The 56,598-nt window shown below is 64.0% G+C and carries 53 protein-coding genes and 4 pseudogenes (1 of these 57 cut by a window edge); 28 read left to right on the plus strand and 29 right to left on the minus strand.

Annotated features, from left to right (window positions below; all coding sequences use genetic code 11):
• Positions 1-265: the start of a 2-hydroxyacid dehydrogenase gene (locus QFZ33_RS13090; protein WP_307028082.1), read on the minus strand. The gene continues 695 nt to the left of window position 1, outside the view; the window shows 265 of its 960 coding nt (coding positions 1-265); it begins with the start codon at positions 263-265; its stop codon lies off the left edge, out of view.
• A complete protein-coding gene (locus QFZ33_RS13095; RefSeq protein WP_307028084.1) occupies positions 262-1,461 on the minus strand; it encodes a pyridoxal phosphate-dependent aminotransferase in 1,200 nt (399 codons plus the stop codon). Before QFZ33_RS13095 ends, QFZ33_RS13090 begins: the two co-directional genes overlap by 4 nt.
• 1,018 nt (positions 1,462-2,479) lie before the next feature.
• Here QFZ33_RS13095 and QFZ33_RS13100 point away from each other — a divergent pair.
• The gene (locus tag QFZ33_RS13100; RefSeq protein ID WP_307028086.1) at positions 2,480-2,959 is read left to right on the plus strand and encodes a hypothetical protein; all 480 of its coding nucleotides are present in this window, start codon (positions 2,480-2,482) and stop codon (positions 2,957-2,959) included.
• Between the two features lie 365 nt (positions 2,960-3,324).
• Positions 3,325-3,438, plus strand: a complete 114-nt coding sequence (locus tag QFZ33_RS23975; protein WP_373427350.1) for a hypothetical protein — start codon at positions 3,325-3,327, stop codon at positions 3,436-3,438.
• A gap of 199 nt (positions 3,439-3,637) precedes the next feature.
• Here the strand turns inward: QFZ33_RS23975 and QFZ33_RS13105 are convergent.
• From QFZ33_RS13105 to QFZ33_RS13115, 3 genes and pseudogenes are all read right to left on the minus strand, one after another.
• Positions 3,638-3,868 (minus strand): annotated as a pseudogene (locus QFZ33_RS13105) (aldo/keto reductase); the annotation flags it as partial.
• Between the two features lie 72 nt (positions 3,869-3,940).
• Positions 3,941-4,348, minus strand: coding sequence for a (R)-mandelonitrile lyase (locus QFZ33_RS13110; protein WP_307028088.1), 408 nt, complete (start codon positions 4,346-4,348; stop codon positions 3,941-3,943).
• The gene (locus QFZ33_RS13115) at positions 4,345-5,217 is read right to left on the minus strand and encodes a helix-turn-helix transcriptional regulator (RefSeq protein ID WP_307028090.1); all 873 of its coding nucleotides are present in this window, start codon (positions 5,215-5,217) and stop codon (positions 4,345-4,347) included. Before QFZ33_RS13115 ends, QFZ33_RS13110 begins: the two co-directional genes overlap by 4 nt.
• 103 nt (positions 5,218-5,320) lie before the next feature.
• Here QFZ33_RS13115 and QFZ33_RS13120 point away from each other — a divergent pair, with 103 nt between their 5' ends.
• The 6 genes and pseudogenes from QFZ33_RS13120 (at position 5,321) to QFZ33_RS13145 (ending at position 8,336) form a co-directional block, all read left to right on the plus strand.
• The gene (locus QFZ33_RS13120; protein ID WP_307028092.1) at positions 5,321-5,695 is read left to right on the plus strand and encodes a DUF2255 family protein; all 375 of its coding nucleotides are present in this window, start codon (positions 5,321-5,323) and stop codon (positions 5,693-5,695) included.
• Between the two features lie 14 nt (positions 5,696-5,709).
• Positions 5,710-6,033, plus strand: coding sequence for a carboxymuconolactone decarboxylase family protein (locus QFZ33_RS13125; protein WP_307028094.1), 324 nt, complete (start codon positions 5,710-5,712; stop codon positions 6,031-6,033).
• Between the two features lie 51 nt (positions 6,034-6,084).
• A pseudogene (locus QFZ33_RS13130) lies at positions 6,085-6,192 on the plus strand (IMP dehydrogenase); the annotation flags it as partial.
• 191 nt (positions 6,193-6,383) lie between these two features.
• Entirely contained in the window at positions 6,384-6,644 is a 261-nt protein-coding gene (locus QFZ33_RS13135) for a cyclophilin-like fold protein (RefSeq protein WP_307028095.1), read from the plus strand.
• Positions 6,645-6,891: 247 nt separating this feature from the next.
• Positions 6,892-7,683 (plus strand): carboxymuconolactone decarboxylase family protein, encoded by a 792-nt coding sequence (locus QFZ33_RS13140; protein ID WP_307028097.1) that lies wholly within the window; start codon positions 6,892-6,894, stop codon positions 7,681-7,683.
• Between the two features lie 329 nt (positions 7,684-8,012).
• Complete coding sequence (locus QFZ33_RS13145; RefSeq protein WP_307028099.1) at positions 8,013-8,336, plus strand: hypothetical protein; 324 nt, start codon at positions 8,013-8,015, stop codon at positions 8,334-8,336.
• A 588-nt stretch (positions 8,337-8,924) separates the two neighbouring features.
• Here the strand turns inward: QFZ33_RS13145 and QFZ33_RS13150 are convergent.
• The 4 genes and pseudogenes from QFZ33_RS13150 to QFZ33_RS13165 form a co-directional block, all read right to left on the minus strand.
• Positions 8,925-9,140 (minus strand): annotated as a pseudogene (locus QFZ33_RS13150) (cytochrome P450); the annotation flags it as partial.
• Between the two features lie 206 nt (positions 9,141-9,346).
• Entirely contained in the window at positions 9,347-9,631 is a 285-nt protein-coding gene (locus tag QFZ33_RS13155) for a hypothetical protein (RefSeq protein ID WP_307028101.1), read from the minus strand.
• A gap of 724 nt (positions 9,632-10,355) precedes the next feature.
• On the minus strand, positions 10,356-10,949 hold the full coding sequence (locus QFZ33_RS13160; RefSeq protein ID WP_307028103.1) for a TetR/AcrR family transcriptional regulator: 594 nt from the start codon (positions 10,947-10,949) through the stop codon (positions 10,356-10,358).
• Positions 10,950-11,384: 435 nt separating this feature from the next.
• Positions 11,385-12,056, minus strand: a complete 672-nt coding sequence (locus QFZ33_RS13165; RefSeq protein ID WP_307028105.1) for a TetR/AcrR family transcriptional regulator — start codon at positions 12,054-12,056, stop codon at positions 11,385-11,387.
• Between the two features lie 143 nt (positions 12,057-12,199).
• Between QFZ33_RS13165 and QFZ33_RS13170 the strand changes: the two genes are divergently transcribed.
• On the plus strand, positions 12,200-13,162 hold the full coding sequence (locus QFZ33_RS13170) for an NAD(P)-dependent alcohol dehydrogenase (RefSeq protein ID WP_307028106.1): 963 nt from the start codon (positions 12,200-12,202) through the stop codon (positions 13,160-13,162).
• A gap of 231 nt (positions 13,163-13,393) precedes the next feature.
• Here the strand turns inward: QFZ33_RS13170 and QFZ33_RS13175 are convergent, their stop codons facing one another.
• From QFZ33_RS13175 to QFZ33_RS13185, 3 genes are all read right to left on the minus strand, one after another.
• A complete protein-coding gene (locus QFZ33_RS13175) occupies positions 13,394-14,218 on the minus strand; it encodes a substrate-binding domain-containing protein (protein WP_307028108.1) in 825 nt (274 codons plus the stop codon).
• Between the two features lie 88 nt (positions 14,219-14,306).
• On the minus strand, positions 14,307-14,627 hold the full coding sequence (locus QFZ33_RS13180; RefSeq protein ID WP_307028110.1) for a hypothetical protein: 321 nt from the start codon (positions 14,625-14,627) through the stop codon (positions 14,307-14,309).
• A 110-nt stretch (positions 14,628-14,737) separates the two neighbouring features.
• Entirely contained in the window at positions 14,738-14,995 is a 258-nt protein-coding gene (locus QFZ33_RS13185; protein ID WP_307028112.1) for a hypothetical protein, read from the minus strand.
• 206 nt (positions 14,996-15,201) lie between these two features.
• On the opposite strand from QFZ33_RS13185, the gene QFZ33_RS13190 reads away from it, so the two are divergent.
• Positions 15,202-15,936, plus strand: coding sequence for a GAF and ANTAR domain-containing protein (locus QFZ33_RS13190; RefSeq protein WP_307028114.1), 735 nt, complete (start codon positions 15,202-15,204; stop codon positions 15,934-15,936).
• Between the two features lie 371 nt (positions 15,937-16,307).
• Here the strand turns inward: QFZ33_RS13190 and QFZ33_RS13195 are convergent, their stop codons facing one another.
• The 5 genes from QFZ33_RS13195 to QFZ33_RS13215 form a co-directional block, all read right to left on the minus strand.
• Positions 16,308-16,655 carry a DUF202 domain-containing protein gene (locus tag QFZ33_RS13195; protein ID WP_307028117.1) on the minus strand — a complete coding sequence of 116 codons (348 nt, stop codon included), beginning with the start codon at positions 16,653-16,655 and terminating at the stop codon, positions 16,308-16,310.
• Positions 16,656-16,657: 2 nt separating this feature from the next.
• Complete coding sequence (locus QFZ33_RS13200) at positions 16,658-17,053, minus strand: YidH family protein (protein WP_307028120.1); 396 nt, start codon at positions 17,051-17,053, stop codon at positions 16,658-16,660.
• 66 nt (positions 17,054-17,119) lie between these two features.
• A complete protein-coding gene (locus QFZ33_RS13205) occupies positions 17,120-18,130 on the minus strand; it encodes a formylglycine-generating enzyme family protein (RefSeq protein ID WP_373427274.1) in 1,011 nt (336 codons plus the stop codon).
• A gap of 99 nt (positions 18,131-18,229) precedes the next feature.
• Positions 18,230-20,584, minus strand: a complete 2,355-nt coding sequence (locus QFZ33_RS13210) for an arylsulfatase (protein WP_307028122.1) — start codon at positions 20,582-20,584, stop codon at positions 18,230-18,232.
• A 57-nt stretch (positions 20,585-20,641) separates the two neighbouring features.
• On the minus strand, positions 20,642-22,024 hold the full coding sequence (locus QFZ33_RS13215; RefSeq protein ID WP_307028124.1) for an MFS transporter: 1,383 nt from the start codon (positions 22,022-22,024) through the stop codon (positions 20,642-20,644).
• A gap of 626 nt (positions 22,025-22,650) precedes the next feature.
• On the opposite strand from QFZ33_RS13215, the gene QFZ33_RS13220 reads away from it, so the two are divergent.
• The gene (locus QFZ33_RS13220) at positions 22,651-23,460 is read left to right on the plus strand and encodes an IclR family transcriptional regulator (protein ID WP_307028127.1); all 810 of its coding nucleotides are present in this window, start codon (positions 22,651-22,653) and stop codon (positions 23,458-23,460) included.
• 42 nt (positions 23,461-23,502) lie between these two features.
• Entirely contained in the window at positions 23,503-23,937 is a 435-nt protein-coding gene (locus QFZ33_RS13225; RefSeq protein WP_307028129.1) for a rhodanese-like domain-containing protein, read from the plus strand.
• An 86-nt stretch (positions 23,938-24,023) separates the two neighbouring features.
• On the opposite strand, the gene QFZ33_RS13230 is transcribed toward QFZ33_RS13225, so the two are convergent.
• The 3 genes from QFZ33_RS13230 to QFZ33_RS13240 are packed head-to-tail and all read right to left on the minus strand — an operon-like array spanning position 24,024 to position 26,198.
• Positions 24,024-24,428 carry a RidA family protein gene (locus tag QFZ33_RS13230; RefSeq protein ID WP_307028131.1) on the minus strand — a complete coding sequence of 135 codons (405 nt, stop codon included), beginning with the start codon at positions 24,426-24,428 and terminating at the stop codon, positions 24,024-24,026.
• Complete coding sequence (locus tag QFZ33_RS13235) at positions 24,425-25,231, minus strand: IclR family transcriptional regulator (RefSeq protein ID WP_307028132.1); 807 nt, start codon at positions 25,229-25,231, stop codon at positions 24,425-24,427. The genes QFZ33_RS13230 and QFZ33_RS13235 overlap by 4 nt, the downstream gene beginning before the upstream one ends.
• On the minus strand, positions 25,191-26,198 hold the full coding sequence (locus tag QFZ33_RS13240) for a sugar kinase (RefSeq protein WP_307028133.1): 1,008 nt from the start codon (positions 26,196-26,198) through the stop codon (positions 25,191-25,193). The genes QFZ33_RS13235 and QFZ33_RS13240 overlap by 41 nt, the downstream gene beginning before the upstream one ends.
• A 247-nt stretch (positions 26,199-26,445) precedes the next feature.
• Between QFZ33_RS13240 and QFZ33_RS13245 the strand changes: the two genes are divergently transcribed.
• From QFZ33_RS13245 to QFZ33_RS13265, 5 genes are all read left to right on the plus strand, one after another.
• Positions 26,446-27,762: an alanine racemase gene (locus tag QFZ33_RS13245; protein ID WP_307028134.1), complete on the plus strand. Its 1,317-nt coding sequence runs from the start codon at positions 26,446-26,448 to the stop codon at positions 27,760-27,762.
• A gap of 10 nt (positions 27,763-27,772) precedes the next feature.
• On the plus strand, positions 27,773-29,425 hold the full coding sequence (locus QFZ33_RS13250) for an N-acyl-D-amino-acid deacylase family protein (RefSeq protein WP_307028135.1): 1,653 nt from the start codon (positions 27,773-27,775) through the stop codon (positions 29,423-29,425).
• Complete coding sequence (locus QFZ33_RS13255; RefSeq protein WP_307028136.1) at positions 29,422-30,057, plus strand: bifunctional 4-hydroxy-2-oxoglutarate aldolase/2-dehydro-3-deoxy-phosphogluconate aldolase; 636 nt, start codon at positions 29,422-29,424, stop codon at positions 30,055-30,057. The genes QFZ33_RS13250 and QFZ33_RS13255 overlap by 4 nt, the downstream gene beginning before the upstream one ends.
• 24 nt (positions 30,058-30,081) lie before the next feature.
• Positions 30,082-31,470 (plus strand): GntP family permease, encoded by a 1,389-nt coding sequence (locus QFZ33_RS13260; protein ID WP_307028137.1) that lies wholly within the window; start codon positions 30,082-30,084, stop codon positions 31,468-31,470.
• Between the two features lie 211 nt (positions 31,471-31,681).
• Positions 31,682-32,917 (plus strand): flavin-containing monooxygenase, encoded by a 1,236-nt coding sequence (locus QFZ33_RS13265; RefSeq protein WP_307028138.1) that lies wholly within the window; start codon positions 31,682-31,684, stop codon positions 32,915-32,917.
• 581 nt (positions 32,918-33,498) lie between these two features.
• Here the strand turns inward: QFZ33_RS13265 and QFZ33_RS13270 are convergent.
• Positions 33,499-33,672, minus strand: coding sequence for a hypothetical protein (locus QFZ33_RS13270; protein ID WP_307028139.1), 174 nt, complete (start codon positions 33,670-33,672; stop codon positions 33,499-33,501).
• Positions 33,673-34,117: 445 nt separating this feature from the next.
• Between QFZ33_RS13270 and QFZ33_RS13275 the strand changes: the two genes are divergently transcribed.
• A complete protein-coding gene (locus QFZ33_RS13275) occupies positions 34,118-34,723 on the plus strand; it encodes a dihydrofolate reductase family protein (RefSeq protein WP_307028140.1) in 606 nt (201 codons plus the stop codon).
• Positions 34,724-34,758: 35 nt separating this feature from the next.
• Here the strand turns inward: QFZ33_RS13275 and QFZ33_RS13280 are convergent, their stop codons facing one another.
• The 5 genes from QFZ33_RS13280 to catA all read right to left on the minus strand — a co-directional run bounded on the left by QFZ33_RS13280 (position 34,759) and on the right by catA (position 39,504).
• Positions 34,759-34,950, minus strand: coding sequence for a hypothetical protein (locus QFZ33_RS13280; protein ID WP_307028141.1), 192 nt, complete (start codon positions 34,948-34,950; stop codon positions 34,759-34,761).
• A 642-nt stretch (positions 34,951-35,592) separates the two neighbouring features.
• The gene (locus tag QFZ33_RS13285; protein WP_307028142.1) at positions 35,593-36,771 is read right to left on the minus strand and encodes a benzoate/H(+) symporter BenE family transporter; all 1,179 of its coding nucleotides are present in this window, start codon (positions 36,769-36,771) and stop codon (positions 35,593-35,595) included.
• A gap of 314 nt (positions 36,772-37,085) precedes the next feature.
• Positions 37,086-37,364, minus strand: coding sequence for a muconolactone Delta-isomerase (gene catC / locus QFZ33_RS13290; RefSeq protein WP_307028143.1), 279 nt, complete (start codon positions 37,362-37,364; stop codon positions 37,086-37,088).
• Positions 37,365-37,390: 26 nt separating this feature from the next.
• Positions 37,391-38,491: an enolase C-terminal domain-like protein gene (locus tag QFZ33_RS13295; protein WP_307028144.1), complete on the minus strand. Its 1,101-nt coding sequence runs from the start codon at positions 38,489-38,491 to the stop codon at positions 37,391-37,393.
• 128 nt (positions 38,492-38,619) lie between these two features.
• Complete coding sequence (catA, locus tag QFZ33_RS13300; RefSeq protein ID WP_307028145.1) at positions 38,620-39,504, minus strand: catechol 1,2-dioxygenase; 885 nt, start codon at positions 39,502-39,504, stop codon at positions 38,620-38,622.
• Positions 39,505-39,834: 330 nt separating this feature from the next.
• Here catA and benA point away from each other — a divergent pair, with 330 nt between their 5' ends.
• From benA to QFZ33_RS13325, 5 genes are all read left to right on the plus strand, one after another.
• The gene (gene benA / locus QFZ33_RS13305) at positions 39,835-41,217 is read left to right on the plus strand and encodes a benzoate 1,2-dioxygenase large subunit (protein ID WP_307028146.1); all 1,383 of its coding nucleotides are present in this window, start codon (positions 39,835-39,837) and stop codon (positions 41,215-41,217) included.
• A gap of 38 nt (positions 41,218-41,255) precedes the next feature.
• Positions 41,256-41,792 (plus strand): benzoate 1,2-dioxygenase small subunit, encoded by a 537-nt coding sequence (gene benB, locus QFZ33_RS13310; RefSeq protein ID WP_214851838.1) that lies wholly within the window; start codon positions 41,256-41,258, stop codon positions 41,790-41,792.
• A 133-nt stretch (positions 41,793-41,925) separates the two neighbouring features.
• Positions 41,926-43,500: a benzoate 1,2-dioxygenase electron transfer component BenC gene (benC, locus tag QFZ33_RS13315; protein ID WP_307028147.1), complete on the plus strand. Its 1,575-nt coding sequence runs from the start codon at positions 41,926-41,928 to the stop codon at positions 43,498-43,500.
• Positions 43,500-44,327: a benzoate diol dehydrogenase BenD gene (gene benD, locus QFZ33_RS13320; protein ID WP_307028149.1), complete on the plus strand. Its 828-nt coding sequence runs from the start codon at positions 43,500-43,502 to the stop codon at positions 44,325-44,327. The genes benC and benD overlap by 1 nt, the downstream gene beginning before the upstream one ends.
• A 61-nt stretch (positions 44,328-44,388) precedes the next feature.
• Entirely contained in the window at positions 44,389-47,217 is a 2,829-nt protein-coding gene (locus QFZ33_RS13325) for an AAA family ATPase (protein ID WP_307028151.1), read from the plus strand.
• 34 nt (positions 47,218-47,251) lie between these two features.
• On the opposite strand, the gene QFZ33_RS13330 is transcribed toward QFZ33_RS13325, so the two are convergent.
• Both QFZ33_RS13330 and QFZ33_RS13335 read right to left on the minus strand, forming a co-directional pair.
• Positions 47,252-48,166 (minus strand): LysR substrate-binding domain-containing protein, encoded by a 915-nt coding sequence (locus QFZ33_RS13330; protein ID WP_307028153.1) that lies wholly within the window; start codon positions 48,164-48,166, stop codon positions 47,252-47,254.
• 217 nt (positions 48,167-48,383) lie between these two features.
• Positions 48,384-49,775 carry an MFS transporter gene (locus QFZ33_RS13335; protein ID WP_307028155.1) on the minus strand — a complete coding sequence of 464 codons (1,392 nt, stop codon included), beginning with the start codon at positions 49,773-49,775 and terminating at the stop codon, positions 48,384-48,386.
• 393 nt (positions 49,776-50,168) lie between these two features.
• Between QFZ33_RS13335 and QFZ33_RS13340 the strand changes: the two genes are divergently transcribed.
• Positions 50,169-50,867, plus strand: coding sequence for a maleylpyruvate isomerase family mycothiol-dependent enzyme (locus QFZ33_RS13340; RefSeq protein WP_307028157.1), 699 nt, complete (start codon positions 50,169-50,171; stop codon positions 50,865-50,867).
• A 132-nt stretch (positions 50,868-50,999) separates the two neighbouring features.
• Here QFZ33_RS13340 and QFZ33_RS13345 read toward each other — a convergent pair whose 3' ends face one another.
• Positions 51,000-51,923: an AraC family transcriptional regulator gene (locus tag QFZ33_RS13345; protein WP_307028159.1), complete on the minus strand. Its 924-nt coding sequence runs from the start codon at positions 51,921-51,923 to the stop codon at positions 51,000-51,002.
• A 275-nt stretch (positions 51,924-52,198) separates the two neighbouring features.
• Between QFZ33_RS13345 and QFZ33_RS13350 the strand changes: the two genes are divergently transcribed.
• The 4 genes and pseudogenes from QFZ33_RS13350 (at position 52,199) to QFZ33_RS13365 (ending at position 56,558) form a co-directional block, all read left to right on the plus strand.
• Positions 52,199-53,545 carry an ABC transporter substrate-binding protein gene (locus tag QFZ33_RS13350; RefSeq protein WP_307028160.1) on the plus strand — a complete coding sequence of 449 codons (1,347 nt, stop codon included), beginning with the start codon at positions 52,199-52,201 and terminating at the stop codon, positions 53,543-53,545.
• 26 nt (positions 53,546-53,571) lie between these two features.
• Positions 53,572-54,541, plus strand: a pseudogene (locus tag QFZ33_RS13355) (carbohydrate ABC transporter permease).
• Complete coding sequence (locus tag QFZ33_RS13360; protein WP_307028162.1) at positions 54,538-55,458, plus strand: carbohydrate ABC transporter permease; 921 nt, start codon at positions 54,538-54,540, stop codon at positions 55,456-55,458. The pseudogene QFZ33_RS13355 and the gene QFZ33_RS13360 overlap by 4 nt, the downstream one beginning before the upstream one ends.
• A gap of 38 nt (positions 55,459-55,496) precedes the next feature.
• The gene (locus QFZ33_RS13365; protein WP_307028164.1) at positions 55,497-56,558 is read left to right on the plus strand and encodes an NAD(P)-dependent alcohol dehydrogenase; all 1,062 of its coding nucleotides are present in this window, start codon (positions 55,497-55,499) and stop codon (positions 56,556-56,558) included.
• The last annotated feature ends 40 nt before the right edge of the window (positions 56,559-56,598 follow it).

Genomic DNA, 56,598 nt, shown 5'->3' on the forward strand with positions numbered 1-56,598 from the left:
GTCCGGTGCAGGCCGGCACGTCGATGTTGTCGTAGCCGACGGCGACGTTAGAAACAACCTTGAGCTGCGGGCCCGCGGCGTCCAGCAGTTCGGCGTCGATGCGTTCCGTGAGCAGGCTCACGATGGCGTCTGCTCCCGCAACGCGGCGCAGGAGCTCCTCGCGGCCAATCGACTCCGGACCGGTCCAGTCATCGACCTCGTACTCGGCACGAAGCTTTTCGAGCGCTGCGTCGGGCACCCGCCCTGTGACGACTACCCGGCTCATGCCGTCTCGATCCATTCGCGCAGGCGTCCGAGGCCGTCGCGGATATCTGGCGCCTCGATGCCCGAGTAGGCCAGCCGGATGTACTGCCGCTCCTCACCGGGCAGCCGCCGGCCGAAGTGCTCGCGGGTGCAGAAGGAGACGCCGGTCTTGTACAGGGCGTCGGAGGCGAAGTCGCCGACTGCGGTGTAGCCCATGCGTTCCATGACCTCGGTGACGTCTGGGAACAGGTAGAAGGTCGACTGGGGCACGGCCACGTGCATGCCGGGGATGGAATTCACGAGCTCGCATGCGGTGTCGCGGCGCGTCTGCAGGGTGTCAAGCATCTGCTGCACAGAATCCTGGGGGCCACGGAGCGCTTCGACGCCGGCCCACTGCACATAGTGCGTCGTGCAGGACTCATCATTGGTGTTGAGCGTGCTGAGTACCTGGGCGATCTCACGCGGGGCGACGGCGCAGCCGAGGCGCGAGCCGGTCATGGCGAACTTCTTGCTGAATGTGTAGAGGATGACGGTCCGCTCGGCCATGCCGGGAAGCGCTGCGATGGAGCTCGAGACCCCTTCATAGCGAGTCTCGAAGTAAGCCTCGTCGGAGAGTACCCACAGGTCGTGTTCTATCGCGAGCTGTGCGATGGCCTCGCGCTCGGCCGCAGTCGACTCGGCGGAGATGGGGTTCTGCAGGTCGTTGTAGATGATTGCGACAGTATTGGGGGTGATCGATGCGCGCACCTGGTCGAGGTCGATCGCGAAGCCCTGGGGCGTGGGCAGGTAGCGGTAAGGAACGGCCATTCCGCCGAGGTACTCGATCTGTGATTCATAGATCGGGAAGCCGGGGTTGGGGTAGAGCACTTCCTGGCCGGGGTTCATGACAGCCTGCAGGAACTTCGTGATGACGGGCTTGCCGCCGGTCATCACGACCACGTTCTCGGGGGAGAACTGGATACCGCGGCGCGAGCCGATGTCGTCGGCGAGGGCTTCACGCAGCTGCGGGATGCCGGGGCCGGGGCAGTAACCCGTGTAGCCGTCGGCGATCGCCCGGTTCATCGCTTCCACGATATTCGGGGCGGTTGGGATGTTGATATCGCCGAGATGGAAGGGGTACACCAGGTTCCCTTTAGCCTTCCAGGCGGCGGCGGCTTGCGCGACGCTGAAGGCGGTTTCGGTGCCTAGGCGTTCAAGCCGGTGCGCGAGTTGCTGCATGTTCCACTCCTCATCGAGTTGACGATCGATCTTTTGCTGATCGCACCTAGTATAGGACTAATATATTAGACTGCGGAAGTTGATCGCGAGATGAAATTTCAGAAATCCAACATCCGCCCTTCGTGTGGTGGAGTAACCGATCCCCAAGAGCCATAGCGAGAGCGGCCAAGATTGTTGTACTGCAGGGGAAGGATGATCGCACGCCGCGCGAGGAGAGGGAGCTGTGCTCCCTAAGGCGTAAACACGCTATTGCTGAGCAATATGGTGCAGCGTGGGGGATATGCCCACTGGATCCGCAGGTTTGGTCTTAGGATTTTCCTCGTCACGGCTGCCTTGTCCCTGCTTGCTGGTTTGCCCGCGCTAGCGTCGCACGAGCTGTCAGAAGTTGGTCAATGTGGCAAGCCGACACTCGAGGTTCAAGGGATCAAAATCCCTGGACTGGCCTTCACGGGAGATCCAGTTGACGTCGTTCCCACTAGCGCCGCAGTTTCCACCATGCCAAGCGGCAAACAGCTCTTCCTGTGGGATCCAGTGACGGCTTACATGCCCTGTACGACCGCAAAGGTGCACACCCGTCAGGTTGCCTGTCCAGTCATACCTAATCACCACGAAGGGATGAGCTCCAGGTACTAACCTTGGCGGTCAGGGGTTCCCGTAGCCGCAGATTGAAGACAAGTAGGCCTGTAGTCGACTAGTTTAGGATTCAACTAATCTAATTGACGGAACGCCGGCTATCGGTGTTTTGAGTACAGGCTGCAGTGTCGATGCGGGAGTTCCGTGTGGCCACGAACTGCATTGGGCCGCGTGTCGGAGCGCGCGTAATTGATGACGGCCACGTCTTGGCTAGTGAGCCGTGGTTGCGGTGGAATAGCGTGTCGCCGCACGTCTCCTGCCTCTAATGCACGGTTCCATCGTTTCCTATCCAGAGATATCTTTGGCAACACCGGTTCAAGGGAGCCATACGGGTCTAGTGTTGGGCGGGTCGGCACTCGCCGGCAATTACCCTCAAGGAGGGTGCATGAGCTCCAGACAGTCCAGCTCCCAGCAATTTATGAAGTACTTGAAAAGCGTCGGGGGCTCAGAATCTGACATCAGCGGAACTGCTTACGTGGTCACCGATGAAGACACAGTGGAGAGCGTAGTCTCGCACCTGCGGATCGAACAGCAGCACCATGGCAGGCTCATCCGTGAGCCGGCCATTCTTCATGCCTCCGCCCAGGTGATGATCAGCAGGCGTGACGAACACGACCCCGTCCGTCACGCCGGAGCTTCCCAGGCGGGGGAATACCAGCTGGACATTCATTTCGGCCCGGGCCGCACCACACGGGAAAGCATCCCCGAAAAGGAACTTGCGGACGCCCAGATTTGGGCAAGGGCACGAATCGAAGCCGGAGGAGCCGAGTTCGGAGCCATCTACTTTCCCGCGGGTGGCAGCGGCGCACCAGGCTCGGGAGCCTTAGTGTTCAATTTCGACCGTTCAGTGGGCTGGTACCGCTGAGACGGTATGCCTTCCACGGTACGTGGCGTGCCCGGCCTCAAAAGATGTAACCTCCATTGGAGGCGCTGGCCATCTCAGCAGCTGCGAACATAGACACGGGGGCAACCTGGCCTGAGGGCCGCGGCTGTGACCTCAGCAATGAATGGTCCGCGCCTGAGCCGCAAGGTCCTGCCAGGTGGCGCCGACTATCAGGTCTAGCACAGCCCTGAGCTCACTAAACTGGGCCCCCGGTACATTGTGGAGTCCAACGGCGGTGCGCTCATCAGTGTGCAAAACAGCGCCGTCCGCCACGGTTCAGCCGCCGCCATCGCAAGGCTGAACCGTGGCGAAAACGTGACCCTACAGCCATTTATTTCCGCTGCGCGCTGAGGCACTCAACGTCATCCAAGGAGTGGGCGCGGCTAAACCACGTCATTGCCGTGGGCACAGGGGAGCGGCGACCGGACTCCGTGCGCATCGCGGTATTCGTTATGCGCTAGCCGATTCTGAATTTCGTCCTTCCGCACACCCTTGGGCAACGGAGGGGAGCAGCCCCTCCGCTCAGGCCTCAGCGCCACGTCCCTTCCGCCCTGTACTGAAGAGCTGATAACGGACCTTATCTAGTGCCAGAAGTAGCGTAGCCCGAGACTGTTATAGATGGTACGACGGCAAATAACTCCCACACCCCAAGGAGCCTTGCACCCCGTCGCGGATGGGCGCCAAAGCCTCACCGACCAGCTCCTCGTTGGCGTACGGTCCACAGACCTCGGCCGTGTCGAAGAAGGTCACCCCCAGGTCGTAGGCCGAGCGGATCACGTTGATCATGTCCTCCCGGCTGCCGGGGTTGGGTCCGTAGCTTTGCGACATGCCCATACAGCCCAACCCCACCGCCGAGACGGTCAGGCCCTGTCCGAGAGTACGTGTGTGCATGGTTCGGTCTCCGTTATCTGGTCGGCGGTCCGGTCGTGACACTTCCCAGACCGAAAGCCCTTGAAGGCGGGGTCAGGACTGGGCGCCGTTGTATTCGTCGTCGGTAATGTGCTCGAGCCAGTTTGTGGTGGTGGCGGGGTCGTCCCCGTTCTCAAGCATGGCGATGTGCTCCATGAAACAGCCGGGCGCGGCAGCGTGCCAGTGTTCCTCACCCGGCGGGGTGTACAGGGTCTGACCCGGGTGGAGCTCGATGATCGTGCCGTCACGGCCACCGAACCGGGCAACACCCTGGGTGACGCGGAGGTACTGTCCGCGGGCGTGGGAGTGCCAGGCTGTGCGGGCACCGGGAGCGAAGCGCACGGTGGCGACGACCATGCGCTGATCGCCTTCGCGAGGAAGCGCGATGGGGTCCAGCCAGACATCACCGACGAACTGCTCGGGCGGGTTCTTGCTGGTGGGGTTGGTGGGTTCGATGTTCATGCGTTCTCCTTGCTTGTGGTGGGGATAGATTCTGTCGCCGCCCAGCTGGCGAGCAGCCGCAGGCCGTCTTCTGACGGGGTGCCGGGGTCGGCGCTGTAGGCCGTGAGCGTGAGCCCAAGGGCGTTCGGGAGCTCGAGGGCGTCGAACGCCAGGTGGAGGTCTCCGACCGCCGGGTGGCGGAAGTCCTTATAGCCTCCGCTGTGAAGGCGCACGTCATGCTGTGCCCATCGGGTGCGGAAGTCCTCGGAGCGGGTGGACAACTCCCCGACCAGCTCGGTGAGGGACTTGTTGAACGGGTCACGGCCGGCCTCGGTGTGCAGGATGGCGACCGCAGTATCGGCCGCCTTCTCCCAGTCGGGGTACAGGACGTGCGAGCGGTGGTCCAGGAATGCGAACCGTGCGAGGTTTGCGGTTGCCGTCTTCGGGCCGTACGCCTCAGAGTACAAGGCACGCCCGAGGTCGTTGATCGCCAGGATGTCCAGCCGGCCGTTGCGGACGAACGCGGGCACGCCGACCATTGAGTCCAGCATCCTCTGCACGCTGGGGGCCACAACCTGGCTGGGCTTGCGCCGCGGCCGCGCCGACGGTGACGCCGCGCGGGCCAGGTCGTACAGGTGGTCGCGTTCGGCATCGTTCAGCTGGAGCGCTCTGGCGAGGGACTCGAGCACGCTTTCGGAAACCCCGGCGAGGGAGCCGCGTTCGAGTTTGGTGTAGTACTCCACCGAGACGCCGGCCAGCTGCGCGATCTCCTGGCGCCGCAGCCCGGGGACACGTCGGGTACCCCCGAACGTCGGCAGGCCCGTCTGCTCCGGGGTGAGCTTCGCCCGCCGGGTGCCGAGGAATTCCCGGATTTCTTTGCGGTTGTCCATGCAGACCACGCTACGGCCGCATCCGGTGCCGAAGGAGTCCCTGTTAGTACCACCTATCGGCAGGGTCTCTCACACGTGGGGAGGTAGGCGTTTAGCTTGTGTCATGGCTTATTGGACTCCTGAGGAGCTGCAGAGGATCGGCTCGACCGACGACTTCCATATCGCTCCGTTCCGCGCGGACGGAGCGACGTACGGCACGCCGACCTGGATCTGGTCCGTTGTGGTCGATGGCGCCGTGTACGTGCGCGCCTACAACGGCACCTCATCGCGCTGGTACGGTTCCGCCGCGTCGCAGCGTGCCGGTCGCATCACCGCCGGTGGCATCGAGAAGGACGTCGCGTTCGTCCCCACCCATGACGTGGCGCTGAAGGACCGGATCGACGACGCCTACCGGGCGAAGTACACGCACAGCCCCTACCTGCCCCCAATGCTCACTGATCGGGTCCGCGCCGCCACCGTGCGCGTCGACCCCCGCTGAAAGGAAGAACCACCATGCCAGAGAACCCCCTCGCCGACTTCGCACCCGCTCTCGTGGGATACACGAACGAGGTCCTGTTCGGCCAAGTGTGGGAGCGCCCCGAGCTCTGTCCGCGCGACCGCAGCCTCATCACCGTCGCGTCGCTCGTCGCCGGCGGCAACACGGAGCAGCTGACCTTCCACCTCGACTACGCCAAGAAGAACGGCCTCACCGAGCAGGAGCTGATCGAGGCCATCACCCACCTCGCTTTCTACGCCGGCTGGCCCAAAGCCATGTCCGCCATGACCGTCGCGAAGAACCTCTTCGCCACATCCAACCAGAACCCCAAGGAGAACTGACCCATGCGCGGAGCAGTCCTTTTCGCCCCGGGCGACGTCCGGAACCACAGCATCAACCCCGGCAAGGACTTTGACCTTGAGCTCCCGCTTGACCAGGTCGTTGAAGGATTTAAGGCCATGGACGAACGCCGTGCCATCAAGGCCCTGCTGCGCCAGTAATCCCGGCTGGGCGGGACGGCTTGCCCTGACTCCGTCCCGCCCAGACACGCCGACGACACGGTGCGGCATCACGCATATGTTCGCCGCAGCCCTCCCGGATCAGGGGCGGGCGTCGTCGACGGTTCCAGATCAACGTCCCGTGGTCGTCACCTGCGGACCTCGCTCGCCCTCACCAACACGGAGCTACAACCATGCTGACCCTGACCGACTACGCCGGCACGGAGAAGGTTAGCGACCTGCCCGCCTCACTCTCGACAACAGGATCTCCGGCCGGAATCAAACCCGTAATTGGAGACATCACTTACTACGCCCCGTGGGGCAATCTCGCAATTTTCTACCGCGACTTCGGCTACGCCAATGGACTCGTCAAGCCCGGCCACATCGACGCCGGCATTAGCCTGCTCACCAGAGGCAAAAGCGACCCTACCGTAACCATCGCATCCGACGAGTAGCCGTACGGAAAGGACGAGTCCCATCGCTACCAATACAGCCCACGCCGCACCGACCCGAGACCAAGTCACTGCAATAATCAACGCTCCCGGCGTCAAGCACTGGCACGGGGCCACCTCCTCGGAGTCCATGACGCACATCGCAGTCCAGGACACCATCGAGAGCTCCAACGCAGGTTGGCTTGAGCAGGTGACGGACGACCAGTACGAAGGCCGCTAACGCATCACCACCAGAAACTGGAGAACCTTCATGAAGTACCGTGATTTCATCGCATTATCTGCCGCGGCCGTCCTGGCCACCCTCGCATCTGGATGCACCCCGCCGGAGCCGCCACAGTCACCCACCGGACCGATAGCTCCCGTTCAGGGAACCGAGAATGTGGCACCCGCACTTGCGCACTACCGCGACGACGTAGTCGTCGGCGACCTATGGGAACGGGAAGGGCTGTCAGCACGTGACCGGAGCTTGGTCACTGTCGCGGAGATGATCGCCGGCAATCAGAGCGTCGAGCTTTCCTTCTACGTTAACAAAGCCCTCGACGACGGCGTGCTGCCGCGAGAAATATCCGAGACAATCACGCACCTTGCTTTCTACAGCGGATGGCAGAACGCGATGGCCGCGGTCCCGAAAATCGGGGCCGCGTTCAAGGAGCGCAGCATCGAGGCCAGCGCACTGCCGGCCGCGGACCCCGAACTCCTGCCCCTTGATGAAGCCGCCGAGCAGGCACGGGCCCAGCAGGTGGAGTCCAACTTCGGCAGCGTTTCGCCCGGTGTCGTCGAGAACACAGGCAAGGTCCTCTTCCAGGACCTCTGGTTGCGTCCCGACCTCGCGCCCCGGGACCGCAGCCTCATCACCGTAGTGGCCTTGGTCACCTCAGGACAGGTACAGCAAATACCCTTTCACCTGAACCGAGCCATGGACAACGGACTCACCCGGGCAGAAGTCGCCGAAACGCTCAACCAGCTCGCGTTCTACGCAGGCTGGCCCAAGGTGTTCACCGCGATGCCCGTAGTCAAGGAAGTCCTCGGCGCGCGCCAGTAAACAATGTTCATATGAAATCATCCGCCAGGGGCCGCCAGCTGAGGACGGCCCCTGACGCGCGGGTAGCGGATCAGGTGCACGATGCCACTGGCGGCCTCGGCTCGATGGGGACGGTGTGGCGCGGGAGGAGAGGTTCCTCTTCAGCAGTCGGCTATCGTCCAGCTGAACTGTTGCCGCGATAAAACCAGGTGACCTGCGGGTTGCAGACGACGCTGTTCGTAGAACGGCAATGCCACTTCCATCCATCTGACCCGCGTGACATCGACGAGGGCGCCTGCAAGGGCGCCCGCATCGTTGAGGAATCGGCCCGCCGGTGAGACGATTCGACTATGAGCGAGAGAAAAGACGACAAGCGGCCGGATGGTGACCCCGCCGAGCACTCCCATGCGGCGCCGGCGACCCAGCCGATCCGAACCGTGGGTCAACGCCGCCGTGATGCAGAAGAGAAACTGGAGCACCAGCTTCAGGACGCCCGCCACAAAGACGAACCGGACCGTGATGAGGCCGACCAACAACAGGACGTCGGGGCGGTTGATAGCAGCGACGTCGCTGCCATCCAGGACGATGGCGCACTAACCGCCGCTGACCGGGTGGATCTGATCGCGAACCAGGTAGTCGCCAAGGGCGAGAACAGCGAGGAAAAGCCAGTCTGACTGCGTTGCCAGATCAGCGCCTTCCCATGGGCACAAAAGCCCCATTGGGGACGGCTGGGCCTCAGAATCGACGGTACCCGCGGAGTGTTTGGACATCGCGTGGAGGACTTCCCGATTCAGTGGTGGACCCCGTCAATGACAGCGGTGTGGCAGGTCCTTATAGCGGCCCGTCCGCGGCCACGACCTCGTTGGCATCCTCACGGGCAGCTCGTCCCGCCAACGAGCAGACAGGTAAAACGACGCCCAGCCGGTCATGCAGGAAGCAGAGGAAAAGTGACTATTTCGCCGCTGCCGGAACCGGAACCGTTTCCGGCCGACCCGAAGCCCAATGGCCCCGCCGTACCGGAGCCGACGCAACCTGATCCGGACCCTGTCCCGGGGCCTTTGCCCGAGCCAGGGCCGAGACCGGAAGACCCGGATCCCAGGCGCAGGTCCTAAGAGGTGCCTGCCGGGGCGCCACCTGCATTCAAGGTGTCGGCCCGCAGCCTGCGGGGGCCGACAGCAGTGTTCCGGACATTGTTGTTTCCTATCTGGCGGATCTCAGACGTGCTTTGTGGGCGGGTGGCAGGTGTCGCCGGGGCCGGAATCTCAGTTCCAACTAACCTGAAGCTGTTCCGGGCCGCGGAAGGATGTGTTGGGCAGATAGTGGAACTGCTGGTCGTCCAGGCGCGTGCCGGGTAGGCGCCTGGACAGTTCCTCGAGGAAGATCCGCATCTCCAGACGGGCCAGGTGGTTGCCCAGACACATGTGGGGACCAAAACCGAAGGCGACATGGTCGTCGTTGTTGGCACGCTCAGGGTCGAACTTCTCGGGGTGTCAAAGACCTGTTCGTCTTGGTTCGCGGAGGCGATGACCATCAGCACATTGGCGCAGGCAGGAATCGTGGCCCCGCCGACTTCAACGTCCGCTTTGATGTGCGACGCCAGGCGACTACCGAGCCACTGTGGCGCAGACATTCTTCGACGACGGCCGGGATCAGTGAAGGATCCTTGCAGATGGCCTCCCACTGGTCACGGTTCCGCAGCAGAGTTACCAGAGCGTTCGCGGCGGCATTGGTCGTCGTTTCGTGGGCGGCCATGGTTCCACCTATTACATTGGTCTGCAGAATACGAGTCCGGGAACATGTCCGGTTGTTCAGGCTGCAACTTGATGGTGTGGCCGATCCAGCCAGGAGGGTTGTCCAGCTGTTTCAGCTTTTCGACGATCCGTCCGCCCATTTCCCAGAACTTGCCCAGTCCCTCGGCGGCACGCACCTGGTCTTCCGGTGAGGGCCGGCCCCAGATGAACTCCGTCATGGAGGTGGCCAGCTCGCGGACCGTGTCGACGTCTTCCCCCGGGACCCCGAGGAATTCCAGCGCGATGATGCAGGGGACTGGCCGACCCCGACAACCGCTACATCACCGGCGTAACCCTCGACGTGGCAGGCGGAGCACACTTGGGTATCGGAACCTGATCCAAAAAACCCACCTAAGGGTGGTGGCGGAATCTGAATTCACCACGGCATAATTCTGTGGGCGGGGGAGGGCTCCAGAATAGCTTGGCTTGACGTAGGTATTGGTACACGTCATCGCGGCTTATTCCGTAGTCGCGGGCCAGTAGAAGGTGGTGCAAGGAACCGTGGGAGGCTGCCGAAAAAACTGTTCCGTGGACCAGCTCATAACTACCGGAACAGGTACGGCGTTCTAGGAATATGATTTCGACGACAGCTGGCTCCACCGGCTCGAGCACGATGCGGACCGCTGGATGACTCAGGAGGTGTCCCCGGCTACGAGTAGATCCTGGATACGCTGGCAAACCCGTCCAGCCCAAACCATGCCGGACAGCAGCAATGAGTGGCCGAGATGACGGGCCCTTACGCCCCATATGATCCGGACTTCCTACAAGGTCACTGCCTTGGGCCGGCCCGCGACCTATGCGAAGGACTGGGCGACCTGGCGCGTCCCGCCAGGGGCGGCGCAGAGCCGGGCAACGCCACCCCGCCTCAAGGGAGATTGAGCGAGGCGCTAGCAGTTTCTTCGGTCAGAGTCTGCGGTGGCGGTGGCGCTCGATGAGGGACCTGGCCATTGACTGGGCTAGTTCGGCGGCTTGCGGGTCGCCTTCCATGGCCGTGATGACGGAGCCTTTCAGTAAGAGGTGCCACGCCCGGGCGAAATCAACGGAGCGCTCAAGCCCGGCTTCCTCGGCCAGGGTCTGCGCGTGTCCCCGGATCCTTGCCATGTATCCCACGCAGGCCCTGCCCAAGGGATGGTCCGGGCCCATTTCCATCAGGATCTTGATGAACACGTTGGACTCGTATCCGCCGTCCCCGAGCCAGTCCGCGAACACGTCAAAGATGACCAGCAGCTCTTCCTCCGGGGTGGCACTGCGGCTCTGAGCTTCGGCCACGACCTCCGCGAACCAGATTTGGTCCCGGCGAGCGAGAACTGCCAGGACCAGATCATCCTTGGACGGGAAGTGCCGGTAGAACGTCGACTTGGCAACCCCGGACGACTCGATCAATTCGTTGACGCCGACATCCCGGAGGCCCCGCCTGGAAAACAATTCGTAGGCGGTAGTGAGAATACGTTCCACAGTACCGGCCGTCGCCACCGACGGAACGTCGCCTGCTCTCATATGCGAAGAGTCTACGCTCCCGAGAGTCCGGAGGGATGATCCGCGGTATTAGAGGCTTCGTACTGCTCCTTAGTGCCCTATGCAAAGAAATGCACAATTCCATAGGCCCTGGCGTCCATAGCTGCTCCCCTGGATGATGTGAATGGCGGGTGTACACGTGCTGGCCCCTGCTGACTCCGTCGCAATAAGTACCACGATCCCGAGAAAAACAGGTTGCAGGGGGACCGAGGTTGCCGGGCAGTATCTGGACTTCACGGGACCGGCGACCATGGTCATTGGGCCGTCGTGATGGTGCCGCTCGGTTTCGTCAACCTTGGCACTCGATGCCGAGAGGACCCTATTCCTTTTGCCATTGTCTAATGGAAGTCAGGGGGCCTTTCGCGCCGCCTCATGGAGTGATGGCTGGCGCGGTGGAGAAAGTTGAAGCAACAGCTGCTAGCCGGCCGGTGCCGGTGCCAACGCATCGAGGATCAACTCCAGCCCGTAGGCGAATTCGTTGCCGTAGTCGTAGTCGGGCTGCATGACGACTTGCGTGGCGATCTCGACCATGTGTGGGTATTCCCCGGTCGCAAACCGTTCCATGATGGGACCGGCTACCTCCGCCATCGGTACATTACCTGCTATGGGCAGTGCGGCTTCCTGCAGGGCGAACCCGTAGATGTAGCTGTCCAGTAGCGAGTAGGCCCGGGCGGTCTGTTGCACGGTAAAGCCCGCGGCACGCAGTGCCCCCAGGGTTGCCTCGTGGTGCTTTAGGGTCGCCGGGCCGGGAGCTTTGCGGGATTCCAGCAGTCCGACCGCCCATGGGTGCCGGCGCAGCACTTCGCGCGCCGAGTGGGCCCGGCGGCGCATCTGTTCCTTCCAGTCACCTCCAGGCTCCGGTGTGGCGATCTCGGTGAAGACAAGGTCCACGAGGCTGTCAAGGATCTGGTCCTTGTTGGCCACGTAGTAGTAGAGCGTCATCGGTTTGGTGCCTATGCTCTGGGCGAGAGAACGTATCGACAGGGCAGCGATACCCTCCTTGTCCGCCAACTCCAGAGCCTTCTGCAGTACCTTCTCGCGGCTGAGTGCCGGCCGGTCCCTGCCGCCCGCGCCTGCGTCCTTCATCATGTGCTCCTCCCAGCCCTTCCGCTTCCCGTACATCGTACGATACCCTTCTCGTACAGTGTACGAAATTACCGTGAGATACAGAGAGGAACGTTATGAAAACACAGGAGCGCTCTCAACGACGGGGCACCAGAAACGTGGACGATATGCGCGCTATCGTTCGGGAAACCTACGGAGGACCGGAGGTGCTGCGCCTGGAGCGGGTACCCCGCCCTGTTGTCAAAGGCGACGACGTGCTCGTCCGTGTCAGGGCGGCCGGCGTCGACCGCGGAGTCTGGCACATGATGACCGGCCTGCCCTATCTGGGCCGTCTCGCATTCGGAATTCGGAAACCGAAGGACCCGGTTCTGGGCCTGGATCTCGCAGGAACCGTAGAAGCCGTAGGTCCCGACGTCACGCGGTTCACCGTCGGCGACGCGGTGTACGGCAGCGGACGTGGTTCCTACGCCGAATACGCCGTTGCACCCGAGACCAAACTGGCCGCGAAGCCCCAGCCGCTCTCCTTCGAGCAGGCCGCGGCGGTGCCGGTTTCCGCGGTCACGGCTCTCCAGGGCCTGCGCGCCGGGAAGATCAGGGAGGGGCAGAAGGTGCTGGTCACCGGCGCGTCCGGCGGCGTCGGCAGCTACGCGGTCCAGCTGGCCAAAGCGTACGGTGCGCACGTCACCGGAGTCTGCAGTACCGGCAAGGTCGGGTTTGTCCGTACCCTCGGCGCGGACCACGTCATCGACTACAGCCGTGAGGACTTCGCAGACGCCGGCCCGTACGACCTCATCCTGGACATCGCGGGAAACCCGCCGATCTCGCGCCTGCGCCGCGCCCTGACACCCACAGGAACGGCCGTCATCACCGGCGGTGAGGGCGGCGGGAAACTGACCGGAGGCCTGCACCGCCAGCTCAGCGCCCTGGCGCTGTCGCCCTTCATCAGCCAACGGCTGACCACGTTCCTCGGCTTGGTCCGTGCCTCCGAACTACGGGACCTCACCCCGCTCATCGAGACCGGCAAAATAGCGCCAGCCCTCGACCGGACCTTCACGCTGACTGAGGCTAAGGACGCGCTCCACTTCCTGGAAGACGGTAAGGTATCCGGCAAAGTGGCGCTCACCATCTGACGGCCGTGATTCGCAGTCGAAAGAAGCTTCGCCAGGGAAGCGTCAGTGCAAACTTTTCGTGAGTACGTGTGAGTTCTGTGAGTTAAGCGCTTTGGCCAGGTCTTGGGAATTCCTAGGCCAAACCCGGACGCCCGCTGGCTGGGACACGGAAAGCAGCGACGCACCGTTGACTGACCTGCTCGTCCCGTACCGACAGTAGCTCGCCTGCCTCGCCGCTCTCGCGGAGCCAGCCTAGGCGAATCTCTTTAGCGGCCAGAACGCTCCACACCCAAAACGGTTCACATCGCCGCCGGCCACGGATGTTATCGGCGGGACCTGGCCCGCGGCAATGCGGGTGTCGTCAAAGGAAGCAACGGCGACATCCCGGCCGGGCTCGAGTCCGCGGCGGCGCATCTCGTGGTACAGGCCCTGGGCGATGATGTCGCTGTAGGCGACGACGGCGTCGGGCAGCTTTCCCTGGTCAAAGAGTCGGCCGAGCGCTTCGGCGCCGCCCTCAGGGCTGACGGGGCTGCGCAGCTCTTCGCTGCTCCATACCTCAACGCCTTTGGGTTCAAGGGCAGCTCGGAGGCCTTCCTCACGTTCGGCCAGGGACGGTGCGGGGCGGCCGCCGAGGAGCGCCACGGTCCTGCTTCCCACGGCGGCGAGGTGGTCTTCGAGCATCCGGGCTCCCTTGACGTTCTCGCTGCCGACGTAGTCGAAACCGCCGAGCCAGCGTGCGAGTAGGACGACGGGTAGGTTGGCTGCGTTGACCTGTTTGGCGAGGCGTTCCGGGTCGGTGCCCAGTGCGGGAAGGATGAGGAGCCCGTCTACCTGGCGTTCGATCATGGAGGCGACGATTTCGTGCTGCCGGTCGGCGTCGTCGCGGCTGTAACCGATGAAGATCGTGCAGCCGGCGTCGTGGGTTATCTGGTCCACTGCCATGGCGAGCTCGGCGAAGTATGGGTTGATGATCTCGGTGACGATCAGCCCTATGGGCATGGACCGGCTCTGTCGCAGGTTGGCGGCCTGCCGGTTGTACACGTAGCCGAGCTGGTCCATGGCTTCGCGTACCTTCACGGCAGAGGATTCCGGGCTCCTTTCATGACGATCTGCTGCCGTGCGGTTGCATCCCGGCGGGCTCTAAATCGGGCGATACAGGAGGCGCTCATTCTGGCAGTTCCATCTGGAAGCCGCAGGTGCACCTGAGCACACGGGTGGAGAAGTAGACATCCAGGGCGTCCTCGCTCACCCCTTCTGTGGACAGCGGCGCAGACAGCCGGCGGAGCTCGGATCCTGCCTTTTTCATTGGCCGCCCGCAATGCAGGTACTGCCAGCCGAAGATCAGCACGTCACCTGTTTGCTCCGCTCTGGCCAGGACCGCGGAGAGGTCAGCGACCTGGGCGGGATGCTCGCTGAAGAGCCCGCACCGGCCGCATGTGTAGGACACCAGGACGACGGCGGCCGGCTGATCCGGAGGATCTGTCACGGATCTGATGATGAGGTGGCGGTCGGTTCCGCAGTAGTCACACATCACCGGCAGAGTCCGTGCACGGCCTTCGCTGCCGGGCCCGAAGCTCGGAAATCCGAGTGACATGATCAGCCGGCGTACGGGTAGCTCGAGAGGATATAGTCGGCTGCGGCCCGTCCCTTCATCCTTGGCCTGCTTCTGTGGATGTTGACGCGGCACCGGCGCATGCCTGCCCGGAAGGACGCGTCGGGTTCGGGTGTCAGCCCTTGCAGCAGGCACCAGCTCGTGTAAAGCCCGTACAGGCAGTCCGGCCCCAGCGGGCAATCAGTGTCGGGGGCGGGGGAGGTGGCATCGTGAAGGAACTGCTGGAAATGCGAGGTGGCCATGTCAGGCTCTTTCCTCAAGGTGCAGAATAAGCCGCCATTGGGCTACAGCGGCATTGCCTCCGGACGCTGCACACCCCCGGAAGGGGATCCTGCGCGAAGTCCTGCACGCCGGATCCGTATTCACGCTACCCCTCGCCGGCCGGAGCTGTACATAGCGGGCAACGCCATACAGGAGGCAACGCCGCCGACGGCCGTAAGATGGACCGATGTCGAGTTCATCGGAAAACGAACCTCTAGACCAGCTCCAGAACGTTCTGGTGGGCGCAGAAAATGCATCGGAGTTCCTTTCCGGGCTCTCGAAGCTCGCCGCCTCCGCGGTTTCTGAAGCTGCCGACGACAACGTCGAATGCGCGGTCACCGTCAAAGTGAGGCGTAGGCCCACTACTGCCGCAGGCAGCAGCCGACGCGCTGTGGAGCTGGATCAGATAGAACAGGCCATCGGTGACGGCCCCTGCATTGCAGCGCTTCGGCAGATGACGCCGGTGGTGATCGACGACGTCTCTTCGGATTTGCGGTGGCCGGAGTTGAACCGGAAATTCGCAGCAGCGGGCGTACACAGCTCGTTAGGGGTGCCCCTGGAAATCAGCGGCGGAGCCAGCGCCGCATTGAACTTCTTTGCCTCCAAGCCCGGTGCCTTCACCCCAGGCGTCTACGACAGGGCCGTCGGCTTTGCCGCCGCGGCCCATAACACGTTGCACCTCTCCGTCCGCATGGACACGGCACAGAACCGGGCGGAGGATCTCGAGGCGGCGATGCAGAGCCGGACAGCCATTAACCTGGCGTGCGGGGTAATCATGGGGCAGAACAGGTGCTCGCAGGCCGAAGCGATGGACATCCTCACCAAGGTCGCCAGTAACCGCAACCGCAAACTGCGTGACGTAGCCACCGAACTGATCGAACAATTGTCCGGGGGCAGTATCCAGACGCACTTCGACGCGTAAGCAGCCGGCCAGCGATCGTGTCCAGCGGACTCGCGCGGGCCGCCAGGGCCTGTCGGGCATCAGTCGTGGCCTGAGCACCTTTCCGGCCGCGAAGACAATGGAACCTTGGGGAAGCCCGGGTCCATTGTGGGCGATGGATTCTGCGTTGTAGCAACCTTGATCCAGCTCGCACCGCTGGCCGTAAGACCTCCACCAACCGGCCACGGCTTGGCAGGGCGCCGCTTGGCCCGGCTCGAGCACCCGAGGCGCCAGTACGTCTTGCAGCAGTCCTTCCCCGCTGTCATTCGGGTGTGCCGTGGGTTTTATTCGGCTGCAGTTCCGGATGACCTCGACCGGGTAGGGACACGTTCAAGATGGAACCGTGCAAACAGTCAAGGGCTCAGCGGTAGGAAGAGGACGGTATAGATCCCCAGTGCTGCGAGGATGACGGCACTGGTGGCCACTGCTGCTATTGATGCGATGTCCGGCGTCATTCTTTCCTGCTGGATGCCGCGGATGGCGCGGTGGAAGCGGCGCCTGCGGGTGAGGCTAATTGCCAAGGCGGTGCCGACGGCAGTGGCCACGAGGGGGCCGACGAGCCAGCCACGGTGGGGCATCCAGCGGAGAAAGACGGTGGCGGCAACCACCATGGACATGGTGGTGCGGCCCCAGGCAAGGTTCGTGCGTTCCGGCTGGAGGCCGGCGTCACCGTGCTTCGGGCTGCTGCTTGGTGTCGGCACGGTCAGGCGGCCCGGACGAGGACGAATACGACCATGACGGCCGCGACGAGGGCGCCGCCGGTGGCAAGCAGGGGAGCGATCAGGGGGACCGGAAGCGGGGCTCTGTGGCGCATCAAGCGCTCGACGTTGAGCCAGCGGAAGAAGGAGCCGCCGCCGATCACCAAGGCCAGGGCCAGCAGGAGCACGGCGATGGTTTTGCGCAGTTGGGCATTGAAGAGGTCGGCCATGAAGGCTTCGACCGCGACGCCTCCGGCGAGTAGGGCCAGGGATGTGCGGATCCAGGCCAGGAATGTGCGCTCATTCGCCAGGGTGAACCGCGGATCCGGTTCCTCTCCGCCGTGCAGTATTCGGATGGATAAGCTGCCGCGTCCTCCGCCGGGCCGGTTTGTTTGTGTCAAGGTTGTGGTTTCTCCTATGTTTAGGTGCCGTTTCAGTTAAGGGCCAGTGATCGAGTTCTGCGTGGGTCAGCTGAGCGCTGCCGTGCGGAAGCCTAGGTTGCCGGAGGAGGATTCGGGTGTGTTTGAGGTGCGGGCTGCCACGCGGTACCGGTTGCAGTAGGAGTCGTGGCAGAGGTAGGAGCCGCCGCGCATGACCCGTCCGGCGCCGATGGTGGGTCCTTGGGGGTTGTCGGTGGGGGAGTTGCGGTAGTACTTGGGCAGGAACCAGTCGGCACACCACTCCCAGGCGTTGCCGGCCATTTCGTACAGACCGTACCCGTTGGGCGGGAAGGTGCGGACCGGGGCGGTGCCGAGATGGCCGTCGTCGAGCGTGTTGGTGGTGGGAAAGGTCCCTTGCCAGATGTTGCACAGGTGCTCGCCGCCGGGCGTGAGTTCGTTGCCCCAGGCGTAGCGCAAGCCGTGCAGGCCGCCGCGGGCGGCGTACTCCCACTCTGCTTCAGTCGGCAGCCGCCGTCCGGCCCAGGCGCAGTAAGCCAGCGCGTCATTATGGGAGACGTGCACCACTGGGTGGTCCGGGATGTCCTGCCAGACGGAGTCCGGCCCGGCGGGGTGTGCCCAGTCCGCCCCGCGGACGTTCAGCCACCACGGCGCCCCGGCGGCGGTGCCGAGGATCTCGCTTTTCGGGGACCTGACCAGCAGATGGAAGACCGCGGACGTGCCGTACTGCTCCGCCTCGGTCCGGTACCCGGTGGCTTCAACAAATGCGCCGAACATGGTGTTGGTCACGGCCGTCGCATCAATCCGAAAATCATCCAGCCGCACCTCATGCGCCGGCGTCTCGCCATCGGCAGGGTAGCCCTCGGCAAACGCGTCCCCCATCGTCAAAGCGCCGCCTGGGATTTCGACGTCGTGATGTAACCTTTGCCCGGTCAGGCAGATGTTGCCCACATGCCTGCCGTTGGCCACGTCCGACAGAAGCGGCTTACGGGAGGGCGCACAACATCTCTTCGGCTGGCCGTTGGCAAGAGGGCCGCTACCAGATGAGTCTTTTGTGGAGTCGGTGATTGGCAGGTTCATATTTCCTCTTCTTCAGCTTTTCGGGCACGTCGCTGGGCAGGCACCCCCGGCAGGTGGCCTCGCCCTGTTGGCGCGGCAAGGCCACCTGCCCGCCCTCCGTTACTGGTGGGCCAGCGCCATGCGCTGACGGTCGGCAGCCGTGAGGTGCTGGTTGTGATCGTCGTCGTGCAGGTCGATGCGCACAGTGTGGAGCGTGCCCGTGAACGCATTCTCCACAGGGAGGTAGTCATCGGTGACCGGCGTGCCGCGGTCGACGCCGACGTTGAGCGTCTCGTCGAAGGAGAAGTAGTAGGCCGTGGTCTGGCCTACCCTGCCCTTGCCGACGATCTTGCCGTCGGCCGCGAGACGGATTTCCGCGCCCTGGCCGATGCCGCCGCCGTCGTAATGGAATTCCATGGTGAGTTCCTGGGTGCCAGGGACGAGGGCCTCGTCGGAGCGGACGATGTAGAGGTCCCGCCCGTAGCAGTTGTGGGCGTAGCGGAGGCGTCCATCAGCCACGTACAGGGACCAGCCGCCGAACCGTCCGCCTTGGGCTATCAGAACTCCATCGGCACCTCCCTCAGGAACGTCAACCCGGGCGGTGACACTGTGCGACCTGTTCTTCACGTTGAGGGTGGTCTCTTCGGTGAAGCGCCCCATGCCGGCACGGTAGGTGACAGTTGTCCGGTCGCCAAGCAGGTCGATCCGTCCGGCAACTTCGGGGTTTTCCCGCTCCGTGACCCGGTCATCGAGGGGGAACACGTTGTACTTGCTGGCCTCGATCAGGAACAACTGCTGCAGCTCCCGCAGCTTCTCAGGGTACGCGTCGGCGAGGTTGTGGGCCTGACTCCAGTCGTCTCTCGTGTCGTAAAGCTCCCAGACATCCTCGTCGAAGGAGGGCAGCCCTTCAGGGACCATTTCCCACGGTGTCCCGTGGCGGGTCACTGCCGTCCAGCCCTCGTGATAGATGCTGCGGTTGCCGCACATTTCGAAGTACTGGGTGCGCCTGCGGTCCTCGGCATCGGGAGCGTTGAAGGTGTAGACCATGCTGGTGCCTTCGATGGGCTGCTGGGTCACGCCGTTGAAGGTAACGGGGTGCGGGATGCCTGCCGCTTCGAAGATGGTCGGGGCAATGTCGATGACGTGGTGGTACTGGTGCCGCACGCCGCCACCTTGCTGGATGCCGTTGCCCCAGCGCATGATCATGCCGTCGCGGGTGCCGCCCAGGTGGGAAGCTACCTGCTTGGTCCACTGGTAGGGGGTGTTCATGGCCAGCGCCCACCCGACAGGGTAAATGGCGTACGTGGTCGCGTCGCCGAGGGCGTCGAGCTCCTGGGACATGGCTTCCGTGTTGTCTTTGAAGCCGTGCCCAACCAGGTGCTCGCGCATGGTGCCTTCGATGCCGCCCTCACCGGAAGCACCGTTGTCACCGAGTACGTAGATGAAGAGTGTGTTGTCGAGCTCCCCGATCTCGCTTAGTGCGTCAACGAAGCGCCCGACCTGGATGTCCGTGTGTTCGGCGAACCCGGCGTAGGTTTCCATGAAGGAGGCTGCCACCCGGTGCTCGGTGTCGTTGAGCTCGTCCCAGTGCGGCACGACGTCGGCCCACGGGCTCAGCTCCGCTGATTCGGGGACGACGCCCAGTTCCTTCTGCCGGGCAAGCGTCGCCTCGCGCTGGGCGTCCCAGCCGTGGTCGAAGCGGCCGCGGTACTTGTCCCTCCATTCGGGAGCGACGTGGAACGGCCCGTGGGTGGCGCCGAAGGCAATGTAGCTGAAGAAGGGTTTTTCGGGGGTGAGGGTCTTCTGGGTCTGGACCCAATTGATTGCGTGGTCGACGAGGTCTTCCGATAGGTGGTAACCGTCTTCCGGGCGGCGTGCGGGCTCCACGGGGGTTGTGCCGTCGAAAAGCTGGGGGTACCAGTGGTTCATCTCGGCACCCATGAAGCCATAGAACTTATCGAATCCCTCCCCGATGGGCCACCGGTCAAAGGGCCCGGACGGGCTGACCTCGCGGGGCGGGGTCTGGTGCCACTTGCCGAACGCCGCGGTGCTGTACCCGTTCTGGCTCAGGGTCTGGGCGATTGTGGCGGCACTGGCCGGACGGAATCCGGTGTATCCCGGGGCGGAGGTGCTCATCTCGGTGGTCACTCCCATGCCCACTGAGTGGTGGTTCCGTCCCGTCATCAGAGCCTGCCGGGTCGGTGAGCATAGTGCTGTGACATGGAAGCGGCTGTAGCGGAGCCCTTCATCGGACAGTTTTTCCGCTGTCGGCATTTCGCAGGGACCACCGAAGGCACTCGAAGCGCCGAAGCCCATGTCGTCGATGAGGACGACCACCACGTTTGGAGCGCCGTCCGGCGCCCGAAGCGGGGCAACGGGAGTGAATGGTGCCACTTGTTGATGGATGCTCATCGCCGCCGTGACCGACTGGCTTCTCCCCGCCGGGATGGGGAGTATTTCGCGGATTTCACTCATAGTAGTTTGCTCCTGTCGTGGGTCTGCAGAGTTCTTTGATCAGTTTTTGCCGGCGGCTCAGAGATCCGAGCCGACCTTGCAGGCTGTGGCCGGTGTTGGCGGCACAACCTGGATGGCGCCCGTCTCTTCCAGGGAGCGGCTGCGGGTTTCTTCTGCCCAGGCGATGCAGGCAAGGAAACCGATGAAGGTGATGCCGGCCCCGATGAACATGGTTGCTGAAGTTCCGAGGGTTACCAGTGAGACCGGCACGAGGAACGTACCGACGGCGGCCCCAAACCTTGTCAGAGCTACCGCGACGCCGACAGCTGCGGCACGGATTCTTGTCGGGAACAGCTCGTTGGGGTAGGCCCATTCGAGGATGCTGGGACCGCCGGAGAAGAGGGCGTAGAGGCAGAAGAAGGCGACAATGAGGGGGCTGGGTGCGTTGGTCCATAATCCGAGCGCGATCAGTGGGAGCACCATGAGTCCGAATGACCAGATGATGGTCCTGCGCCGGCCGATGGTTTCCAGGAGCTTCATGGCGGGCAGGCACCCGAGTGCGAATACCAGGTTGATGATCGCCGTTCCGAGGTTGGCGACGTTACCTGCCCCCATTCCCAGGGAACCCAGCAGCTGCGGACCGAAGGTAAGCAGCGCGAACAGGGGAATGATGGCACAGGTGAAGAAAATGATGATGAACAGCATGCGGCGCAGGTAGATTCCGCGGAAAAGGTCGACGATATTGCCGCGGGATTCCCCGCTCCGGGGCAGGCTGCCGGTCAGTTCAGCGGCGGTAACGCGGACGTGCAGGGAGTTTTCGATCACTTTGCGGGCCTCGTCCACCCGTCCGGCGCCTACCAGCCACCGGGGCGATTCCGGAGTGCCAATGCGGAGCAGGAAAACAACTAGTGCCAGAATCGCGCCGCTGCCCAGCATCCAGCGCCAGCCGTCGCTGCCCATAAGTTCGTTGATCAGGTAACCCACGAGGTACGCCAGTGATGCACCGATGTACCAAATGATGATGACGGCGCTGAACATTCCGGCCCGCCGCTTCCGTGGAAGCCATTCAGAAAGCAGTGCGGTCGCGATCGGATAGTCGGCGGCAATGGCGGCGCCGATGATGAACCGTAGTGCGATCAGCTGCCAGGCTTCGGTGGCGACTACCGAGAGGGCAGAGGCGACGACGAGCACGAGCAGGTCGAGGGTGTACATGGGCTTACGGCCAATGCGGTCCGTAAGCGGGCCACAAATCAGGCCACCGAAAAACATCCCGATAAGGGAGGCAACACCGACCGTTGCCTCCACGCCCGTATCCAGGTGCATGTGGCCGGTGATTCCGGGCAACGCGATCCCAACAATGGCGAGCAGGTAGCCGTCAAGTAATGGGCCGCCTGAACATGCGGCCGTTAATTTGCGGTGGAAACCTCGGACAGGTGCATCATCAACAGCAGTGAAACTCATGGAAATGATCCTCAAAATTAGTTGTTGGGTGCGCCACTTGCATCGCGGGGTTCGGCGGGCAAGGGCATGCAGGCCAGGGACTTACTTTTCGATCAGGCCTTTCATCACTGGCCCCGTTCAGCAGGCCAGGCTGCCTCATGGGGGAGGGACGGGGTAGGAATTGATCCGGTTGTCATCATTCGCTCCATCGCGAAGTGAGCGACCAGTTTGGCATTGCCGCCCAAACAGCCGGCAGCAATTGCGTGCAAGGGGTGGGCATCCCGGATGGCAGTGCGCCGGGGAGTGCCAGGTAAAACCGCGACGATGCCCCGCATCTTCCGTCTCCTTGTCGTCGCCACGGAAACAACCGATTCACCGGCTGCTCGCACTGCGAAGTTGGCAGTCAAAGTTGTTCGACATGTGCACAACGTTGCGTTGTCCGCAACTTCTTGGTTTTAGTGTTACCCGGATCACGGCGGAGGTCAAGACTTTTGACAGAAGATAAGAGGCTCTTTCATGTGAGGCCCGCCCTTCAAAAGCGAAGTGGCGGACAGTCACCATCGCAGCCCACACTGCCCGCGGAACGTGCTCCCAGATGGCCCTTCCTCGCCGCCGTAAACCATGGGCATGAGTGAGAGTATGAAGTCATGGCTATTTCAGTGCGTGACGTTGATGCGAATCCCAATGGGGACCTTCAGGGTGGAAGTCTTCAGTCAGTTGATCGCGCCATCACAGTCCTAAAGATTCTGGCCCGTACGGGCAGTGCCGGAGTCACGGAAGTCGCCGAGCAAATGGGAGTCCATAAGTCAACAATTTCCCGGCTTCTTCGAGCGCTCGAAGCACAAGGAATGGCCCAGAGCAGCGGGAGGGGGAAGTACCAGCTCGGACTTGGCATCCTGCATCTGGCCAATTCGATACCGATGCGGCTTGATCTGGCCAAGGAAGCGCGTCCAGCTCTCGAAGCCCTCGCCTCCAAATTCGGGGAAACCGTCAACCTAGCCGTTTTGAGCTCGAACCACGTCGTTAACATCGACGAGGCGTTCGGGCCATCAACGTTGGGAACCAAGAACTGGATGGGTCTTCCTACACCGATTCACGCGACGTCTAGCGGAAAAGTATTTTTGGCCTCACTGTCCGCCGCAGAGCGGGACCGCGTGCTCAACGAACTGGGTATGCCCGCGGTAACAGACCAGACCATCACCTCGCGGCAGGAACTGGAAGCGCAACTGGCGGCAGTGGCGAAGTCAGGCTACGCGACGGTGCGCGGAGAACTCGAGGACGGCCTCAATGGCATTGCCGTTCCTCTCCGTGGCCATCAGGAAACCGTAATTGGGGCCGTAAGCATCTCGGGTCCGTCCTTCAGGTTCGAACCTGAAAAACAGCCTGGGTTAATCGGAGAGCTCAAGCAGGCAGGCCTGAAAATCAGCGAAAACATGGGATTCCGTCCGAGTCCCTAACCTAACAGGGAAGAGGTCGGAAAGCGCTTGGATAGGACACGCATGATTACCGAAGACGCAGGCCCGCGCAACGCGGACAGGACGGCTGCGGCATTCTTTCGCGCGAAATTGAAGTTCGAGATCGACGTCATGGATGTTGCCGAAGCCCCTGAGGGCACGCTCGTGCTGGTGGACACTCGGCGGCAGTCGTCCTGGGAGCATGGGCATATCCCGGGTGCCATACATATTCCTACTGCCGACATCCCCTCCTGTGCCCCGGAGTTGATCCCTTCCGGGATGAGCGTGGTGGTCTACTCGTGGGGGCCGGGCTGCAACGGCAGCACGTTCGCGGCCCTCGCGTTCGCCGAGCTGGGATATCCGGTGAAGGAAATGATCGGCGGCATCGAGTACTGGGCCCGGAACGGGCTCCCGGTGGAAAGGGCTTCCGGTGTGAGCGCGGAGAAGCCCGACGGACTGGTGACGGCGCACACAGGGTAGCAACGCGCAAATTCCCGGCAACCACCCCCAGAAACGTTCGACGGCGGCACTCGCCGAGTGCCGCCGTCGAACCTTAACGCTTGGGACTACGCCGTGACCGCCAGTGCGTCGATCTCCACGAGCATCACCTCGTGCGGCAGGTCGACGAACACCGTGGTGCGACTGGGAAGTGCGCCGCTGGGGACGTTTTCGCGGATGAACTCTCCGTAGACCTCGTTCATGGCGGGGAAATCGTCCCGGGTGGTGAGGTATACGCGGAACATCAGCACGTCTTCAACGGACGAACCGCCGGCTTCGAGGATGGCCTTGACGTTGTCCAGGGTGCGGCGGGTCTGGACGCGGACATCCCCCTCGCCGATGTACTGGTTGGTGGCGGGATCCATGGGACCCTGGCCGGAGACCTGAAAGAATCCGCCCTTCTGGATGCCCTGGGAGAATACGTGTGCCGGGGCGGGGGCGTTATCGGTCAGTACTACGGTCTTTTCACTCATGCTGAGTTCCTTTCGTGGCTGGTCCAGCCGAGGTCATGGGAGACGGCCTCGGTGCTGGCTTTGAGGTCGGGCAGCAGCTCCAGCAGTCCTTCATAGCTGAGCATCACCACCGGTACCGAGCAAGAGGCTGCGGCAACAACAGCGCCGCTGGCGTCGCGGATGGGGGCCGCGATGCAGTGCACGAACGCTTCGTGCTCGGCGTTGTCGTGGGCCCAGCCCTGGATCCTGACCTGTTCCAGTTCGGCCAGCAGGGCCTCCGGTGAAGTCAGGGTGTTCTCGGTAACTTTGATGTAGTCCAGCCCCGCCGCGATCTTTTCCTGCCGGCTGCGCGGCATGTCGGCGAGGAGGACTTTCGACACGGCAGCCGAGTGCAGCGATGCAGTCAGGCCGATGCGCGAATACATGCGGACCGGGTGGTGGGATTCGAACTTGTCGATGTACACCACCTCGTTGCCCTCGAAGGCCGCCAGGTGCACGGTGTGTCCGGTGCGGCCGTTCAGGTCGGCCAGGTGCGGGTGGGCCACCTTGCGGATGTCACGCTGCTCCAGGGCCAGGGAGGAGAGCTCGAAGAGTTTGGAACCGAGCCGGAAACGCTGGTCCTCATCCCGGACCACGAACCGCTTCTCCTCCATGGCGTGCAGCAGGCGCATCACCGTGGTTTTATGCACGGCTGCCTTGGAGGCCAGCTCGTCCAGCGTGGCGGGCTTGGTGGCGAGTTCGGCGAGCAGGTCGATGGCCCGCATGAGGCTCTGGCTCACAGTGTCACGCTCCGGTCCTGGTATGGAAGTGTCCGTCTTCAACATGGATGGCGGCCCAGCCGGCGTCCGTGGATTCGAGGATGGTTGAGAGCTGCGCGGCGTCGGGGAGGGGCCCGCGGTCGCCGTGGACGGTGAGGGTGCAGGCCGCTGCCACGTGGCCCCTGCGGAGACTTGCCTTCGGGCCCAGGCCGAAGAGGATGCCGCTGAGGTACCCGGCGGCGAAGGAATCGCCCGCACCAACGGGCTCGACGACGTCGACGGACAGTGCGGGGACCTCGTCCCGGGTGCCGCTGCGGTCGAGCGCAATAGCGCTGATCGCCTCGTTCTTGATGACCAGCACCTCAGGATCGGGCATGAGCCGCCGCAGTTCCGTTTCGTCGGTGGTGCCGAAGGCGTGATCGGCTTCGTCCTTGCCTACGAGCACGACGTCGGCCAGGTTCGCCAGCCGCTGCAGTACAGAACGGTCCCGGCCTGCCCAGAGGGCAGCCCGCCAGTTGACGTCGAAACTGATGGTCCGGCCGTTCCGCGGTGCAGCCAGGATGGTTTCGAGCAGCTCCAGGCAATCGGGGGAGAGGGCGGCCGTGATACCGCTCAGGTGGATGAGTGCCGCATTCTCCAGCAGGCCGGCGACGGCGGGGCTGGCCAGCGTGGCCCGTCCCATGGCTGAGGCCGCGCTTCCCTGCCGGTAGTACAAAACTGAAGCGCCGCCGTCGGGCCCTGGTTCCTGCGCAGGCACTTTCACGTAGAGCCCGGTGGGCAGCGCGTCGTCGACCTCGACGCCGGAGACGCCAACGCCGTGGCTGCTGAGCTCGTTGAGGATCCGCGTGCCGAAGCCGTCGCGGCCGACGCGTCCCACCCAGTGCGTATCCAGGCCCATGGCGGCCAGGCCCATGGCGACGTTCGACTCGGCACCGCCGATTCCGCAGTGGAGCTCGGTGGCCTCGTGGAGCGGAACGGCTTGGACAGGGGTAAGCATGGCCATCGTCTCGCCAACACATACAGCTGAAAGCATAAATCTCCCGCACTCACTCTCGCGCTTTTCAGCGGCACTCTGACGCCGCGGTACGGAGCGTTCCGCGGCGGATTGAGTGGCTCTGCGGGCACGCCGCGGCCTTGACTCCCAATCCTGCACCATGTTAGACATATCACCAGCAGGTTTGCAACCAGCGTTGCAAAATACGCAACGCAGCAAAAACCTCAGTCAACACAACCCCACAACGCAGCTTCAAGAACGCAGCACCGCGAAAGGGAATGAACCCGTGAACACCTCCGAAGCCATTTCGGCAACCGCCGTCGCCGCACTGGCAGACCGCCAGCTCGACTGGCGGCACAAGGCCGTACCGGCGACCGCCAACGGGACCACCCATGCCGGGTTCGTCGCAGCCAGGCACCCGCTGGCGGACCTCCAGACCCCGCTGCTCACCCTGGACGCCGGTGCGCTGCAGGGCAACGCGGACCGCCTCGCGTCGTGGTGCAAGGACCACGGCGTCCTACTGGCCCCGCACGGCAAGACCACCATGGCGCCGCAGCTCTGGGCCGAACAGCTCAGCCGAGGCGCCTGGGGCATTACGCTGGCCAACTTCGCGCAGCTTCGCGTCGCCCGTGAGTTCGGTGTCCGGCGCCTGCAGCTCGCCAACAGCCTCACCGATCCGCACGCCATCGAGTGGGTTGCGGCCAACGCCTCGGCCGGGGCGCCCATCCTGTCCTGGGTGGACTCCGCCGGCACCGTGGAGGTCATCAACAACACCCTGGCTGACAGCGACTCCGCCCTCGATGTCCTTGTGGAGCTTGGCGCCCACGGCGGCCGCACCGGCGCCCGGGGCGTGGACGCAGCGTTGGGCGTGGCCCGCGCGGTTGCCGCCTCACCGCACTTGCGGCTGGTGGGCGTCAGTGGCTACGAGGGGTCGCTGGCCCACACCGCGGACGACGCCGGCCTGGCCGCCGTCCGCGGCTACCTCGCGCAGATGCGTCTGCTTCACGAGCGACTGCTCGCCGACGGCCTCTACGGCACCGACTCGGTCATCCTGACCGCCGGCGGCAGCGCGTACTTCGACGACGTCGTGTCCGTACTTGCACCGTGCATCGGCAGCGGTTCCGAAGGCGCCCCACAGGACGGCCCCCGCGTGGAACTGATGATCCGCAGCGGCGCGTACATCATCCACGACGACGGTTTCTACCGCGGGATCTCGCCGTTTTCCCGCGACGGCGGTAACCCCTTCAAAGCCGGAATGCACGGCTGGGCCCGCGTGGTGTCGCAGCCCGAGCCGGGCCTTGCCATCCTCGACGCCGGTAAACGGGACCTGCCCGTCGACGAAGGGCTGCCGCGTCCCCAGCTGATCGGGCCTGCCCTCGGCGGCCGCATGGAACCCCTCGCCGGCGCAGAAATAACCGCCGTCAACGACCAGCACTGCTTTATGACCTTCGACGCTGGCACCACCAATGTGCGTCCGGGCGACGTGGTGCGGCTGGGCCTGTCCCACCCGTGCACCGCCTTCGACAAGTGGACGCTGATCCCGGTGCTCGCGGACACGGACATCGACCAGACCGTCGTGGACCTCATCCACACGTTTTTTTAGGAGGAACGCGGTGAAGACACTCATCAGCAACGCCGTCCTGGTGGACGGAACCGGCGCGGGCCGTCGCCCCGCGGACGTCCTGCTCGACGGTGCGGTGATTGCCGTCGTCGCCGACGCCGGAACTCTTACTGCAGCGGAAACCGGCGCCCACCGCACCATCGATGCCACCGGCCTGGTCCTGAGCCCCGGCTTCATCGACATGCACGCGCATTCGGACCTTCAATTGCTGGTCAACCAGGACCACTACGCCAAGCTCAGCCAGGGCGTCACCACGGAACTGCTGGGCCAGGACGGGCTTTCCTACGCACCTGTGGACGACGCCACCCTGGCCGGTGTGCGCGAGAAGATCGCCGGCTGGAACGACAACCCCGCGGACTTCGACTGGGACTGGCGGACCGTGGGGGAATACCTGGACCGCCTGGACCGCCACGACGACGGCGGCCGGATCGCCACCAACGCCGCCTACCTCGTGCCGCAGGGGACCGTCCGGGCCATGGTGATGGGTTTCGCCGAAGGAGACCCCACGACCGAACAGCAGCAGCGCATGCAGGACGCCGTCCGGACGGCCATGGAAGAAGGCGCCGTCGGGATGTCCTCCGGGCTCACCTACACGCCCGGAATGTATGCGCGCACCGAGGAACTCGCCGGACTCTGCCGTACCGTGGGCGAACTGGGCGGCTTCTACGCGCCGCACCACCGCTCCTACGGCAAAGGCGCCCTTGCTGCCTACGCCGAGATGATCGGACTAAGCCGGGACACGGGCTGCGCCCTGCACCTCTCCCATGCCACCATGAACTTCGCCGAAAACAAGGGCCGCGCCGGTGAGCTGCTGGACCTGATCGATGAAGCACTCGACGGCGGCGTGGACATCACCCTGGACACCTACCCCTACCTGCCCGGAGCCACCACGCTCTCCGCCATCCTGCCCAGCTGGGCTTCCTCCGGCGGCACCGAGGCAACCCTGGAGCGCCTGGCCACCCCGGACACCCGGGCCAGGATCCGTGAGAGCGTGGAGATCTACGGCTCGGACGGCTGCCACGGCGTGGTGGCCGAATGGGACACCCTGGAAATCAGCGGCGTCCAAAACCCTGCGCTCGCGGACTGCGTCGGCAAGACCATCAAGGGCGTCGCTGCGGAAACGGGCGAGGAACCGTTCGATGTCTTCGCCCGGATCCTCCGCGAGGACCGCCTCGGCACCGGGATCCTGCAGCACGTCGGCCACGAGGAAAACGTCCAGGCCATCATGAAGCACCGCACGCACACCGGCGGCAGCGACGGACTCCTGGTCGGCGCGAAGCCGCACCCGCGCGCCTGGGGGACCTTCCCCCGCTACCTTGGGCACTACTGCCGCGACCTGGGTTTGCTGACCCTCGAGGAAACCGTCCACCACCTCAGCGGACGCCCCGCCGCGCGGCTGAAACTGGATCGCCGCGGCCTGGTCCGCGAAGGCTACGCAGCAGACCTTGTCCTCTTCGACCCGGATGCCGTCCGCGACGAAGCCACCTTCGAAAACCCCCGCCAGGCGGCCGCCGGCATCCACTACGTGTTCGTCAACGGCACCCCGGCCATCGACAGCGGGCAGCCCACCGGCGCCCGCGCCGGCCGGGCCCTTCGCCGCAGCCCCGACGGACGCACCCGAGCAGGAAGTACCGAAACCGCATGACACCCGAAGAATTTGTCCGCCAGCTGGAAGCGGACCGCACCCTCGCCGTCGTCCGCGCGCCGTCCATCCCCGACGCCGCGGAACTCTGCCGGGCACTGGCTCACGGCGGCATCCGCAGCGTCGAGCTGACGTTCACCACGCCGGATGTGCTCACCCACGTCAAGCGCGCGGCGGAGGCGGCAGCGGACCATGGCGCCGCCGTCGGGGTTGGCACCGTCATGACCGCAGATCAGGCGCGGGCCGCCATCGACGCGGGAGCCCGGTTCCTGGTGACGCCCGGCCTCCGCCGCGAAGTGGCCGCCGTCGCGGTGGCTGCCGGCGTCCCGTTCAGCCTGGGCGCCATGACGCCCACCGAGGTGGCCGAGGCGCTAGATCTGGGCTCCGCCGCGGTCAAGATCTTCCCCGCCCGGCAGCTCGGACCGGTGTACCTGAAGGACCTGCAGGGCCCCTACCCGGGCATCCGGTTGCTTCCCTCCGGAGGCATCGACGCCTCCAACGCCAAGAGCTATCTCGATGCCGGTGCCGCCGCGGTCTGCTGCGGCACCAGCGTAGTCCCGCCCGCAGCCGTCGCTGCCGGCGACTGGGCAGAGATCGCGGCACGCGCCGCCGCCTTCACCGGCACCCTCAAGTAGGACTTACGGAGAAAGAGAACGTTCATGAATGAATTCCTCGACTGGCTTCGGCACGACACCGCAGGCTTGCTCGTTCTGGCAGGCAGCGGTATCGCGCTCCTGCTGTTCCTCATCATCAAGGTCAAGCTCGAACCGTTCATTGCCCTGGTGGGAACCGGCGTGCTGGTTGCCCTGGTGGGTGGCATCTCGGTGGAGGCGCTGGTTGGCTCGGCCACCAAGAGCAGCGACGCCCTGATTGAAAAAGGCTTTGCGGGCATCCTGGGGCACATCACCGTGATCATCGGCCTGGGCACGGTGCTCGGCGCCATCCTCGAGCGATCCGGTGGGGCGGAAGTGCTGCTGGGCAAGCTCGTGAAGGTCTTCGGCGAAAAGGGCACGCCTCTCGCCATGGGCATCACTGGGTTCGTGCTGGGTATTCCGGTGTTCTTTGATATTGGCATCTTCGTGCTGGCGCCGCTGGTGTATATTGCGGCCATTCGCGGCGGCAAGTCCCTGGCTCTATATGCACTGCCCCTACTGGCCGGCCTCTCCGTGACGCACGCGTTCCTGCCTCCGCATCCGGGTCCCGTCGCCGCGGCCGGATTGTTCCAGGTGGACCTGGGCTGGATCATCCTCATGGGCCTGGTTTGCGGTATTCCGGCCTGGTTCGCCTCCGGCATCCTGTGGGGCACTTGGATCGGCAAGCGCGTCATGGTCAACGTTCCCGAAGACCGCATCGTGCCAGAGGCCGAGGAAGCCAAGGGCCACGAGCCGTCCATCGGCCTGGTGCTGCTGGCGATCGGCCTGCCGATGCTCCTTATCCTAGGCGGTACGTTCGGCAATATCTTTGCTCCGGACGGTCCACTGCGTGACGTACTCCAGTTCTTCGGCAACCCGGCGATTGCCTTGACCGTCGCCGTGCTGATGGCCATGTGGCTCCTGGGCATCCGCCGCGGCATGACCTCCGCTGAGCTCAGCGAAATCACCGGCTCCTCGCTGCGTCCTGTGGGCATGATCCTCCTGGTTGTCGGCGCAGGTGCCTTCTTCGGCGCTGTTCTGTCTGCCACCGGTGTCGGAAAGGCCGTGGCAGACACCCTGGCGCAGGCAGGACTGCCCATCATCCTGTCCGCCTTCGTCATCAGCGCAGGCATGCGCATCGCCCAGGGTTCGGCCACCGTGGCGATCGTAACCACCGGCGGTATCCTGGCGCCGAGCCTTGCGTCCGGGTACTCCCAGCCGCAGCTCGCCCTGATTGTGGTGGCCATTTCCTCCGGCTCCATCATTGCCAGCCACGTCAACGACGGCGGTTTCTGGATCATCTCCAAGTACTTCAATATGTCCGTCAAGGACACCCTGAAGACCTGGACGGTACTCGAAACCGTGCTGTCCGTAGTGGGCTTTGCGATGGCGGCGCTGCTGTACCTGTTCGTGTAGGTCCCAGAACCGCGGAGCGGACGACGGGTCTCCAGAGGCCAGCGCGGGCTGCGGGCGTGGTGGCGGGGCCAATCGTTGCCGGCGTCCCCACAGCTTGCCGTTGCGGGTTCCCTCGGCGGACCGGCTGGGTTTACCTTGGGTGGTAGCCTCTCCCGCCCTGTGAACTGCCACTGGTACGCTCGGCGTGTCACCAGTTTGCGGGGAGCCGAGCATGCGGGAGCATAAGGACGTTGTTGTCATTGGGGGCGGCCAGGCCGGGCTCGCGATGAGTAGTGTCCTGCAGCGGCGAGGGCGCGAGCATGTCGTCTTGGAGCGTCGGCGAATCGGTGAACGCTGGCGCACCGAAAGATGGGAGTCGTTGCGCTTTCAGTTCCCGAACTGGACGCTCCAACTGCCGGGCTACTCGTTCCGGGGAAACGATCCCGACCGGTTCGCGCACTATAGCGAGATCCTTCGGGTGGTGGAGGACTACGCGGTGAGCATGGGGGTCCCGGTGCGTGAGCACACCGAAGCTCTCGCCCTCGCAGGACGCGGCGCGGGCGAGGGCTTCGAAGTGTCCCTGGCCGAAGGTTCCATCCACGCGCAACGCGTAGTGATCGCAACGGGACCGTTTCAGCGTGTGCGTATCCCCGACTTCGCACGTGACGTTCCACCGTCAGTGCTGCAGATCGATCCCACGCGTTACCGGTCTCCAGAGGCGCTGCCGGCAGGGGCGGTGCTTGTGGTGGGCAGCGGCGCCTCAGGCTGCCAGATCGCCGACGAACTGCTACGTGCCGGGCGCAGGGTGTACCTGTCGGTAAGCCGGCACCGGCGCGCACCGAGACGCTTCAGGGGCAGGGACGTCTACTGGTGGCTGGAGGCACTGGGCCGTTTCGAGCAGACAATTGACAGCTTTCCCGATCGGCAATACCCGCCTTCCACGGTCGTGACCGGTGTGAACGGCGGGTACGACGTCAACGTTCGGCAACTGGCCGCGGACGGCGTAACCGTGATCGGCAGGGTCATCGGCGCATCAGGCCGAAGCCTCGCTGTCCGAGCCAACGCGAACCAGGTACTCGATGAGGCCGACCAGGCCTACGCCGGCTTCTTGTCGGCAGCGCGTCAGTTCGTCAGCGGCAACGGGATCGATGAGTGGCTCGAGCAGGAAGAGGCGGAAGAACCGATCCATCTCCCTGCCGTGGCAGAGGTAGACTCGCTGAATCTTGCCAGGGAAGGCATCAACACGATCATCTGGGCGACGGGCTATGCCTACGGCTTCGACTGGGTCAAGATCCCGGTGTTCGACGACCGCGGTCGGCCCATCCAACAGCGTGGCGTCACTCCGGTTCCTGGGTTGTACTTCCTCGGGCTGCACTGGATGCACACCTTCAAGTCAGGCCTGCTCTCAGGTGTCGGCGCGGACGCAGAATTTCTCGCCGGTCACATGGCTCGAGGCTCGGACAGATGACTCGCCAGCGCAATCCAGCCTGCTGCTTGTCGCGAAGCCTCGAAGGCTGGGTGCTGCCGCTACGGCCGGGCCGTGCCCCCATCAGAGACATCGCCGAGCTGACCGGCTGATCGCGATGGACCGGATGCCCATCGCAGCGACGCTAGGCGCTAATCGTTAACCCGGAACGGCCCGCCGCCTGAATGGTCAACCGCACAGCTTATCCCTGCCCATGATGCCCCTTGTGTTCCTCCCTCAGGTGATTCATGCGGCGGTGTCACCAGGTGGTTGATGGCCGTCGGCTTCGGTGGCTACACCGCGGCCGCGGTTATCCAGGTGCATGAGTTTCATCAGGCGGGCACATTCCGGGATCAGACATGCTGACTTCAGCCGGCCTTGTATTGGTCGGGGTGCTGTGGTTGACGCTCAGGAAGTCGATAGCACGCCGGCAGCATCAAATGCTGATGCATATGACGAGACGCAACCCATCAACCCAACACGGCTGAGATCAGTGCGCTCCTGAAGATCGAGGTAGGTTTTGCGGTTTTGCTTCTGCTGGCCGGGCCCGTGATGCACGCCCTTCAGCCTCGCCATACAGATGGTCAGCCTTCGATCCGGACGGCCTCCACGACATCGTCCGCACGCAGTGAATGTACTGTTGCCTGCCAGGACTCGTAGCGGCCGTAGTTCGCCGGATCCAGCATGAACTCCCAGCTGTCCTCGAGTTCTCTCCGGACATCCGCCGGCCAATGCCGGTATCCGGCATCCAGCGCCACCCCGGCTGCCCGGACGCGGCCGTCGACGTCCTCGGTTCCACCGCGCTACGGACATCCCGGCATCGCTCCGCGAGGCGGACTTCGTCCTGGTCAGCTGCTTCGCCACCTAGCCCGGCGCCCGGGCCGTGGTTCCCGACGAGGAACAGGGCGGCCGCAGGCTTCTAAGTGATGCTTGACACTTCTGGACCCCCCCCCGACGACGTGATGACAGGCGCCCATGCAGTCGGCTACGGCTGAGGACAAATCGTTTTGGCAATTTTCGCAAGACGCAACGCCTTGTCCGCCTGGCAGACCGCCCTTGGCGCCCGGGCCCTTGAGGGCGAGAACTGCGGCGTAGGCGGCTGCCAGCGGCTCGGCCGTACGCCCGGGGGATGCCATCACGTGCTATAATCCCCAGAATCCCCACACGACGGCATGCAACTCGCAATCACTGAGGAGGTTCGCGGTGCCAGACACCACCTGCCACATGTCGATCTCGCTGGACGGCTTCGTCGCCGGGCCGGACCAGAGCCGCGAGGACCCCCTGGGCAAGCGGGGGCGGGAGCTGCACGGCTGGCACATCGGCGACCCCCGAGCCAACGATGCCGACAAGCTCGCGAACGAGTGGCTCATGCGCCCGCGGGGCGCCTATGTGATGGGTCGGAACATGTTCGGCCCGATCCGCGGGGACTGGGATGAGGAATGGTCCGGGTGGTGGGGCCCCGAACCGCCGTACCACGCGCCGGTGTTCGTGCTGACCCATCACGGACATGACCCGATCCAGATGGACGGCGGGACGACCTTCCATTTCGTCACCGAGGGCTTCGGCGCAGCCTACTCGGCAGCGTGCCAGGCCGCCGGGGACAATGGCGTGGACATCGCCGGTGGGGCCTCGACCGTCCGCCAGGCACTGATCGCCGGTGTGATCGATGAACTCACCCTCGACATCGCACCTGTCCTGCTCGGTTCGGGCGAACGCATCTTCGACGGGGTTGAATCCTTCGGCTTTAAACCCGCCGAGGTGCTTCACTCACCGCTGACCACCCACATCCGCTATCGCCGAGTTGGCTAGCTCCGCAGGACGTCGGCCCCTGCGCAGCAGGACGGTCATTCGACCCGCTCGGCAGGGTAGATGGCGAAGGCGAGGCTGCCGGTGAACCAGGCCCGGCGCTGGGGCAGGGCGGACGCCTCCGGCGCCTGCTGACCGCCCATTACCCGCTGGTCCAGTGGCTCGAGGGGCTCGTCCAGCACCAACTCAACCGGGCCCACCGCATCGACCCCGGCATGATCCTCGCCCACTGGTCCGGGTGCCCATGGTCGTTTGCGCCCAGTTCATCCTGCTGCCAACCGCCAAGGAAATCTACACCGGATTCCTTTACCGCCGCCTCGGGATGCTGCCTGGTTCCCGCCGCCCGGCCGGGGCTGGGCGACACGGCCCGGCGGGGACTCCTAGCAGTCGCGGCTGACCACCGGGTGCAGGCAGCGGCCGCCCGGCTGCGCGTGACCCTCGACCAGCGTCTGGGCCGTGAGACGCCGGCTAAAACCCAAGCCCTGGCCAAAGAACAGCTCTAGTCCTATTCCTCGGGGCACCCGGTCAAGTCCACAGTGGTGGGCGTGGATTCCACATTCTGTTGGTAAGAACCGGACTTTGGCGACCGGCACGGTGGGCTGCGTGGCAAAAAAGAGGGTCCTTTTTCGTAGGTGGCCGCTGTGTGGCCCCTTGGCTCCTTTCTAGGGTTTGACGGCGGGTCCGGGCCCGTTTCTGCCTCATGGTCGTTCGGGCCGTGGGCGACATGACTGGTCGGGATGGGGGAGAAGGACTTCCCGCCATTGCCAGTCGTGCATGCGTCAAGCGGGCCGTCTGGCTGGAACACAGGGGCGACCACGGGGGGGGGGGGGTCGGGTGATGGACCGAGGGGCGCTGCGCGGGGCAGGGCGGCGTCAAGTCCTAGCGTGGTCCTGGCGCTCGAGGAGGCGCGATATGCCGTAGCCGATGACCACGCCCCAGAACGCGGCATGGATGTTGAAGAGGTCCAGACCAGAGGTCGTGACGACGAACGTCACCAAGGCTCCGAGGGTGAAGTTCGTGGAGAATGCGGTAACGAAGGCCTGTTGGAGGGCTCGCAGCATTGCGAGGCCCCCTAGGGCCAGAATGAAGGCTTCGGGAGTGGCTAGCATGAAGCGGGTGAGCGTGGGGGCCAGCAGGGCGCAGACCAGAGACAGTAGGCCGTAGACCACAGCGGCGGTGTACTGGCGCTGTTTCTGGCCAGAGGAGGTCAGCAATGCGTTGGTGGGGCCGGTGACACAGGCCGAGACGGCGCCGAATGCGGCATTGAGCAGGGAGAACACTCCCGAGCTCATCGCGAAGACGTTGATCGGAGGGCGGTGGCCTGCGGTCCGGAGCACGGCCGCTCCCTGCCCGTTCTGCACCACCAGCACCGTGAGCGCCAAGGGTATCACCAGTTCCAATTGGGCGGCCCAAGTGAACTCGGGGGCGGTGAACAGGGGGGCGGCGAGGATCGGTCCGCCGTCCTCGACGAGGAAACGGCCGCTGAGTGCTACGGCGACGACTCCCACCGCAAGTGTGCCGAGCACCGGAGGGAGATACCTGCCCAAGGCGGGTACGGCGGCGAGCAGGAGGAACGCCACCACCATCGGTGCCGCCACTGCGGGGTCAGTCCGGGTGGAGGAGACGATGTCCGTACCAAACCGGAGGAACACGCCTGCAACCATTGCCATGACAATCGGCACGGGAATCGCGGCCATTATTGGACGCACTACTCCGGTGGCACCAAGGGCTAAAATCAGCACCCCGGCAGAGAAAAACGCCCCGACCACCTCCGGGAAAGACAGGTGCTGCAGGGACGGCCCCAGCAGTACGGTCCCCGGGATCGACCAGGCGAAGCCCAACGGCTGTCGGTACATCAGTGACATGACCAGGGTCGCTGATCCGGCCGAGAGGAAAATGGCGAAGACCCACGACGCGAGCTGGGCCTGCGTCAGTCCGCCGAGCGACCCGACCGCAAGGGTGACTGCGATCGGCCCGGAGGCGGAGAAGGCCAATCCGACGATCCCGTTCGACGCGTAGTGCGGGCCGATGTCCCGCAGGACGTCACGCACTCCAGCCGGGCGGACCCTGGGCCGCTCGAAGAGGGGTTGCCCTCCAGGTTTCGGGCCTGGTCCTCTTTTGGTAGTCGTGGACGGGGCCCTAGAGGGGTGGGGCATGATGGCTCCTGAGCGATGACGGACGGGGAAGGCATGACCACTCATGAGGGAGTGGGGTCTCCTTCGCGGACCGATGTAGGCAACGAGCAATCCTTCAAGTCGCGGACGGCACGGCATCTGGAAGCCGGAGGGAGTTCTGGTGCGTTTTCACCGGGCCGCGGACTGCAGGGTCTAGTATCACTAGACCCTGCAGCTTCCGCCTCGACCCATCAGCGGATGGAGTTGGGATGCTTGGCTAGCGGTGTGACCTTGATCTTCATGTGGGGGTACATGGGGAAGCCACTGAGGACATGGTGCAGCTCGTCGTTGGATCCGACGTCGAACACCGAATAGTTCGCGTACTCGCCGACCACTCGCCAGATGGACGTAAGGCGGCCATCCTGTTGCAGGGCCTGGGAATACTCCTTCTCCAGACCCTGCATGCGGGTGATGTCCTCCGTGGAGAGGTGCGCTGGGAATTGCACGTCCATGCGGGCCAAAAACAACATCTTTTCTTCTCCTGGGTGGTCGGGGGCTAGGACAGACGGTAGGTCGCGAGTTTGTCCTCGTCGATTTCTGCTCCGACCCCGGGTAGATCGCGCACGGCAATCGTGCCGTCGATTATCCGGAGCGGATCAGCCAGCAGGTCGTCGGCCATGTCGAGGTAGTTTGACAGTTCCCCTGCCCGGCGGCTGGTGGCCTCGTGGGCGGCGCCGAAGGTGACGGTCGCCAGCGAGCCGACCTGGGTGTCGATCTGGTTGCCCATGGTCACATCCACGCCGAGCCCGGTGCACAGCCCCAGTATCTCGGTGGCTTCGGTGAAGCCGGAGCGCGCGGTCTTGATACAGATGGCATTGCAGCCGCCGGAAAGCAGTTCCCGGGACGCGTCCCCGACCGTGGGGACGGATTCATCGCCCACCACCGGGATTGGCGACTTGTCGACCAGACGGCGGCGGCTCATTGCTTCCTTGGCGTCGCACGGCTCCTCGAGCAGGGTGAGTCCCAACCCCTCGGTGCGCCGAAGTACCTCAAGGGCCTCATTCGCCGTCCACCCGCGGTTTGCGTCAAGGTAAAGCTCCACGTCTTCGCCCAGTCCCTCGCGCAGCACGTGGCAGGCCTCCACATCCAAGGACAGCGGCCGACGGCCCACCTTCAGCTTGAAGGTGGTGATGCCGTATTCCTCGCCGAAGCGCAGGGCCTCGTCGAGGAGTTCCTGCGCGGGCTGGAAGCCGAGCATGTGGCTGACCCGCATCCGGTCGGTATACCCACCCAGTAGCTTGTGCACCGGAGTGCCGAGCGTCTTGCCGATCGCGTCCCACACCGCAATGTCGACGGCGCCCTTCGCTACCTGATTGTGAATGGTGCGGCGCAGTACCGCATGGATCTGCTCGCGGTCTAATATCTCGAGGCCGATCAGCTGCGGGGCAAAAGTCTTCTCGATGATCGTTCCGATGGACTCCTGGGTCTCGCCGTACGTGTAAGGCCGGGGAGGGGCGTCTGCAACTCCCACTACGCCGTCGTCGGTGTAGAGGCGCACAAGAACGTGGTCAGCATTTGCCACCTCGCCGCTGGCAAATCTCAGCGGATGCGTGTACGGGATGGAGTAGGGAATCACTTCAATCCGTTCGATTTTCAACGGCGCGGTTCCTTTCGGGTCAGACGAGGCGAGCGTGTTGGCGGAAGAGGTGTGAAGCGCCCAGAGCTTTTGCTCTGGGACGCTTCATTGGCCGTGGCCGCCCTGGCCAAGGCATGCGGGGGAGTCCGCTACTTGGACTGACCCTCTTTGGCCAGAACGTAGTCGTATACGGCTTCTTCGCCGGCCCCACCATCCGTGCGTGGCTTGGGATCGAGCATCAGTTCGGGCTTGACCGCAGAAGCGATGTCATCGGCGTTGTGCGGGTCACCGGGGAAGTAGAGCTGCTGGGTCACGGGCTGATATCCCGGGGCGGAGACCTTGATGTGGATGTGGGCCGGGCGCCACGCGTGCCACCCTGCCGCACTGATCAGCTGTCCGCAGGCACCGTCCGTAGGGATCTGGTACGGGGCCGGGCGCATTGTGTGGAGCACGAATTGGCCATCGTCGTCGGCTTTAACGGTTGCGCGGAAGAGCCACTCCGGTAGGCCCGGGGCGTACTGGGAGTAGAACCCAGTCGCGTCTGCATGCCAGATCTCCAGCTGTGCACCCTGGATCGGGTTGCCGTCAGTGTCGGTGAAGTGACCGCTGAAGCGCAGAGGAGTGCCCTCCTCGTCCTCACGCATTTCCACGGTAGCGGGGGATTCAAGCACTGGGGAGTTCGGGACGTAGTAAGGTCCCTCGATGGTGCCCCTGGTGCCGGGGCGGTCCTGGGAGTTGACATCTTCCACCGTGTGTTCGAGCCACACGTCGAGGAACAGGGGCCACTCGCCATCAGTGCCGACCTTGATCAGCCACGCCTTCAGAGCGTTGTACTCCTCATAGGTGACTTGGTGCTCGACGACGATGTCGTTGGCAGCCTTGATCAGGGCGCCGGCGAGCAGGCTCACGCGCTCCTTGGGTACGCCCAGCCCAGCGATCTTGCCGGAGGCGGTGAAGCGCTCGGTGGCCTTTGAGCCGGCCTCTACGGCAGTACCCTCATTTTCTTTGCGGGTGTCCGCCTGAATCTCAGTCATGGTGATCTCCACTCATCTTGTATCCGGGACAGGAAAGGCTCCTATCCGGCCGTGACGCGCCGGGCGCAGGGTAGGCCCACTGGGCCAGCGACTTCACGTGACGTCCATCTCAGGTTAGGCGCAGGATAAGGACGAAACAAGTATCGATTAGGCGGGCTCTAGGTAGCCAAACGTACATAAAAACACCCTTGGTGGACCCTAGGGGTTTGCCTGATGTGAGAGCTGTCACGCTGCACCAGAATGGCTCACATACCTTTTCCCACGATGGGCTGAAACATGGTCGCCACGGCCGCCGTTCGCCCGCCTCAATCTCCGAAGAAGGAGCACGTCATGACCGAGAACCTGACCCGTGTCCGTGAGGTCCTTGCCGACGCCGTGATCGACGATCGTGAGAACGGCGTCATCCGGGCAAAGCGCGCGATCTTCACGGACGAAGAGATCTTCGAACTGGAGATGAAGCACATCTTCGAGGGCAACTGGGTCTACCTCGCCCACGAGTCCCAGATCCCCAACGTGGGCGACTACTTCACCACCTACATCGGGCGGACTCCCGTCGTCATCACCCGGGATAAGGACGAGAAGATCAACTGCATCGTCAATGCCTGCTCGCACCGAGGCGCGATGCTCTGCCGACGCAAGACCGATAACAGGACCACGTTCACCTGCCCTTTCCACGGCTGGACCTTCAAGAACTCTGGGGAACTGCTGAAGGTCAAGGACTCCCGCAACGCTGGATACCCGGAAACCTTCAACAAAGAGGGCTCGCACGACCTCACCAAGGTGGCCCGCTTCGACTCCTACCGCGGCTTCCTGTTCGGCTCCTTGAACGCTGACGTTCTCCCACTCGAGGAACACCTGGGAGACGCTACCAAGGTCATCGATTCGATTGTGGACCAGTCCCCGGAGGGACTCGAGGTCCTGCGCGGGTCGTCAACGTACACCTACGACGGCAACTGGAAGGTCCAGGCAGAAAACGGCGCCGACGGCTACCACGTCACCGCCGTCCATTGGAACTACGCCGCAACCACCGCCCGCCGAAGTGCCGGTGACTCCGCCAACACGACCAAGGCCATGGACGCCGGCAAATGGGGGAAGGTCAAGGGCGGCTTCTATTCCTACGACCACGGGCACCTGCTGCTGTGGCAGGAGTGGACCAACGCCCAGGACCGTCCCCTGTGGGACCGCCGCGACGAGCTCGTCCAGAAGTACGGCGAGGAGATGGCAAACTTCATGATCAACATCTCGCGCAACCTCTGCCTGTACCCGAACGTCTACATCATGGACCAGTTCTCCTCGCAGATCCGCCACTTCCGCCCTATCTCTGCGGACCAGACCGAAGTCACGATCTACTGCATAGCACCAAAGGGCGAGTCGCAAGAGAACCGGTCCAAGCGCATCCGCCAGTACGAGGATTTCTTCAACGCCACCGGCATGGCCACGCCGGACGACCTCGAAGAGTTCCGCTCCTGCAACAAGACCTACTGGGCCACAGCGGCGCCGTGGAACGATATGACGCGCGGCTCTACTCACGAGATCGCGGGTCCTGACGAGCAGGCCAAGGCACTGGGCATGTCCCGGGTGATCGCCTCTGGCATGCGCACCGAGGACGAGGGGCTTTACCCGATCCAGCACGGGTACTGGAAGGAAGTAATGGACAAGGCCCTCGCCGACGCGGAACCCTCCGCCCAGGAAACCGTGCCGGTCACTGCCTGACCGATACCTCGAACCCACGAAGAGAGTGCTGAACACCAATGGCCAACCTGCTTAACCCCCTGACTGCGCTCAAGAGCGCCGAGGAGATCGCGACCCTCGAAACCGTGCGTGCCTTTCTTTATAGGGAGGCCCGCCTGCTGGATGACCGCCAGTTCGACGAGTGGCTCCAGTGCTACCACCCGGACTCCGAGTACTGGATGCCGGCGTGGGACGTCGACGACCGGCTCACTGAGGACCCCCAGAACGAGATCTCGCTGATCTATTACGACAACCGTGGCGGCATCGAGGACCGGGTGTTCCGAATCAAGACGGACCGGTCCTCCGCCACTTCCCTGCCGGAGCCCCGCACCGGGCACAACATCACGGACGTGGAGATCCTGGAGCACGACGGCGACCAGGTGAAGGTCCGCTTCAACTGGTTCACCTTGTACTTCCGCTACAACACCACGGACACATATTTCGGCACGAGCTTCTACACCATCGATCTCTCCGGCGAGCAGCCGGTGATCCTGAAGAAGAAGGTTGTATTGAAGAACGATTACATCCACCACGTGGTGGATGTCTACATGATCTGACGGTACCCGGCGCCGTCCGGGCCCGACCGGGACGGTTGCGGCCAGGAGCATCCTGCCGAACATCACCTCATACGAGACAACAGCACCAACTTTCGGGGATCGTGAGGACGCGACCCCCAGCCAGGAGGAAATCATGGGCCATAAGGTAGCCCTCAGCTTCGAGGATGGCGTCACCAAGGTCATCAAGGTCGGCGACTACGAGACCGTCATGGACGCTGCATACAAGGCGCGGATCAACATCCCGTCAGACTGCCGTGACGGCGCCTGCGGCACGTGCAAGGCGTTCTGCGACTCCGGCTCCTTCGACCCCGGAGACTACATCGACGACGCCATGACCGAGGAGGAACTCGAGAAGGGCTACCTGCTCACCTGCCAGGCCGTCCCGGAATCGGACCTCGCCATCCAAATCCCGGCTACTTCGGAATCCGCGAAGACCTCCGCCGCTACGTTCACCTCCACCCTGAAAGAGCTCGAAAAACACTCGGAGTCCACCATCTCCTTCGCCTTGGAGGTGCAGAACCGGGAGGCCCTGGCGTTCCTGCCCGGCCAGTACGTCAACATCAAGGTCCCGGGCACCGATGCCGAGCGCTCGTACTCCTTCAGCAACGGCCCCGAAGTTGAGGACGCCTCCTTCATGGTGCGGATCACCCCTCAGGGCGCAATGTCGGAGTACCTGCGTGACCGGGCAGCGGTCGGGGACGCCATCGAGTTCACCGGCCCCTACGGCTCCTTCTTCCTTCGCGAGCCAAAGCGCCCCCTGCTCCTGCTCGCAGGCGGCACCGGACTAGCCCCGCTCCTGTCAATCCTGGAGAAGCTATCGGAGAACCCGCCAGCCACACCGGTGCACCTGATCTACGGCGTCTCCCGCGAAGCCGACATCGTCGGCCTCGACTGGCTCCGCGCCTACGAAACCAAGTTGCCGGGCTTCACTTGGGACTACATCGCCTCCGAGTCGGATACCTCCGCCCCCCACACGGGCTACGTCACCCAGATCATCCAGCCGTCTCACCTCAACGACGGCGACGTCGATATCTACCTGTGCGGCCCGCCACCCATGGTCAACGCCGTCTCCAAGTGGCTGGACACCGAGGACATCCAGCCAGCTAACTTCTACTTCGAGCGTTTCGCCCCCAAGGAGGCCACAGGCGGAGACGCCGAGACCGGCGCGCCCGCTCCTGCGGAGAAGCTGGAGACCGAAGGGGACACGATCAGCCGCGTCCAAGCAATTTCTTCCCTGGAAACCGGCCGTCTCGAGTTCCGTAAGGAGGACAGTTACGCCCACCTGGATGCCCGGATGGGACTTGAACTTGCGGTCACCGAACTGATGCTGGGCCGCCTCAGCAATGAGCAACTGAACCAGTTCCGCCGTCTCGCGGAAGCGACCACACGCGCCGTGGGCAAGGGCAGGGTCCTCGACCCCGAAGAATACGTGAGGACCAACGAAGAGTTCCACGAGTACCTCTTCACGATCTGCGATAACCCCATGCTGCTTGAGTTGTATCGACGGCTCGACGTCCACGCCCAGATGGCAGCGACATTCGCCGAGGGCACCGAGATCTTCGATCGGGTCGCCCAGGACCACCGTGACGTCGTCGACGCGTTCGAGCGCAAAGATAAGGAACGTGCCCGGGAAGTCATCACTGCTCACAGCCGCGACGCCAAGGGCACCATGGCCGGGGCGATCGACGCCAATGATAAAGGTCTCTGATGGCGCCGGCGTACGTCGGACAGTTCGTCACGCCCGGGCGCTTTGCAGGCAAGGTAGCGGTGGTGACGGGTGCGGCCCAGGGTATCGGGCAGAAGGTAGCGGAGCGGATCGGTGCTGAAGGGGGCGCGGTCTTCCTCGTGGACCGTGCCGACATCGTGCAGGAGGTGGCCCAGGGGATCCAGGAGGCCGCGCTGACGTCCGGCTCCGGAGGATCCGCAAACTCCGTGACTGCGGACCTGGAAAGCTTTGCCGGAGCAGAACAAGCGGTGACCGCGGCCCTGGCCCTTCACGGAAGGGTTGATGTACTCGTCAACAACGTGGGGGGAACCATCTGGGCCCGCCCCTACGAAGAGTATGACGAGGAGAAAATCGAGAGGGAGATCCGCCGTTCACTCTTCCCAACACTGTGGGCCTGTCGAGCCGTACTCCCTGCAATGCTCGAGCAGGGGTCAGGCACCATCGTCAACGTCTCCTCGGTTGCTACCCGCGGAATGCACCGCGTTCCCTACGCCGCGGCGAAGGGTGGTGTCAATGCCCTGACCCAGTCCTTGGCCATGGAGGTTGCCGAGCGAGGTATCCGCGTTGTCGCTACGGCACCCGGTGGCACGGAAGCTCCGCCTAGGAAGGTCAAGCGCGGACCGGAAGCGCAGTCATCAACCGAAAAGGCGTGGTACCAGACCATCGTGGACCAGACCGTAGATTCCTCGTTCATGAAGCGCTACGGCACGCTGGACGAACAGGCTGCGCCGATCGTGTTCATGGCCTCCGACGAAGCGTCCTATGTCACCGGCAGCATTCTCCCTGTGGCAGGCGGGGACCTGGGCTGAGCGCGCTGTGACGGAAACTCGCTGGCGTGGCCGCAGGGTGCGCTCCAGTATGCTTGCCAGCATGACCCCGGGCCCCCACCACGGCGACACCGAGGAGGACCTGGCGCTGCTCGGCCGGGCTGATGTCTTCGAGGAGTTGCTGGAAACGCTGCGCACGGTGCGTAAGGGCAGCGTGCGAACGGTAGTGCTCAGCGGCCCGCAGGGATCCGGTAAGACAGCCTTGCTGGATCTTTTCCTGGAGCACTGCACCGCCGTGGCGCGTGGGGTGCGGGTGCTGTCCGCTACCGGAGACGAGTGGGAGGCGCAGTTCCCACTCGCGGGCTACTCCCAGCTCATGGTCACTCCGCCGCTGCGCTCCGCAAAGGACCATGGGCGTGACAATGTCCGGTCCGCGGACCCTGTCGGTGCTCTCAACGCTGCTCAAGTCGCCAACTACGCCTCGACTCTCAACGCACACCTTGAGGGGCTTCAATTGCACGGGAGCGTGGTGGTTGCTGTTGATGACGTCCAGCACCTCGACGCAGAAACCCTGCACGTCCTCGTATTCGTCATGCGCCGGCTGCGCGGCAAGCGAATCCTGTTCTTGGTCACTCTGGATCCCACTCAAGCTCAGCTCGTCCCGGCGGGCGTCCTCGCCTTTCTCACCGGACATCAGGTTTCCCGTATTCCGCTGGAACCACTGTCACCGCAGCGGGTCCAGGATCTCGCACTGCGCTGGTTCGGTATCGACTTGAACGCGACGGCCGCCCACGAGATCGTACGGCACACAGGTGGTTGGCCCGAGCCGATTGTGGAACTCCTGGGCGAGCTTCCTCCGGAGACTTGGCAGACATGGTTTTCATCCCTGCCCCCGAGCTCGCGGGTTCGGGCCAGGGTGCGCAGTCTCCTCATGGCCGCTTCTCCCGATCTGGTGGCTGTGGCGGAGGCCGCGTCCGTGCTTGGACGTAGCGCCGGGATAGAGGAGGTTGCCCACGTCAGTGGAGTCGCGTCTGTGATGGATGCCCTCGACGAGGGCCACAGGGCCGGACTGCTGGGCCTGTCGGTAGAACAGGCCCGCTCGGTGGTGACTTTCTTTGAAGCGGGAACGGCTGAGTCCGTCTACGAGCAGACTGCACCCGGCCGGCGCATATGGCTACACCGTAGGGCCGCGGAAGCCGTGCAGATCGAGGGCGATCGCCTGGGTCACCGGGTGTCCGCGACCCCCGGCGCCGACGAGGCATTGGCTGCGGAGCTAGAGGAGTACGCCCGTCAACAGGCTCTAGTGGGTGCCTGGCAGGATGTCTCGACCGCACTGTTTTCCGCCTCCAGGCTCTCAAGGGATATCCGCGCCGGCAACGATCGCCTCCTCAGGGCAGTGGACGCCCTTGTAGGCTCCGGCAACATCGCCCACGCACAGATGTGGGCCGCGGCCGTCGACGCCATGGCACCCTCGCCGCTGCGTTCCTCCGTGCTTGGCTACCTCTCCACGGCGTCGGGACAAAACCACAGCGCCCAAACCCAGTTGGAGATGGCCTGGCGAACAAGCAACCCGCAGCACGACCCGGTGGCCGCTGCGCAGGTGGCCCAACGCTTGGTTCTGCATGGGGTGGCCTCCTGGGATGGCCCCCTCATCACCCGTTGGGCGGAGCAGGCCATGTCCCTGACAAAGCCGGGTACCCCGGCCCACATCGAATCTGAAGCCATCTATGGGCTTGGTCTTTATGCCCAGGGCAGGTTGTCTGAAGCCGAAGCCTCCTATCGCCGGGCCTTCGAACACGCGTCCGAGAATGCCCAGAAGCAGCGCTTGCAGATAGGTGCGGGGTGGCTGGCCCTGCGGCTGGACGACGCCGAGACGGCGCTTGTAAATTTCGAAGCCGCGGCCCCCACTGAGTTCCGGGGCGGATCATTGCGGATCTCCCTATGGGCCGAGGCGTGGTTGGCCCGTACCCACCTCGTGCTCGGGAACTGGGACGCAGCCGCGGCCACAGTTGCCCGTGCGTCCGTCCGGCTCGAGACCTCGCGCATGCCACTGATCCGGCCGTTGTTGTACTGGACCGCTGCTGAGCTCTGGTCCATGCGCGGGGATTGGGACCGGGCGCGGTACTATGTCTCCCAGGCAGCCGTGCAGCCGGGCACTTATCGGGCCATGCAGGTCCCGGCCAGCCTGGCCCGGGCGCGTTTCCATGAGGCACGGGCGGACTACGAAAGCGCTTTGGCCGTGTTGCAGCCCCTGACGGAGCTGGACCCCTGGACAGAGAACAGAGTGTCGTTCTGGCCATGGCAGGACACCTATGTTAATGCCCTTGTCATGACCGATCAGCTTGATGTGGCCGACTCCTTCCTCACCGCCTTCGAGCACGTCCGGCGGGAGCGGGCAGTACCATCCGATCTAGCGAGGATGGCGTGGGCACGGGGCCGGCTCGTAGCCGCCCAAGGGGATCCCGATAGCGCCAAGGAGCACTTCGAAACGGCGCTGGGGCATCTGCGCGGGCTTAACCGGCCATACCTGCGCGCCCGGGTGAGCTTTGCCTTCGGGCAGAGCATGCGGCGGGCCGGCAAAAGGCGTTTGGCATCCTCAGTGCTGCGGGTGGCCAGGGATCTCTATGATTCTCTGGGCGCGGCCACGTATGTGGAAAGATGCGATCGGGAGCTGAAGGCGACAGGCCTGGACGTGGGCAATCTGCCCGACCCATCTGACGTGCTGGCTGCCGTGACTCAACCACAGGTCCAGCTCACCGCCCAGGAGCAGTCAGTGGCCGAGCTCGTAGCAGCCGGGTCCACCAACAAGGAGGCGGCCCGTGCACTGTTTCTGGCCGAGAAAACCGTGCAGTATCACCTGACCCGTATCTACGGGAAGCTGGGGATCCGCTCACGCAGCGAACTGGCGGCGCGGTTTCGCCTCTCGGACTGACGCGCGGTCCACCTGCCATAGGGGCGCCCCAACGTCACAGGGATCCAGGAGCCGTGGGGGCGCGATTAGGAAGCCCTTTAGTTGCAGTGCCCACAACGTCGAGAAAACTTTGGAGTAGCGCTGACCGGTCCTCACGCCGCCAAGCAACGGCCAGCTCCACCTCAGGGGCCTGTTCTATATCGCGATAGACCACGCCCTCAAGCTGGAGGGCGCGGATGCTTGCTGGAATGATGGCGATACCACCACCAGCGGCGACAAACGAGAGCATCGTGGAGGTCTCACTGATCACTTGGGTGATGCGTGGCTGAAAACCGGCCTTGCGGCAGATGGCTGCAGTGGTCCGGTAAAGCACCGACTCCGGTGGATACGAGATAAATTCCTGGTCTTGAAGTTCGTGCACGGCGACCGGTCGGTCCACGGCCAGAGCGCTGAACGAAGGTAATGCCACGATCAGCGGCTCGCGCGTCACGATTCGGTAATCGATCTCCTGGGAAGCGATGGGCGGGCGCAGCAGCGCCGCGTCGAGGGTGCCATCCCGCAGCCCTGCCTCCATGGCCGGGGTAAGCATCTCACCGTGCAGATTCAGCGACAGCCCCGGGAGTACCTGCTTGGCGCGTCGGACGATCGGGGGCATAACCCCGTATGTAGCCGAGCCGGAGAAGCCCACACGCAGCACACCGGCCGCGCCCTGCCCAACCTGGTAGACATCGGCGCGGAGCGTGCCGACCGCGTTGACGATCTGCCGCCCCCGGTCCAGCAATTCCTGTCCGGCGGCCGTGAGTTCCACCCTTCGGGTAGTGCGATTCAGCAGCCGCACCCCCAGCTGCTCTTCCAGCTGGCGGATCTGCTGGGACAAGGGGGGTTGGGCCATGTGCAGGCGCTTGGCGGCACGGCCGAAGTGGCGTTCCTCCGCAACGGCAATGAAGTAGTTGAGCTGCCTAATCTCCATAGTGTAGCCGTCCCTCCGTTTGGCGCCTCCGGTCCGACGCCGAACACCATTGATTCACAGAGTAACTATAAAGCGATCTACTAATAAAAGCATAAGACCTAATAATGAGGCCGAGCGGTTCACATCTGACCGGCAGCAGCCGGCCGACTGCCCAGCCACGTCCTCGGCACCTTGGCCATGGATCTGGCTTATGTGGGCGACGGCCGGCCGGCCCGGGTCAGAGGCGGACCGGAGGAGTGGTGGTCAGCGCCTCTTCCACGAAGTGCTCCGTGATCTCCTCGGCCCTGTGCTCCGCTTCTTCCAGCTTGGGCTGGTGGGGGACCAAAACCGTCACGATCGCACCCAGGAGCGCGACGCCGCCATAGATATAGAACGCGGTAGCCCCGCCGATCCCTGCAGCAGCCAACCAGCCGCCGATGATTGGGCCCAAAATACCGCCCAGGCGGCCCACACTCGCACACCAGGCCACCCCGGCCGCCCTGGCGTTGGTGGTGAAGTAGTTGGACTGGAACCCGTAAACCAGCACCTGGGTGCCGAGGGTGCCCACTCCGGCGATGGCGATGCACAGGAACAACACCGGCAGAGGGAAGCCGAAAGTCATAAGCACCAGGGTGATAGTGGCCAGCACGAAGGTGCCCGCAATGACCCGCTGAGGGCCCGCCTTGTCAGCGAAGCGCGAGAGCAGCAAACCTCCCGCCACAGCGCCGAGGTTCAACGCCAAGGGGAAGAACAGGGCGTACGTTCGCCCGTAGCCGTATCCCTCCATGATTTTCGGCAGCCACGTGTTCAAGCCGTAGGTCAGCAGCAGGCCCGAGAAAGACATCAAACCCAGAAGAACAGAAGCCACGGCGAACTGTTTGGAGAACACAGCCGCGAAGCCCGTCTTCTGCGGGGCGGCGCCTATCTGCCGAATGACCTGTTCTTCAATGAGCGAAACGCCGGTCCGCTGCGCAGCAGCCTGGGCCTCCTCCTCACGGCCGCGGGCCAGCAGCCAGCGCGGGGACTCTGGGAGCTTGAACCAAGCGATGGGCAGGAGCAGGACGAGGGGGAGGGCGCCGATCATGAAGAGTCCGCGCCATCCAATGTTATTGAGGAGCATAATGCCCATGACGGAGGCGAACACGCCGCCGGCGGGGACACCGGAGTAGACGATCGCGTTGTAGAACTGACGCCGGCCGGCCGGCGCAAATTCAGCCATGGTGGCGCCTGCGGTAGCAATGACGATGCCGAGGCCCACGCCGGTGATGAGCCGCATGGCGCCGAAGGCTGTGACGGTAGTGGTCAGGGCCGTGATGAACATGCCTGCCGAGAACCAAGCGATGCCCAGGAGCATGAGTCGGCGGCGGCCGAAAAAGTCGCCGACCACGCCGCAGATCAGCGACCCGACCAACACACCCACAAGCGCCCACGAGCCCAAGAGGCCAGCTGCGGCGGCATCGAAGGCGCCAAGCTGACTTGGGTCGGCAAGCAGTCCTGGCAGAACGGTGCCGTATACGACGAGGTCGTAGCCATCGAACAAAAGTGCGGCGCAGATGACGAAGGCCACCCAGTTTGCCGTGCGCGCCTCTTTGCGCGGGTCTTCGGCGATGACGGTTTGGGGCTGAGCCATATGCCTGTCCTCTCTGACGGAGCATGGAAGTAGTGCCGTGGGGTGAACCTGTATCCCCGGGCCTGGTCCAGTGTCTCAGGGGTGTGACGTCCGCCATATGCGGTAAATACCCGGGTTTTCGCTGGGGGACAACCCATACTTTGCAGATATCAATCAGATGCGGCTAGGCATATCTAGGAAAAAGTAGGACCTGCTGGCCACACGGTTGGAGTCAAGCGCATCTAAGGGCTGGTTGCCCCGCCGCCGGCACGGTTTTCCGTGCCGCGGCGGGGCTGTTCCGTCTCCATCGTCCGGCCACCGGCCACTACCAGCGGTATGAATCGGTACGACTTAAATATGAATCAGGGGCACGGACCGCCAGCTGGCGGCCGGGCCAGTGGATAAGGTGAATTCATGATCAATCCCGCACGCCTGCACTCGGACCTGTCCCGCCTCGGCCGGGAGACCGATATGTTCCTGGCCACCGTTGAATCGCTGTCCGACGACGAAATGACCGCACCATCCCGGTGTGAGGGATGGACCCGGGCAGATGTCATCGCCCATATCGCCTCGAACGGCCAGGCCTTGGTCAAGCTCATTGACTGGGCAACCTCGGGTGAGGAGCGGCAACTCTACGCCTCGAAGGAAGCGCGCGCCCAGGAGATATCCGAGCTCGCCACGTTGCCTCGAGCCGAACTGCTTGGCCGGCTGCGCGAATCAGCTGCATTCTTCGCGAAGCAGGCCCAGCGGCTGGCAGGGCAGCTCGCGGTTGAGGAGGTGCACCTGCACGGTAAGCAGATTCCTGCGACGTCCATCGTGGCGTTGCGTATTGCCGAAATTGTGGTGCACCACCACGACCTCGACACCGCATGGACCATAGAGGAGGCCGACCCGGACTCGGTACTTAACGCCTTGGAGGCCGCCGTGCGCACGATGCGCGCCCAAGGGGCACCTGGGATGACCCTGGTCACGGAGGAACGCGACGAATGGGTGATCGGGGACGGTGCCCTGCGCGTCACGTCCGACCGCGAGGGATTGCTCGAATGGCTGGCCCGCGGCGTGGCCGAAAACGTCGAGGCTGACGGCCCCCTGCCGACGCTGCCGTCCTGGTAGGTCCTGCATTCCAAGGCCTCTGTTCAGTACGCCGGCATACTGAACACGGGCCTGGCCGTTTGTTAGCCCAGAAGCTCAACTCCTTGGGTGTTCGCGGGATTGGGAAGATGCTGAGTGCAACGAGCAAGGTTGTCAGCCCTGTACGCGTTGCCGGTAGAGCCGGGGAGTTTCGCCGGCGTCGTTGAGAAAGTGTCGGTTGAAATTGGACAGGTTCGAGAAACCGACTTCGTAGCAGATTTCGGAGATGGCTTTGTCGGTGCGCTCCAGCAGACGCCGCGCGTGGGCCAGACGGAGTTTGCGGATCAGGTCACTGAAGTTCTGGCCGGTGGAGCGTTTGAAGTATTTCGAGAACGTCGGTTCAGTCATTCCCACCAGGGCCGCAGCGTCGGACATCTTGACGCTGCCGGCATGGTTGCTGAACACGTACTCAAGCACTATGTCGACCACGGCGGCTGCCTGTCCATCCAGTTGCGGTCTAAACCATTCCTCGGCAAGGTAGCGCCGTTCTTCCTGCGGTGCCCGGGCAAGAATGGCAAAGAGTTCCAGAAGATGGTGAAGCCGTTCCAATCCGTTGGAGGCGCCCATCGCCTCGATGGATGCAGCTGCCAACTGGGCTGACTGCCCCACAAATTCGATCCCGCGGGCGGACTGTTCCAGCAGGGGTTTGACCTCGGCCATTTCCGGAACAATGGAAGTTGCTTGCTCGACCCATTTTCCGTCGAACTGGATCACGGCATCGCGCCGCTTGAGGACTTCTCCGGGCTCCAGGTCGCTCACCCAGTCGTGCGGCAGCCCTGATCCGACGAGGGACACGTGGCCTGCCTCGAACGTGCCGATATGGTCGCCGACGATGAACTTTCCGGTGCCCTTCCGGATCAGGTGGATCTCATACTCGGGATGATAATTCCACCGCGCCACTGGGCTGGGGTAGTCGTGCTCGTGCCACCGCACCGAATGGTTCGGGTCGGGCGGGATGACCTCCCGGTTGGCACGCATCCCCAGCAGGCGTTCGGCCAGCCTCGCCGTTGCTCCGTCATTCGGGTCCGCGGCAGTCATAGTGGTGCTCCGTGTGTTGGATGGTTATGAAATAGGGACAGCTCCTAGGGAGTCTTCCCCTAGATTAGCGCCCTTGTGCTGTCAATGCCGCGGAAAATTAGTATCAGAAATTGGCAAGCATGGCGCTAGTTGTGCCCTGTCCCACAGGCCTAATGTTGAGGAACAACAGCGCGGCACACCGGATCCCCGGTCGTATTAGCCTCGCCACGGTCCGGCATTGACACAGCAGTCGAAATGCGGTGACTGAGCACCCTTGAAGAACAAAGGAGTCCTTTATGCGCCCGAAAACGCGCGCTGCCGTCCTGTCCGCCGGAGCCCTGTGTATTGCGCTTAGTGCCTCGGCCTGTGCAGGTGCCGGTGGCGGCAATTCCGCTGGAGACCCGAACAGCATCAACGTGTTGATGGTGAACAACCCCCAGATGGAAGACCTGCAGCGGCTTACCGCTGATAACTTCACCAAGGAAACCGGCATCAAGGTCAACTACACGATCCTTCCGGAGAACGACGTCCGGGCCAAGATCAGCCAGGAGTTCTCGAGCCAGGCCGGTCAGTATGACGTCGCGTCCCTCTCCAACTACGAGATCCCGTTCTTCGCCGCCAACGGCTGGCTCGCCCCGCTGGACGACGTCGCGAAGGATGCCGAGTTCAATCAGGCGGACATCCTGCCTGCCTACACCGCGTCCCTCACCGGCGGAGACGGCAAGCTTTACGGCGAACCTTTCTACGGCGAGTCCTCCTTCCTGATGTACCGCAAAGACATCCTGGCGGCCAAGGGCCTGACCATGCCGGAGAAGCCCACCTGGGACGAGGTGGCTGACATAGCGGCGAAGGCGGACGGCGCAGCCCCGGGCATGAAGGGCATCTGCCTGCGCGGTCAGCCCGGCTGGGGCCAGGTCTTTGCACCACTGACCACCGTGGTGAACACCTTCGGCGGCACCTGGTTCGACAAGGAGTGGAACGCGAGGGTCAACGCCCCCGAATTCACTGCAGCCACCGAGTTCTACACCAAGCTGGTGCGTGAGCACGGCGAGGCCGGTGCCGCGCAGGCCGGGTTCACCGAGTGCCTGAACAACATGGGCCAGGGCAAGGTGGCCATGTGGTACGACGCCACCTCCGCCGCCGGTGCACTTGAAGCCGAGGCGTCACCGGTGAAGGGCAAGATCGGCTACGCCCAGGCTCCGGTGAAGAGCACGAAGTCCTCGGGCTGGCTGTGGACGTGGTCCTGGGCCATGCAGGCCGCCTCGAAGAAGCAGGATGCCGCCGGGAAGTTCATCGCCTGGGCCAGCTCGAAAAAGTACGAAGAACTCGTGGCCTCCAAGCTTGGCTGGGCCAAGGTCCCCTCCGGCAAGCGCACCTCCACCTACGAGAACGCCGAGTTCCAGAAGGCCGCGCCGTTCTTCAAAGCTGAACGCTTCGCGATTGAGAACGCTGACCCCAAGAACCCCGGCGCCCAGGAACGCCCCGCCGTCGGAATCCAGTTCGTTGGCATTCCCGAGTTCGCCGCCCTGGGCACCAACGTCTCCCAAGGCGTCAGCTCCGCCATCGCAGGCCAAGGCTCTGTAGCTGACGCGCTGGCCAAGGGCCAGCAGGCCGCCCAAAAAGTCGCCGACAAGTACAAGTGACCTTAACCGAACTGCAGGAGAACATCATGACTACCGCAACGGCGCGCATCTCCCGCCCGGGACACAACGCCACCAAACCATCACGGGACGCCCGGACGCGCGAACGCGCCCTGGCCTGGGCACGGCGCGCACCGCTGCTGCCGGCCCTGATCTTCCTCATCATCGTCACCCAGCTCCCGTTTGTGGTGACGCTGATCATCTCGTTCCTGAACTGGAACAGCCTGAGCCCTGACAAGACCGCATTTGCCGGCCTGGAGAATTACGTTACGGTCCTCACGGACCCGGACCTGCGCCAAGCCATCTTCACCACCATCCTCCTCACGGTCGCCGTGGTCCTGGCCAGCCTGCTCATTGGCCTGGGCCTGGCACTGCTGCTGGACAAGAAGTTCATCGGCCGAGGACTGGCACGCACCCTGCTGATCGCGCCATTCCTCGTTGTCCCGGTGGCCGCCGCTCTCATCTGGAAGCACGCCCTGCTCAACCCCACCTACGGCCTCATCAACGGCATCCTGACGTGGATCTGGTCCCTCTTCGGCAGTGTCACCCCGCCCCAGCTGGACCTGCTATCCCAGGCACCGATGATGGCCGTCATCGTGTCGCTGGTGTGGCAGTGGACGCCGTTCATGATGCTCATCCTGCTGGCGGGTCTGCAGTCCCGTCCCATGGACACCGTGGAAGCCGCCCAGATGGACGGCGCCAGCCCGTGGGCGATCTTCCGGGCACCTCACGTTGCCGCACCTGCGCCAGTACCTCGAACTCGGCGGCCTGCTCGGAGCGATCTACATCGTGCAGAACTTCGACGCCGTCTTCACCCTCACCGCAGGCGGACTGGGCACCGCCAACCTGCCCTACGCCATTTACCAGACGTTCTACTTCGCCAACGAATACGGCCTGGCGTCCGCCGCCGGCGTCGTGGTGGTCATCGGCACCATCATCGTGGCCACCTTTGCCCTCCGCACCGTCTTTTCACTCTTCAAGAAGGAGGCAGCACGATGAGCACCCTCACCCCCGCCGCACCGCAGAGCACGCCCCCCGGCCCCACCGCGCTGAATACCGGCCGCAGTGCACGGCGCGGCAAGACCCGGATGGACCCCACCCGCAACAACACCGCCGCGGGCATCGCCGCCTGGCTGCTGGCGCTCCTCTTCGTAGCCCCGGTCCTGTGGATGATCCTGACTTCCTTCCACTCCGAAACGGACGCAGCGACCAACCCGCCCTCCATCGCGGCCAACCTCACCCTGGACGCCTACAAGGAGTTCTTCGGCGAAACCTCCGGGGTGAGCCCGTGGCCTTCACTGATCAACTCCGCCACCGCGTCGATCCTGTCCACCGTCCTCGTCCTGGCCCTGGCCATCCCCGCCGCCTACGCCCTCTCCATCCGGCCGGTGAAGAAGTGGACCGACGTGATGTTTTTCTTCCTCTCCACCAAGATGATGCCCGTGGTCGCTGCGATCCTGCCGCTCTACCTCTTCGCCCGGACCGTCGGGGCACTGGACAACATCTGGTTCCTGATCCTGATGTACACGTCCATGAACCTGCCCATCGCCGTCTGGATGATGCGCTCCTTCCTCGCCGAAGTCCCCGAAGAAATGCTCGAAGCAGCACAAATCGACGGCGCCAACCTCCTCCTCACCCTCCGCAAGATCATCGCCCCCGTGGCAATGCCCGGCATCGCCGCCACCGCCCTGATCTGCTTCATCTTCAGCTGGAACGAACTCCTCCTCGCCCGGGTCCTCACCGGCGTCGTCGCCGGCACAGCCCCCGTGTTCCTCACCGGCTTCGTCTCAGGCCAGGGACTCTTCCTCGCCAAAGTCTGCGCGGCCGCCGTCGTGATCTCACTGCCCGTGCTGTTCGCCGGCTTCGCCGCCCAGGACAAACTCGTCCAGGGCCTCTCGCTCGGCGCGGTCAAGTAACCAGCCCTTACCCTTCAAATTCCCAAAGGAATACTTCGATGACAACATCAACCGCACAGTCCCCGGCCCTCGGACAGCCGGAACTTCCGGCTACCATGCGCGCCAACATCCTGAAAAGCCAGGGCGACATGGCCATGGAAACCCTGCCCCTACCGCAACTCGACGCCGACCAGGTCCTGGTTCGGGTGGCCGCTGTCGGCGTCTGCGGCAGCGACGTCCACTACTACGAACACGGCCGGATCGGCGACTACGTGGTGGACCACCCGCTGATCCTCGGCCATGAACTCTCCGGCCGGATCGCCGCCGTCGGGAGCGCTGTTGACCCCTCCCGCGTCGGCAACCGGGTGGCTGTTGAACCCCAGCGGCCGTGCCGCACGTGCAAGCAGTGCAAAGCCGGACGCTACAACCTTTGCCCCGACATCGAGTTCTACGCCACCCCGCCGATCGATGGCGCCTTCGCCGAATACGTGACTATCCAGTCCGACTTCGCTTATGACATCCCGGACAGCGTCAGCGACGAGGCAGCCGCCCTCATCGAGCCACTGTCGGTGGGGCTGTGGGCCTGTGAGCGAGCGGAAATCAAGCCCGGCAGCCGGGTCCTGATCGCCGGCGCCGGGCCGATCGGGATCATCGCCGCCCAGGCCGCCCGCGCCTTCGGCGCCACCGAAATCTATATCACCGACATCGCCGAGGACCGCCTTACCTTCGCACTGGAGCACGGCGCGACCCACGCGCTCAACGCCAAAACGGACAGCGTCGAAGGGCTGGACGTTGACGCCTTCATCGACGCCTCCGGTGCCCCGCAGGCCGTCCGCTCCGGCATCAAAGCCGTGGGACCGGCCGGCCGTGTCATCCTGGTGGGGCTCGGGTCCGACGACGTCGAACTCCCGGTGTCGTTTATCCAGAACCGGGAGATCTGGCTCTCCGGTGTTTTCCGCTACACCAACACCTGGCCGCTGGCGATCCAGCTGATCGCCGACGGGAAGGTAGACATGGACATCCTGGTCACCGGCAGGTTCACCCTCGCCGAATCCGAAAAAGCGCTCAAAGCCGGCAAGCAGCCCGGCCAGCTCAAAGCAGTCGTCTACCCGGGCCGCTAAGCCCGCAGCCATCAGCAGCCACGTACAGCCCCGACCTGCA

The organism is Arthrobacter globiformis, from assembly GCF_030815865.1.
Lineage (GTDB): Bacteria > Actinomycetota > Actinomycetes > Actinomycetales > Micrococcaceae > Arthrobacter > Arthrobacter globiformis_B.

Excerpts from the sequence above, each read along its gene's own strand:
- QFZ33_RS13345 (WP_307028159.1), bottom strand. The coding sequence starts at position 51,923 with ATGACTGCCGCGGACCCGAATGACGGAGCAACGGCGAGGCTGGCCGAA.
- QFZ33_RS13145 (WP_307028099.1), top strand. The coding sequence starts at position 8,013 with ATGAGCGAGAGAAAAGACGACAAGCGGCCGGATGGTGACCCCGCCGAG.
- QFZ33_RS13365 (WP_307028164.1), top strand. The coding sequence starts at position 55,497 with ATGACAACATCAACCGCACAGTCCCCGGCCCTCGGACAGCCGGAACTT.
- QFZ33_RS13140 (WP_307028097.1), top strand. The coding sequence starts at position 6,892 with ATGAAGTACCGTGATTTCATCGCATTATCTGCCGCGGCCGTCCTGGCC.
- QFZ33_RS13335 (WP_307028155.1), bottom strand. The coding sequence starts at position 49,775 with ATGGCTCAGCCCCAAACCGTCATCGCCGAAGACCCGCGCAAAGAGGCG.
- QFZ33_RS13260 (WP_307028137.1), top strand. The coding sequence starts at position 30,082 with ATGAATGAATTCCTCGACTGGCTTCGGCACGACACCGCAGGCTTGCTC.
- QFZ33_RS13095 (WP_307028084.1), bottom strand. The coding sequence starts at position 1,461 with ATGCAGCAACTCGCGCACCGGCTTGAACGCCTAGGCACCGAAACCGCC.
- catC (WP_307028143.1), bottom strand. The coding sequence starts at position 37,364 with ATGTTGTTTTTGGCCCGCATGGACGTGCAATTCCCAGCGCACCTCTCC.
- QFZ33_RS13155 (WP_307028101.1), bottom strand. The coding sequence starts at position 9,631 with ATGACGGAGTTCATCTGGGGCCGGCCCTCACCGGAAGACCAGGTGCGT.
- QFZ33_RS13210 (WP_307028122.1), bottom strand. The coding sequence starts at position 20,584 with ATGAGTGAAATCCGCGAAATACTCCCCATCCCGGCGGGGAGAAGCCAG.
- QFZ33_RS13330 (WP_307028153.1), bottom strand. The coding sequence starts at position 48,166 with ATGGAGATTAGGCAGCTCAACTACTTCATTGCCGTTGCGGAGGAACGC.
- QFZ33_RS13255 (WP_307028136.1), top strand. The coding sequence starts at position 29,422 with ATGACACCCGAAGAATTTGTCCGCCAGCTGGAAGCGGACCGCACCCTC.
- QFZ33_RS13100 (WP_307028086.1), top strand. The coding sequence starts at position 2,480 with ATGAGCTCCAGACAGTCCAGCTCCCAGCAATTTATGAAGTACTTGAAA.
- QFZ33_RS13350 (WP_307028160.1), top strand. The coding sequence starts at position 52,199 with ATGCGCCCGAAAACGCGCGCTGCCGTCCTGTCCGCCGGAGCCCTGTGT.
- QFZ33_RS13340 (WP_307028157.1), top strand. The coding sequence starts at position 50,169 with ATGATCAATCCCGCACGCCTGCACTCGGACCTGTCCCGCCTCGGCCGG.
- QFZ33_RS13215 (WP_307028124.1), bottom strand. The coding sequence starts at position 22,024 with ATGAGTTTCACTGCTGTTGATGATGCACCTGTCCGAGGTTTCCACCGC.
- QFZ33_RS13120 (WP_307028092.1), top strand. The coding sequence starts at position 5,321 with ATGGCTTATTGGACTCCTGAGGAGCTGCAGAGGATCGGCTCGACCGAC.
- benC (WP_307028147.1), top strand. The coding sequence starts at position 41,926 with ATGGGCCATAAGGTAGCCCTCAGCTTCGAGGATGGCGTCACCAAGGTC.
- QFZ33_RS13325 (WP_307028151.1), top strand. The coding sequence starts at position 44,389 with ATGACCCCGGGCCCCCACCACGGCGACACCGAGGAGGACCTGGCGCTG.
- benA (WP_307028146.1), top strand. The coding sequence starts at position 39,835 with ATGACCGAGAACCTGACCCGTGTCCGTGAGGTCCTTGCCGACGCCGTG.
- QFZ33_RS13125 (WP_307028094.1), top strand. The coding sequence starts at position 5,710 with ATGCCAGAGAACCCCCTCGCCGACTTCGCACCCGCTCTCGTGGGATAC.
- QFZ33_RS13160 (WP_307028103.1), bottom strand. The coding sequence starts at position 10,949 with ATGAGAGCAGGCGACGTTCCGTCGGTGGCGACGGCCGGTACTGTGGAA.
- QFZ33_RS13360 (WP_307028162.1), top strand. The coding sequence starts at position 54,538 with ATGAGCACCCTCACCCCCGCCGCACCGCAGAGCACGCCCCCCGGCCCC.
- QFZ33_RS13135 (WP_307028095.1), top strand. The coding sequence starts at position 6,384 with ATGCTGACCCTGACCGACTACGCCGGCACGGAGAAGGTTAGCGACCTG.
- QFZ33_RS13230 (WP_307028131.1), bottom strand. The coding sequence starts at position 24,428 with ATGAGTGAAAAGACCGTAGTACTGACCGATAACGCCCCCGCCCCGGCA.
- QFZ33_RS13190 (WP_307028114.1), top strand. The coding sequence starts at position 15,202 with ATGTCGAGTTCATCGGAAAACGAACCTCTAGACCAGCTCCAGAACGTT.
- QFZ33_RS13265 (WP_307028138.1), top strand. The coding sequence starts at position 31,682 with ATGCGGGAGCATAAGGACGTTGTTGTCATTGGGGGCGGCCAGGCCGGG.
- QFZ33_RS13205 (WP_373427274.1), bottom strand. The coding sequence starts at position 18,130 with ATGAACCTGCCAATCACCGACTCCACAAAAGACTCATCTGGTAGCGGC.
- QFZ33_RS13110 (WP_307028088.1), bottom strand. The coding sequence starts at position 4,348 with ATGAACATCGAACCCACCAACCCCACCAGCAAGAACCCGCCCGAGCAG.
- catA (WP_307028145.1), bottom strand. The coding sequence starts at position 39,504 with ATGACTGAGATTCAGGCGGACACCCGCAAAGAAAATGAGGGTACTGCC.
- QFZ33_RS13235 (WP_307028132.1), bottom strand. The coding sequence starts at position 25,231 with ATGTTGAAGACGGACACTTCCATACCAGGACCGGAGCGTGACACTGTG.
- QFZ33_RS13115 (WP_307028090.1), bottom strand. The coding sequence starts at position 5,217 with ATGGACAACCGCAAAGAAATCCGGGAATTCCTCGGCACCCGGCGGGCG.
- QFZ33_RS13165 (WP_307028105.1), bottom strand. The coding sequence starts at position 12,056 with ATGATGAAGGACGCAGGCGCGGGCGGCAGGGACCGGCCGGCACTCAGC.
- QFZ33_RS13170 (WP_307028106.1), top strand. The coding sequence starts at position 12,200 with ATGCGCGCTATCGTTCGGGAAACCTACGGAGGACCGGAGGTGCTGCGC.
- benD (WP_307028149.1), top strand. The coding sequence starts at position 43,500 with ATGGCGCCGGCGTACGTCGGACAGTTCGTCACGCCCGGGCGCTTTGCA.
- benB (WP_214851838.1), top strand. The coding sequence starts at position 41,256 with ATGGCCAACCTGCTTAACCCCCTGACTGCGCTCAAGAGCGCCGAGGAG.
- QFZ33_RS13220 (WP_307028127.1), top strand. The coding sequence starts at position 22,651 with ATGGCTATTTCAGTGCGTGACGTTGATGCGAATCCCAATGGGGACCTT.
- QFZ33_RS13225 (WP_307028129.1), top strand. The coding sequence starts at position 23,503 with ATGATTACCGAAGACGCAGGCCCGCGCAACGCGGACAGGACGGCTGCG.
- QFZ33_RS13185 (WP_307028112.1), bottom strand. The coding sequence starts at position 14,995 with ATGGCCACCTCGCATTTCCAGCAGTTCCTTCACGATGCCACCTCCCCC.
- QFZ33_RS13240 (WP_307028133.1), bottom strand. The coding sequence starts at position 26,198 with ATGCTTTCAGCTGTATGTGTTGGCGAGACGATGGCCATGCTTACCCCT.